48 protein-coding genes, 1 tRNA gene and 1 riboswitch (2 of these 50 running past the window's edge) are annotated in these 57,671 nt (G+C 60.6%); of the genes, 26 read left to right on the top strand and 23 right to left on the bottom strand.

The annotated features are described in order from the left end of the window. From AS189_RS00685 to AS189_RS00665, 5 genes are all read left to right on the top strand, one after another. Positions 1–199, top strand: partial view of a hypothetical protein gene (locus tag AS189_RS00685; RefSeq protein WP_062285549.1) — the 3' portion only. The gene continues 458 nt to the left of window position 1, outside the view; only the last 199 of its 657 coding nucleotides appear in the window; its start codon lies off the left edge, out of view; the stop codon is at positions 197–199. A gap of 22 nt (positions 200–221) precedes the next feature. Next, positions 222–479: a GlsB/YeaQ/YmgE family stress response membrane protein gene (locus AS189_RS00680; RefSeq protein WP_062285547.1), complete on the top strand. Its 258-nt coding sequence runs from the start codon at positions 222–224 to the stop codon at positions 477–479. Between the two features lie 121 nt (positions 480–600). Next, positions 601–1,170: an RNA polymerase sigma factor gene (locus tag AS189_RS00675; RefSeq protein WP_237759940.1), complete on the top strand. Its 570-nt coding sequence runs from the start codon at positions 601–603 to the stop codon at positions 1,168–1,170. Continuing rightward, entirely contained in the window at positions 1,167–1,778 is a 612-nt protein-coding gene (locus tag AS189_RS00670) for an Asp23/Gls24 family envelope stress response protein (protein ID WP_129587109.1), read from the top strand. The genes AS189_RS00675 and AS189_RS00670 overlap by 4 nt, the downstream gene beginning before the upstream one ends. Further along, the gene (locus AS189_RS00665) at positions 1,775–2,242 is read left to right on the top strand and encodes a hypothetical protein (RefSeq protein ID WP_062285544.1); all 468 of its coding nucleotides are present in this window, start codon (positions 1,775–1,777) and stop codon (positions 2,240–2,242) included. The genes AS189_RS00670 and AS189_RS00665 overlap by 4 nt, the downstream gene beginning before the upstream one ends. Before the next feature lie 44 nt (positions 2,243–2,286). Here AS189_RS00665 and AS189_RS00660 read toward each other — a convergent pair whose 3' ends face one another. Beyond that, positions 2,287–3,213, bottom strand: a complete 927-nt coding sequence (locus AS189_RS00660; protein WP_062285541.1) for an RluA family pseudouridine synthase — start codon at positions 3,211–3,213, stop codon at positions 2,287–2,289. Positions 3,214–3,365: 152 nt separating this feature from the next. Between AS189_RS00660 and AS189_RS00655 the strand changes: the two genes are divergently transcribed. The 3 genes from AS189_RS00655 to AS189_RS00645 all read left to right on the top strand — a co-directional run bounded on the left by AS189_RS00655 (position 3,366) and on the right by AS189_RS00645 (position 5,737). Then, positions 3,366–3,953 (top strand): RNA polymerase sigma factor, encoded by a 588-nt coding sequence (locus AS189_RS00655; RefSeq protein ID WP_062285539.1) that lies wholly within the window; start codon positions 3,366–3,368, stop codon positions 3,951–3,953. Next, positions 3,928–4,962, top strand: a complete 1,035-nt coding sequence (locus AS189_RS00650; RefSeq protein ID WP_062285537.1) for a CU044_5270 family protein — start codon at positions 3,928–3,930, stop codon at positions 4,960–4,962. Before AS189_RS00655 ends, AS189_RS00650 begins: the two co-directional genes overlap by 26 nt. 139 nt (positions 4,963–5,101) lie before the next feature. Further along, a complete protein-coding gene (locus AS189_RS00645; RefSeq protein WP_062285535.1) occupies positions 5,102–5,737 on the top strand; it encodes a maleylpyruvate isomerase family mycothiol-dependent enzyme in 636 nt (211 codons plus the stop codon). Between the two features lies 1 nt (position 5,738). On the opposite strand, the gene AS189_RS00640 is transcribed toward AS189_RS00645, so the two are convergent. Both AS189_RS00640 and AS189_RS00635 read right to left on the bottom strand, forming a co-directional pair. Further along, positions 5,739–6,560 (bottom strand): DNA-formamidopyrimidine glycosylase family protein, encoded by an 822-nt coding sequence (locus tag AS189_RS00640; RefSeq protein ID WP_062285533.1) that lies wholly within the window; start codon positions 6,558–6,560, stop codon positions 5,739–5,741. Next, the gene (locus AS189_RS00635) at positions 6,553–11,598 is read right to left on the bottom strand and encodes an Lhr family ATP-dependent helicase (protein WP_062285531.1); all 5,046 of its coding nucleotides are present in this window, start codon (positions 11,596–11,598) and stop codon (positions 6,553–6,555) included. Before AS189_RS00635 ends, AS189_RS00640 begins: the two co-directional genes overlap by 8 nt. A gap of 230 nt (positions 11,599–11,828) precedes the next feature. Between AS189_RS00635 and AS189_RS00630 the strand changes: the two genes are divergently transcribed. Continuing rightward, a complete protein-coding gene (locus AS189_RS00630; protein ID WP_160320788.1) occupies positions 11,829–12,383 on the top strand; it encodes a hypothetical protein in 555 nt (184 codons plus the stop codon). Between the two features lie 137 nt (positions 12,384–12,520). Beyond that, positions 12,521–14,656 carry an alpha-galactosidase gene (locus AS189_RS00625; RefSeq protein ID WP_062285527.1) on the top strand — a complete coding sequence of 712 codons (2,136 nt, stop codon included), beginning with the start codon at positions 12,521–12,523 and terminating at the stop codon, positions 14,654–14,656. A gap of 116 nt (positions 14,657–14,772) precedes the next feature. Here the strand turns inward: AS189_RS00625 and AS189_RS00620 are convergent, their stop codons facing one another. Continuing rightward, entirely contained in the window at positions 14,773–15,795 is a 1,023-nt protein-coding gene (locus tag AS189_RS00620; protein ID WP_062285525.1) for a LacI family DNA-binding transcriptional regulator, read from the bottom strand. Between the two features lie 190 nt (positions 15,796–15,985). On the opposite strand from AS189_RS00620, the gene AS189_RS00615 reads away from it, so the two are divergent. The 4 genes from AS189_RS00615 to AS189_RS00600 all read left to right on the top strand — a co-directional run bounded on the left by AS189_RS00615 (position 15,986) and on the right by AS189_RS00600 (position 21,228). Next, positions 15,986–18,013: a beta-galactosidase gene (locus AS189_RS00615; protein ID WP_082633921.1), complete on the top strand. Its 2,028-nt coding sequence runs from the start codon at positions 15,986–15,988 to the stop codon at positions 18,011–18,013. Beyond that, the gene (locus AS189_RS00610) at positions 18,010–18,927 is read left to right on the top strand and encodes a carbohydrate ABC transporter permease (protein WP_062285524.1); all 918 of its coding nucleotides are present in this window, start codon (positions 18,010–18,012) and stop codon (positions 18,925–18,927) included. Before AS189_RS00615 ends, AS189_RS00610 begins: the two co-directional genes overlap by 4 nt. Positions 18,928–19,022: 95 nt before the next feature. Beyond that, positions 19,023–19,850, top strand: coding sequence for a carbohydrate ABC transporter permease (locus AS189_RS00605; protein WP_062285522.1), 828 nt, complete (start codon positions 19,023–19,025; stop codon positions 19,848–19,850). 52 nt (positions 19,851–19,902) lie between these two features. Beyond that, the gene (locus tag AS189_RS00600) at positions 19,903–21,228 is read left to right on the top strand and encodes an ABC transporter substrate-binding protein (RefSeq protein ID WP_062285520.1); all 1,326 of its coding nucleotides are present in this window, start codon (positions 19,903–19,905) and stop codon (positions 21,226–21,228) included. 191 nt (positions 21,229–21,419) lie between these two features. Here AS189_RS00600 and AS189_RS19175 read toward each other — a convergent pair whose 3' ends face one another. From AS189_RS19175 to AS189_RS00570, 5 genes are all read right to left on the bottom strand, one after another. Further along, on the bottom strand, positions 21,420–22,130 hold the full coding sequence (locus AS189_RS19175) for a DUF4232 domain-containing protein (protein WP_082634459.1): 711 nt from the start codon (positions 22,128–22,130) through the stop codon (positions 21,420–21,422). Between the two features lie 255 nt (positions 22,131–22,385). Then, complete coding sequence (locus AS189_RS00585; RefSeq protein WP_062285516.1) at positions 22,386–23,093, bottom strand: YcnI family protein; 708 nt, start codon at positions 23,091–23,093, stop codon at positions 22,386–22,388. 73 nt (positions 23,094–23,166) lie between these two features. Continuing rightward, positions 23,167–23,835 carry a hypothetical protein gene (locus tag AS189_RS00580; RefSeq protein WP_129587107.1) on the bottom strand — a complete coding sequence of 223 codons (669 nt, stop codon included), beginning with the start codon at positions 23,833–23,835 and terminating at the stop codon, positions 23,167–23,169. Positions 23,836–23,869: 34 nt separating this feature from the next. Beyond that, positions 23,870–25,498, bottom strand: coding sequence for a sensor histidine kinase (locus tag AS189_RS00575; RefSeq protein ID WP_082633919.1), 1,629 nt, complete (start codon positions 25,496–25,498; stop codon positions 23,870–23,872). Next, positions 25,489–26,328 (bottom strand): response regulator transcription factor, encoded by an 840-nt coding sequence (locus AS189_RS00570; RefSeq protein ID WP_082633917.1) that lies wholly within the window; start codon positions 26,326–26,328, stop codon positions 25,489–25,491. Before AS189_RS00570 ends, AS189_RS00575 begins: the two co-directional genes overlap by 10 nt. 161 nt (positions 26,329–26,489) lie before the next feature. On the opposite strand from AS189_RS00570, the gene AS189_RS00565 reads away from it, so the two are divergent. After that, positions 26,490–27,368 (top strand): excalibur calcium-binding domain-containing protein, encoded by an 879-nt coding sequence (locus AS189_RS00565; RefSeq protein WP_237759939.1) that lies wholly within the window; start codon positions 26,490–26,492, stop codon positions 27,366–27,368. A gap of 81 nt (positions 27,369–27,449) precedes the next feature. Here the strand turns inward: AS189_RS00565 and AS189_RS20170 are convergent, their stop codons facing one another. Further along, entirely contained in the window at positions 27,450–27,590 is a 141-nt protein-coding gene (locus tag AS189_RS20170) for a hypothetical protein (RefSeq protein ID WP_160320787.1), read from the bottom strand. 415 nt (positions 27,591–28,005) lie between these two features. Beyond that, positions 28,006–29,757: an IS1634 family transposase gene (locus AS189_RS00560; RefSeq protein ID WP_062292670.1), complete on the bottom strand. Its 1,752-nt coding sequence runs from the start codon at positions 29,755–29,757 to the stop codon at positions 28,006–28,008. Between the two features lie 233 nt (positions 29,758–29,990). Here AS189_RS00560 and AS189_RS00555 point away from each other — a divergent pair, with 233 nt between their 5' ends. Beyond that, positions 29,991–30,287, top strand: coding sequence for a hypothetical protein (locus AS189_RS00555; protein WP_062285508.1), 297 nt, complete (start codon positions 29,991–29,993; stop codon positions 30,285–30,287). Positions 30,288–30,374: 87 nt separating this feature from the next. On the opposite strand, the gene AS189_RS00550 is transcribed toward AS189_RS00555, so the two are convergent. After that, on the bottom strand, positions 30,375–31,601 hold the full coding sequence (locus AS189_RS00550; RefSeq protein ID WP_082633913.1) for a pentapeptide repeat-containing protein: 1,227 nt from the start codon (positions 31,599–31,601) through the stop codon (positions 30,375–30,377). A 442-nt stretch (positions 31,602–32,043) separates the two neighbouring features. Between AS189_RS00550 and AS189_RS00545 the strand changes: the two genes are divergently transcribed. The 3 genes from AS189_RS00545 to AS189_RS00535 all read left to right on the top strand — a co-directional run bounded on the left by AS189_RS00545 (position 32,044) and on the right by AS189_RS00535 (position 39,591). Beyond that, complete coding sequence (locus AS189_RS00545) at positions 32,044–32,634, top strand: recombinase family protein (RefSeq protein ID WP_062285503.1); 591 nt, start codon at positions 32,044–32,046, stop codon at positions 32,632–32,634. A 422-nt stretch (positions 32,635–33,056) separates the two neighbouring features. Next, positions 33,057–38,015 carry a DEAD/DEAH box helicase gene (locus AS189_RS00540; protein ID WP_237759938.1) on the top strand — a complete coding sequence of 1,653 codons (4,959 nt, stop codon included), beginning with the start codon at positions 33,057–33,059 and terminating at the stop codon, positions 38,013–38,015. 307 nt (positions 38,016–38,322) lie between these two features. Continuing rightward, a complete protein-coding gene (locus AS189_RS00535) occupies positions 38,323–39,591 on the top strand; it encodes a hypothetical protein (protein WP_062285501.1) in 1,269 nt (422 codons plus the stop codon). A 640-nt stretch (positions 39,592–40,231) separates the two neighbouring features. Here the strand turns inward: AS189_RS00535 and AS189_RS00530 are convergent. Further along, positions 40,232–40,321: transfer RNA gene (locus AS189_RS00530), tRNA-Ser, on the bottom strand. 81 nt (positions 40,322–40,402) lie between these two features. Here AS189_RS00530 and AS189_RS00525 point away from each other — a divergent pair. Both AS189_RS00525 and AS189_RS00520 read left to right on the top strand, forming a co-directional pair. Continuing rightward, complete coding sequence (locus AS189_RS00525; protein ID WP_237759937.1) at positions 40,403–41,599, top strand: DNA glycosylase AlkZ-like family protein; 1,197 nt, start codon at positions 40,403–40,405, stop codon at positions 41,597–41,599. Further along, a complete protein-coding gene (locus tag AS189_RS00520; RefSeq protein ID WP_237759936.1) occupies positions 41,596–42,087 on the top strand; it encodes a hypothetical protein in 492 nt (163 codons plus the stop codon). The genes AS189_RS00525 and AS189_RS00520 overlap by 4 nt, the downstream gene beginning before the upstream one ends. A gap of 21 nt (positions 42,088–42,108) precedes the next feature. Here AS189_RS00520 and tadA read toward each other — a convergent pair whose 3' ends face one another. Next, a complete protein-coding gene (tadA, locus tag AS189_RS00515) occupies positions 42,109–42,606 on the bottom strand; it encodes a tRNA adenosine(34) deaminase TadA (protein WP_424580952.1) in 498 nt (165 codons plus the stop codon). Positions 42,607–42,628: 22 nt separating this feature from the next. On the opposite strand from tadA, the gene upp reads away from it, so the two are divergent. Continuing rightward, entirely contained in the window at positions 42,629–43,267 is a 639-nt protein-coding gene (gene upp / locus AS189_RS00510; protein WP_062285495.1) for a uracil phosphoribosyltransferase, read from the top strand. Positions 43,268–43,371: 104 nt separating this feature from the next. Here the strand turns inward: upp and AS189_RS00505 are convergent, their stop codons facing one another. Both AS189_RS00505 and AS189_RS00500 read right to left on the bottom strand, forming a co-directional pair. Continuing rightward, positions 43,372–44,211, bottom strand: a complete 840-nt coding sequence (locus AS189_RS00505; protein WP_062285493.1) for a formylglycine-generating enzyme family protein — start codon at positions 44,209–44,211, stop codon at positions 43,372–43,374. Between the two features lie 102 nt (positions 44,212–44,313). Next, a complete protein-coding gene (locus AS189_RS00500) occupies positions 44,314–45,105 on the bottom strand; it encodes a hypothetical protein (protein WP_062285491.1) in 792 nt (263 codons plus the stop codon). A 3-nt stretch (positions 45,106–45,108) separates the two neighbouring features. Next, positions 45,109–45,304, bottom strand: a riboswitch (cyclic di-AMP (ydaO/yuaA leader). 238 nt (positions 45,305–45,542) lie between these two features. Between AS189_RS00500 and AS189_RS00495 the strand changes: the two genes are divergently transcribed. From AS189_RS00495 to AS189_RS00480, 4 genes are all read left to right on the top strand, one after another. Next, a complete protein-coding gene (locus AS189_RS00495; protein ID WP_062285489.1) occupies positions 45,543–45,986 on the top strand; it encodes a MarR family winged helix-turn-helix transcriptional regulator in 444 nt (147 codons plus the stop codon). Beyond that, complete coding sequence (locus AS189_RS00490) at positions 45,987–47,261, top strand: MFS transporter (RefSeq protein ID WP_062285487.1); 1,275 nt, start codon at positions 45,987–45,989, stop codon at positions 47,259–47,261. Positions 47,262–47,894: 633 nt separating this feature from the next. Next, complete coding sequence (locus AS189_RS00485; RefSeq protein ID WP_062285485.1) at positions 47,895–48,731, top strand: winged helix-turn-helix domain-containing protein; 837 nt, start codon at positions 47,895–47,897, stop codon at positions 48,729–48,731. Between the two features lie 271 nt (positions 48,732–49,002). Beyond that, on the top strand, positions 49,003–49,527 hold the full coding sequence (locus tag AS189_RS00480) for a SixA phosphatase family protein (RefSeq protein WP_062285483.1): 525 nt from the start codon (positions 49,003–49,005) through the stop codon (positions 49,525–49,527). Positions 49,528–49,534: 7 nt separating this feature from the next. On the opposite strand, the gene AS189_RS00475 is transcribed toward AS189_RS00480, so the two are convergent. The 7 genes from AS189_RS00475 to AS189_RS00445 form a co-directional block, all read right to left on the bottom strand. Continuing rightward, a complete protein-coding gene (locus AS189_RS00475; RefSeq protein ID WP_062285481.1) occupies positions 49,535–51,571 on the bottom strand; it encodes a YhgE/Pip family protein in 2,037 nt (678 codons plus the stop codon). 187 nt (positions 51,572–51,758) lie between these two features. Then, positions 51,759–52,502: a hypothetical protein gene (locus tag AS189_RS00470; protein WP_062285479.1), complete on the bottom strand. Its 744-nt coding sequence runs from the start codon at positions 52,500–52,502 to the stop codon at positions 51,759–51,761. Between the two features lie 222 nt (positions 52,503–52,724). Then, on the bottom strand, positions 52,725–53,411 hold the full coding sequence (locus AS189_RS00465) for an N-acetylmannosamine-6-phosphate 2-epimerase (RefSeq protein ID WP_062285477.1): 687 nt from the start codon (positions 53,409–53,411) through the stop codon (positions 52,725–52,727). Between the two features lie 28 nt (positions 53,412–53,439). Beyond that, on the bottom strand, positions 53,440–54,372 hold the full coding sequence (locus tag AS189_RS00460) for an ROK family protein (protein WP_062285475.1): 933 nt from the start codon (positions 54,370–54,372) through the stop codon (positions 53,440–53,442). 188 nt (positions 54,373–54,560) lie between these two features. Beyond that, complete coding sequence (locus tag AS189_RS00455) at positions 54,561–55,490, bottom strand: dihydrodipicolinate synthase family protein (protein ID WP_062285473.1); 930 nt, start codon at positions 55,488–55,490, stop codon at positions 54,561–54,563. Positions 55,491–55,538: 48 nt separating this feature from the next. Next, entirely contained in the window at positions 55,539–56,366 is an 828-nt protein-coding gene (locus AS189_RS00450) for an ATP-binding cassette domain-containing protein (RefSeq protein ID WP_062285471.1), read from the bottom strand. After that, a protein-coding gene (locus AS189_RS00445; RefSeq protein WP_062285469.1) for a dipeptide/oligopeptide/nickel ABC transporter permease/ATP-binding protein crosses the window boundary here: on the bottom strand, positions 56,363–57,671 show its 3' portion. The gene runs 731 nt beyond the window's last position; only the last 1,309 of its 2,040 coding nucleotides appear in the window; its start codon lies off the right edge, out of view — the gene reads right to left on this strand; the stop codon is at positions 56,363–56,365. The genes AS189_RS00450 and AS189_RS00445 overlap by 4 nt, the downstream gene beginning before the upstream one ends.

Below are 57,671 nucleotides of genomic sequence, written 5' to 3'. Positions count from 1 at the left end.
AAATACCGGTGCTGTAACCAACTCCGGGTTGAAGATCAGTATCCAAACCCGGAAAGGTGCCTCACCCGTTGAGGTGATGGCCGCCGTCGACCATTTGGTGGAGGGCCTCGATCAACTTTTAGGTTTCCGTCTACCCGTGCTGGTCCGTATCAAGGCCGGCACACGAACACTATTTGCCCGCACCGAACGCGTGGCATAAACAAATACACAAGGAGTACATTATGGGTTTCTTTAGCTTCATCATTCTGGGTTTGATCGTCGGAGCCATCGTCAAGGCAATCATGCCGGGCAAGGTGCAGGGCGGCTGGATCACCAGCATCATCCTGGGCGTGGTCGGTGCCATCGTCGGTGGGTGGCTGGGTTCCATCATTTTCAACGTTGATCTGGGATCGTTCTTTAACATCAAAACGTGGCTGTTGTCGATCGGTGGCGGCCTGGTAGTTGCAGCTGCCTACGGCGCCATCAAGGGCCGCAAGTAAGGGACAGCAATGGCCGGCAGACGCATTCGCGCTGCCGGCCATCGGCGCGTATATGCTCGCCCATAAGTTCTCATGCCCCGCTGCTCATACTCGCCCCGCGAATCCCGAAAGGCACACGCCGGTGAAACAACTGCAGGACCTGCCCCACAAACTAGCTGATGCCCCGGACGCCGTTTTGGCCGAACGGGCCGGCGACGGGGATGTTGCCGCCTTTGAAATGCTGGCGCGCAGGCACGCGCCACTCATGCGCGCCTATGCCCGGCGTCTGGTCAACTCGCATGCCGAGGCCGACGACGTCGTGCAAGAAGCGCTCATTGCGGCATGGAAAGACATTGCTCATTTGCAGGACGGAACCGCCGCGAAGGCGTGGCTCATGCGGATTGTGTCCCGTCGCGCTGTGGACACCGGCCGGCGTCGAAAGTCCCATGACAACCTTGACGACCAGCCTGAGGCGCCAGACTCCTTGCCCACGCCGGAGCAGGTCGCGGTGGCCGGGTCCGCGCGTCGTGCCTTGAATATCGCGTTGTCTAGGCTGCCTGAGGAACAGCGAAGATGCTGGGTTTTGAAGGAATTGGGCGGTCAATCCTATGAGGAGATCGCTGCGGCGCTGGGAATTAGCGCCGCCAGCGTCCGCGGCCGGTTGGCCAGGGCGCGGACAACGCTCATGAAGGAAATGGAGGAATGGCGATGAACCCCACGCATGATTGCGATCGGCGCATCGAAGCCCTCAGCGACTATTTGGACAGCGGTACGTCCCCCGACGCCGAGCACATTGAGCATTGCCCGCAGTGTCAGGCACAACTTGCCGGGCTGCGCAGCCTTAGTGCCGCGGCGCTTTTGATGATGGACGACGACGTTGCTTCCGCAGCTGCCGATGACACCGGCTGGCTTGATGGCATCTTGGCGAACCTGCGCTTGGAGTCACGGGCGGGCCGCTCGATTCCGCTCAGTGGCGGCGGCGCGGATGACGGCGAATTGGACGAGTTGAGTGAGACCGAAGGCGCCGTCATTGCGCTGGTCCGCACTGTTGGCGATTCCTTGGGCGGGGTGCTCATTGGGCGCTGCCAGCTCGATGGAGACGTCAGCGTGCCTGGAGCCCCGGTGGATGTGAAGATCAATGTCTCAGCCCGTTACGGTTACCCGCTGCCGTCGCTCGCGGAGGAGTTGCGTGACGCTGTTTTTGCCGAGTTGCTGGTGGAAACAGAGCTCAATGTGATGGCCGTGCATGTGACTTTCACGGATATGCGGCCACCGGTGGTCGGCAATGGTTACGGCGAATCAGGGAAAGGGCGCTCATGAGCCTCGAAGACGATATCCACCAGTTGGTGCTGGCCATGGAGGGCGTGGCCACGGTCTATGCCGCTGACCCGGTGTGGCTGAGCGCGCTCAAGCAGCTGGGCTCACTGGTGGATCCCGGCAGCGCCGCGGCGCCGGTTCCCTTTGTGGTGTGCTCTGAGGCAGAGACTGCAGAGGCGGTGTCTGACGCGGACGACGGCGGCACCCGGGAACGCGGCGCCGTCGCCTTGGGCGAGGCATCCTCGCCGGACGCAGCTTCTGCGGATGGCCGGCCCGTCGTCAGCGACAAGACTGTCCTCACCGCCAAGTCCGTCCTGACCGTCAAGATCCGGATCGGTACCGACGGCACCTTGCCGGCGCCCGCCATGGCCCGGTCGGTGGCCGGTGCGATCCGTACCTTGGTCACAGCACGCCAACCCGATGCTCAAGTGAAGGCCGTCGTGGAGATTTCCGCGATCGGCGTCTGATCGGATCGAAGGCTGAAAGCGCCCTAGCTCAGGCTGAATGCGCCTTACTGGTGGTCTGGGAACTCGGACAGTTCCAGCTTTGAGGAGTACTTCACCGGTTCGCGAGTCAGCGGGTCGGTGAAGGCAATGCTGTGGGCCAGCAGCTGCAGGGGTTTGGAGTAATCGTCCGGGGCCTGATCGTGTAGTACGGGGTAGAAGGAGTCGTTCATGATGCCGATGCCCTGGGAAGCAAGATGAACCCGCAGCTGGTGGGTTTTACCGGTGTGCGGCTGGAGATCGTAGAGGCCCAGTGTCTGGCCGGTGGCGGCATCAACGCGGGTATCCATGAGCTCAATGCGGGTTTCAGCATTGGGCTCCCCCTCTATTTCTTGAGCTAAAAGATACGTGCGTGACTTGATCATGCGGCTACGCACCACCAGCGGAAATTCCAGGTCCTCGCGTACCGGGGCCACGGCGCGGTAGGTCTTTTCAATGCGGCGCTTTTCAAAGAGCAGTTGGTACTTGCCACGGGTGTCCGGGTTGGCGGAAAACAGCAGCACGCCAGCGGTCATGCGGTCCAAACGGTGAATCGGCACCAAATCCGGGGCGTCCAGCAGAACCCGGAGGCGGACTAGCGCCGATTCCTGCACATACATGCCACCCGGTGTGGTGGGCAGGAAGTGCGGTTTATCCACCACCACCAGGTTGTCGTCCTGGTGCAGGATGGACAGCTCAACCGGGAGACGCTTTTCAACGGGCAGCTCACGGTAGTACCAAATGAACATGTGTTCGTTCAAGGGTGTGGTGGGTGTGACGATTTCCCCGTCAATGGCCCGGACCTCGCCGCGCACAAACCTATCCACAATGCCGGCAGAATCCACATGGCCAAACTTATCCAGCACAAATTCCATGGCCGTTGCCCACGGGCCTTCGTCGGGGACTCGCACGCGTGTTGCATTGACGCCATTGCGGACGGGAAGGGGAGATTTCATCACTCTTCAAGGGTACCGAGGCTTGCGGAGGGCTCGGACCACGCGGCTTGCTATGGTGAAATCGATCATCGGGGGACAGACTGCGGGAAGACCAGGACGCGCGCATCCGTGACGACCGTGAACTCTTTTGCGGCCACCGTGCAATACATGGTGTGACTACAGACAGCGACATTATTCGTGGATCCGGTGAGAACCCTCAAGTTTTCACTGCGCTCTACGACAAATATGCCCGGATGATCTACCGGTATGCGGCCCGCCGCGCCGGTGAATCGGCAGCCGAGGACGTTATGGCCGAAACTTTTCTGATCGCTTTTGAGCGGCGGGATTCCTTTGACCATGCGTGGGCGGATGCCCGTCCTTGGTTGTTCGGCATTGCCACGAATCTGCTGCGCAAGCATCATCGGACCGAGGCGAAAATACTCAAGGTGCTTGCCAAGTCGTCGGGCCGTGACGCCTACGCCGACAGCACCGAGCGGATTGCTGAGCAGCTGGATGCTGCGGCAGCTACCTCGGCGTTGGCGGCGGCGTTGCGGAAACTTTCCGCGGTGGACAGGGAATGCATCCTGCTCTATGCCTGGGCGGAGCTGAATTATGAGGGTATTGCCGAAGCCACCAAGGTACCCATCGGCACTGTGAGGTCACGACTCAACCGGGCCCGGCGCATCCTTAAAGCAGCTGCCGGCTCCCACCAGAACAACACCGAGGAGGCAGATCATGGACGAGCTCAAACTACTGCGTGAGATGCGCAGCGACATCCCGATCGTGAAAGACTCCGTGATCGAGCGTGGCCATGAGCGGTTGCTGCAGCGGATCGCCCCTGAGCATAAGAAGCGAAATAAACGACGCCGGACTAAAGGTTTGCGGATCGCGATGGGGTCCCTGGCAACGCTGGCTTTGGTAACGGCGCTGGTGGTCGGCAATGTGGTGGGCCTCGCGGGCTGGCGCGGCGCAGCCTCGGCCGAGGCCGCCGAAGCACTCAACCATGCAGCAGAGTTGACCATCAAAACCGCAGACCCGGTGGTGGGCCCTGGCCAATATCTAAAGATTGAGAGTACCAACCTCTGGCCTTCCGGGGCAGCCGGGGCAAGCCCTGCTGGCTACGATGGGCCTCCCAGCAAACAGTGGTTCTGGTTGGACACCGAAAAGATCGCCACGTACATTCCTGCCAATCGCCAGGATGAGTGGGTAATGGTCCGATCGGGCCGCATCCCCACCACGTTCTTTGACGCAGAAACCAAGGACTTTGTGCAGAAGACCCAAGGGCTTCAGGGTGCTACCCCGCAGACGTGGCGAGGGAAGGGCGGTGCATTCCAGGATGGACCATCGGGGATGCCCAGTGAAAGTGACCTAGCGTCGCTGCCACGGAATCCGTATTTGTTACTGAACAGCATCTACAAACAATCACTTGGCAAAGGAGACTCGCTTGATTCCCAAGCCATGATCGAAATCGCGGCTCTCTTGCGCACCGGTCTAGTTCCCGCCGATTTGCGTGCGGCGCTGTACAAGGCGGCCGCTATGATCCCGGGAGTCACTCTGGTGGATAAGCAAGCAACTTTGGACGGTCAGGTGGGCATTGCCATCGGCCGGGTTGAACGGAACGCAGTACGCAAGGACATCATCATTGATCCTGTGACGGGGCAACTGATCGGCGAACGGACTGTCACGTTGCAGGCCGATGGCCCTATCCCTGCGGGAACAGCCGGTGAATGGACCACCATCCGAACCACGGTGGTTGACTCGGCTCCGTAAAACTGGTCGTGGGGCAAACAACAAAAAATCTTGCTGGTGCGGGTGGTTCAACGAACGGGACCAACTGCACCAGCAGACTGCGTTAATGCGTGCTCGCCTAGGATTGGAGTCACACAAACGGCATAGGGGAAAAATAACCATGGCAAAGATTCAGGACAACGAGCTATGGGCCTTGGCGCACGCTGAACGGGTCGCGCTCGCGGAAGATTTGGCTAGCCTGACACCGGCCCAATGGCATCACGAATCATTGTGTGGAGCATGGGATGTTGAACAGGTCGTGGCCCATCTGAGTGCCGCGGCAAGCATTGGCCAATGGCGGTGGATCCGCAGCATGCTCGGCGCGCGGTTCCGCCCAGACGTGCACAACCTACGCCGCCTGCGCGAGTATCTGGGCGCCACTCCGGAGGCGACCCTGGAACAGTTCCGGGCCCTCATCACCAGCACCACGGCTCCCACGTCCGACACCGCTGCCTACCTGGGCGAAGTTCTGGTCCATGCCGAAGATATTCGCTTTCCGTTGGGGTTTAGCCACACTCCGTCCATGGATGCGCTCATGCCAGTTGCAGAGTTTTATGCCCTTCGTGACTTCGCCGTTCCCAGCAGGAGCAACGCAGCGGGCCTGCGTCTGAAGGCTGACGACGGCCCATTTGCTGCCGGAAACGGTCCCCTTATTGAGGGGCCGACGCTGTCTCTGGTGATGGTCATGGCCGGGCGCCGGGCGCATCTGGACAAGCTCCACGGTTCAGGCGTTCAGGTCCTGCGCTCACGCCTGTAACTCACCCCTTTAACGGCAAAGGCTGGCAGCGTGGGCACCAATAAATGTCCCGGGCGGCGCGGGTAGGAAAAGCCGGATCGGGCAATTTGGCATGACGGATCAGCGCTCCGCACCGCTTGCAGGGTTTCCCGGCCAAACCATAGACCCATGAGGCTGCCTCGCCCCGCGCCGGCCCTCCAGTGGTGGAGCGTTGCGACCGGTCCTTGTTCACCTCGAGCAGCCGCTTGGCCAGCGCCACCATCCGCGGAAGATCAGGCACACCCTCAACCGCCGTGGACGGGTGCACTCGGCTCAGGAAACATAGCTCATTGCGGTAAATGTTGCCGATCCCGGCCAGGTTTCGCTGGTCCAGTAGCGCCAGCCCAATGGCTCGCCCAGGATTGGCCAGCAGCCTACGCAGTGCCTCGTCCTGGTCCCAGCCCGGCCCCAGCAGATCCGGCCCAAGATGTCCCACGGCGTCCGCCACCAGCGCCTCCTGCAGGACTTCCAGCATGCCCAGCGAAAATCCCACAGCTGTTCCCAGCTTGGTTTGCAGCACCGCCCGGGCGGTGAAGGCGGGCCGCCGCCACTTTGCCGGACGGCCGTTGGCGGCTACGGGGTAGATGTCCCAGTGTCCTTCCATGGACAGATGCGAATGGATCACCTGCCCGCCCACGAACATGAGCAGGTGCTTGCCCCGCGACTCCACCCGGGACACCAGCGCTCCGGCCAAGTTCAACGTGGCATGCGCCGGAACTCTGAAGTCGCTGGACAACAATTCCTGCCCCTCAAGAACCACGCGCAGGTCCCGTGCCTGCCGCCAAACAGTATCTCCCTCAGGCACGGATCCGCACTCCTCGCGGCGAGCTGTACGCCCCTGAGGCGAGCATAGCCGCGGCCAGCGGCGTACCCAAAACCTCGCCGCCATTGACCTTTTCAATGGCCATTTTGTCGATCGCGCCGCGCTTGACCACGTTGACCAAGGCCGTACCGGCCAGCGCCACCATGGATTCATCGTCGCTGAAGCACAACAGCGTGCGCCCGCCGCGCTCCACATAGAGGACCAGTACGCCGTCGACCATCACCACCAAGGCGCCCGCCTTGCGCCCGGGCCTGTGCCCGGATTCCAGCGGCGGCCAGGGCAGGGCGGCGCCGTAGGGGTTGGCGGGATCAGTCGCGGCCAGGGCCAAAGCCTTCGGTGGACGCGGGTTCAGCGATGCGTCCTCGCTGAAGGTGCGCAACCGGTCCACTGTGGCCGAGACAGCAAACTGCGCCGCGCCGAGGTGCTCGATGAAGTAGCCGCGGCGGCATTTTCCACTCTCCTCCAGCCGGGCCAACACCTTGTACATGAGTCCGAAACCGCCGGGAAGTCCGTGGTTCATGACGGAGCCGCGCGTGACCACCCCGTACCGGTCCAGGAACAGTTCGGCGAGGGCATGACTGCGCAGGGTGGTTTGGGCGCTGTCGGTTTCGGTGGCAGGGGCCGGCAATAAACTCCAGCGCCCGGCACCCATGGGTGGGGCGCCGCGCTGCACGCCTGCGGCCCGACCCGGCAGGCGCCCATAACGGCCGGCTCGGGCAGGGCGCAGCCGCGAGGGTGGGGCTTTTTGCTTGTGCGCCGTGTGCCCGCCAGATAAGAGGGCCCGGATCGGGGCGAAGGTGTCATTGCTGATGCGCCCGGCCCAGAACAGCTCCCACAGTGCGGACATCAGATCGGTATCGGAGGCGGCCAGATCCGGGCCGTCGGCGGTCATTTCGCGCAGTTGGTGGAAGAAGTAGGCGCCGCCGGTGTGCAACGCGGCCACGATCCGTTCGTGAAATTCGGTGGGCGTGAAATCCGTCGATGGCGCCAGCGTCAGATCCACCGAATCCGCAATGTGGAGACTCAGCCAGCCATCATTCGAGCCCAAGGAACCCGCACCCGAAACCAGCACTTCACCGGTGGCCGTCAGCTCGTCCAGCATGGCGGGGGAGTAATCGGCCACGCGCGCAGCCAGCACCAGCGGTTCCCAGGCCGATGCCGGAATGGGCACGCCAGCTAACTGATCCACTACCGTCAGCACGCCGTCCAAACCCCGCAGAGCCGGGGTTCCCGCAGCGGAGGTGACATGCTGCCAGGCAGGCAGGAACAGGGCAAAGGCTGCCGCGTCAACGGGCTCAACTTCGGCACGCAGCGCCGCCAGCGATCTGCTCCGCAACTGCCGCAGAACCTGAACATCGCACCATTCCGTGGCACCATTTTCGGCACGCAGCGGCAAAAATTCACCTTCTGTGACGCGCCTGTCGGCAGCCAATCTGGCCAGCCCGGACTGTACGACGGCGACACCGAGTCCCAGCCTCGCCGCGGCTTCCGCTGCGGTGAAGGGTCCGTGGGTGCGGGCGTAACGTCCCAGCAAATCACTCAGCGGATCGGCCACGGGTTCAATGAACGCCAACGGAACACCCATGGGCAGCGGAATGCCGAGGGCATCGCGCAACCGTGCCGCATCCTCAATGGCGGCGTACCGCTCCTGACCCGCCATGTTGACCCGCAACGCGCGGTTTGCTGCGAGTAACCCAGAGAGGTGAGAGGCCGCCAGCGCCAGGTGGGCCTCGGCCACAGGCTGCTCCTGCGCCGCAGGCTGATCCTGCGCCGCTGTCTCGGAGCTGCTCTGCGTCCCAGGGCGGGCCTCGGCCACCAGATCGGGTGCGGCAGCGGCGGCAGGGGAGTGCCCGGCGTCGGACGGTTCTTGGAGTTGGGGAACCTCGGGAAGTAGCCGGGCGGCAACCTCCTCAACGCTCAACGGGCCCAACAATCGGAGCAGATCTGCCACCCCTTCAAGGCCACGCACGCGGCGATCGGCGTCGCCGCCCGCACCAGCCAGGCGCTGCAGCTGGGCCGCGGTGGCGGCGATGACAGCCGGATCGAGCAGCTCGCGCAGCTCGGCCCGGCCCAGCAGCTCATCGAGCAGCGCGGGATCTAGGGAGAGGGCGGCGGCGCGGCGTTCGGCGAGCGGGGAATCACCCTCGTAGAGAAAGCTGGCCACGTAGCCGAACAAGAGAGAGCGGGCGAAAGGTGACGGTTCATTGGTGGTGGTTTCCACGATCCGCAGCTCACGCCGCTCGATCGAGGAGGCAATGCCCTTCAGCGCAGGGAGATCGTAGACATCCTGCAGGCATTCGCGCACGGTTTCCAGCACGATCGGGAACTGCGGGTACTTGCGGGCAACATCGAGCAGTTGGGCCGAGCGCTGGCGCTGCTGCCATAGGGGCGAACGCTTGCCCGGATTCTGCCGGGGGAGCAGCAGTGCGCGGGCGGCACACTCGCGGAAACGGCTGGCAAAGAGCGCAGATCCGCCCACTTCGGCCGTAACGATTCCGTCCAGTTCTTCGGGGTCAAACATGAATAAGTCAGCGCCGGGCGGCTCATCGTCCATGAGGGGAACGCGCAGCACAATGCCGTCGTCAGAAGCCATGGCCGAGCCGTCTAAGCCATAGCGTTCGTGCAGGCGAGCGGCCACTGCCAGCGCCCACGGAGCGTGAACCGGCATGCCGAAGGGACTGTGCAGCACCACGCGCCAGTCACCGAGCTCGTCGTGGAAGCGTTCCACCATGAGCGTCTTGTCATCGGGAACGGTAGTGGTGGCGGCCTTTTGCTCGTCGAGATAGCCAAGCAAGTTATTGGCAGCCCACTCATCCAAGCCGGTGGCCTCGCAGCGGGCCAGGGCCTTTTTACGTGGGGCGGCGCTGACTTCACGGATGAAGGCACCCAGTGCGCGGCCCAATTCAACCGGGCGGCCCAGGGAATCGCCCTTCCAGAACGGCAGCTTGCCGGGTTGGCCGAAGGCAGGGGAGACCAGCACGCGGTCAAAGGTAATGTCCTCGATCTTCCAGCTTGTGGCGCCGAGGGCAAAGACATCACCCACCCGGGACTCGTAGACCATCTCCTCATCGAGTTCGCCCACGCGCCGGCCGCCCTTGTTGGCGGTTCCGGCCGCGCCCGGCTCGTCTGAACCAATAATGAAGACACCAAAGAGGCCGCGGTCCGGGATGGTTCCGCCGGAAGTGACGGCCAGCCGCTGGGCTCCGGGGCGGCCGGTGATGGTGCCAGCGGTGCGGTCCCAGACAATGCGCGGACGCAGCTCGGCAAATTCGTCAGAGGGGTAGCGTCCGGCCAGCAAGTCCAGCGTGGCATCGAAGGCTGACCGCGGGAGGGCAGCAAAGGGGGCGCTGCGCCGCACGGTCTCAAACCACTCATCGACGCCAATGGATTCCAGGGCCGTGGCGGCTACGGTTTGTTGGGCGAGGATGTCCAGCGGGTTGGCTGGGATCGAGAGCGGTTCGATCTGGCCGGCAAGCATCCGCTCGACAGTAACAGCAGAATGCAGCAAATCAGCCCGGTGTTTGGGGAAGAGCAAGCCCTCGGAAATCTCGCCTACCTGGTGCCCGGCACGTCCCACCCGCTGCAGCCCGCTGGCCACCGAAGGCGGGGACTCCACCTGGATCACCAAGTCCACAGCACCCATGTCGATGCCCAATTCCAGACTGGACGTGGCCACAACTGCGCGTAGCCGCCCGGACTTGAGATCGTCCTCGATCAGCGCCCGCTGCTCCTTGGACACCGAGCCGTGGTGCGCCTTGGCGAGGACATTGGGGGCACCCGCCACGGCCCCGGCCTGGGCCATCATCTCCGCCGGCAGCCGAGCCTCGCCAGCTCGGCCGGGGCCCCTCGCGGGCGTGGGCCCATCCGCCGGCAGCCGAGCGGGGGACCGTGCGGTCCGCCACGGATCGACGGAGGAGGGTGCGGCGTCGATCCCCACCAGCTCCCCGGCCTCGCCCGCTCGGCCGGGGCCCCTCGCTGGCGTGGGCCCGGCGTCAGCGGACTCAGCCAGGTCAGCCAGTTCCAGCCGCTCCAGATAAATCTCGTTGAGCCGCCCGGTCAAGCGCTCGGCCAGTCGGCGGGAGTTTGCGAAGATGATGGTGGATTTCTTCGCCAGGACGGCGTCTACAATCTTTTCCTCCACATGCGGCCAGATGGAGGCGTTCGGCTGCAGTCCGGAGGCTGGGCCGAGATCGTGGGCGGCGGCGAGGGCGGGCAGTTCCGTCATGTCCGCGACCGGCACCGTGACGCCCAGATTCCACGTCTTGGTGCTGGCCGGAGCAACGATGCTGACCGGGGCCTGACCGCCCAGAAAGCGGGCCACCGTGGAATGCGGCTCCACCGTGGCGGACAGTCCGATGCGTTGGGCCGGTGTTTCCAGGAGCGCATCGAGGCGCTCAAGGGATACTGCCAGATGGGCTCCGCGCTTGGTGCCGGCGACGGCGTGGACCTCGTCGATGATGATGGTGTGGACGGCTGTGAGTGTTTCCCGCGCCTTGGAGGTCAGCATCAAATACAGGGACTCGGGGGTGGTGATCAAGATGTCTGGCGGATGGCTGAGCAGGCGGCGGCGCTCATTGGTGGGGGTATCCCCGGATCTCACCCCGACGCTGACGGTTGGGGCGTCTAGACCGAGCCGGGCAGCTGTTTGGGTGATGCCGATCAATGGTGCGCGCAGGTTCCGTTCAACGTCCACACCGAGAGCCTTCAAGGGGGAGATATAGAGGACGCTGGTGCCCCGTTTGGGTGCTGTGCGTGTTTCTGGGGCTGTGGCAGCCGACTCCGGGGAACTGTTTCTGGCAATGAGACCATCCAGGGCCCAAAGAAAGGCGGCCAAGGTTTTACCGGAACCGGTGGGTGCCACCACAAGGGAGTGAACCCCGTTGGATACCGCGTCCCAGGCGCCAGCCTGAGCCGGGGTTGGGGAGCCGAAGGCGCCCAGAAACCACTCGCGGGTCGGTTCCGCGAACTGGCTCATTGCACCCATTTGGCTTGTTTCGTCCACGGCTCCATCATGCCGCATGCCACTGACATTGTGCGCCCGGCACGATGGGAAAAGCTGTTCCCGGACAAACAGTTAGTCAGCAACACTGTCAGAATTTGTCTTCTGGTCCAGAAGTGTCAGTGGCGCGCTGTAATCTATCGGTAGGAGCGGCAAAGATTGCCGAGGCCGGTCCGTTATTTGAAACGTGTCTGCCGATACTCCTGATAAAGACGATCTGGGGAGGTCGAAGGGCAGTGCAGACACGCCATGTGGGGAATAATTGGGTTCCCTTGTTGGGTTTCGCGCTCCTCTTTTTGATCTCCGGAGCCATCAGCATGATGACCCAACATGGCAACGGTGCTGACGCTGGCTTCTTGGCAACAGGCACCCTCATAGTGAGTGTCGGCAGCGCTGCCTGGCTGTGGAAGCACCCCTCATGGTGGATTGCTCCACGCAACCACTACCTGTACCTTGCCGGCGGCACGGTGCTGGGCGTTGGGCTGTCCGCCTTACTGCCGTTCCTCAATGGCGCAGGGCCTTGGATGGTCCTGGGTGCGGCCATTGTGGTTTACGGATATTTTGAACGCTTGCGCCTCCTGATGACGCTCGGCTCAGGGGTGATGCTGGCGGGCCTGCTCGCTGCGCTGATCCGCACCGATATCTGGGGTGGTGCACTGCACCTGCTGACCACTGCCATGCTGGCCATCGGCGCTTACCGGCTGCACATGATGCGCCACGGGCGCCGCCGGGAATCGGCAGACAGTGAGCCGGATTTCATTGGTTCCTTCGAAGAGTTCGACCGCGATGAGGCTCGCCGACCCTAAGTCGAAGGGGCGCGCTGCGGGGAGCCGTGGAGCGTGGTGAATTGCTCATGGACGGACTTGAATTACGGCCGCGCACGTAGGTGTGGATTATGAATCAGGCTTTTGACAGTTATTTTCTTTCGATATAAAACTAATAAATGAATTCTGACTTTTCCTACACGCAGCTGCATCGCGGCGGCACCTCAGTCATTGTTGATCTGAGCACAGCAGGCCTCCCTACGATCATCCACTGGGGGCCAGAAACAGGCGTCCTTTCCCCGGATGAGCTGAGCGCCCTCGCCGTAGCCTCCCGTCCCCAACGTGTATCGGGTGGTATCGACGTCCCCGCACGGTTGACGCTCCTGCCCCAAGAAGTGTTTGGGTGGCAGGGCTCACCGGCCCTCCTCGGTCAGCGCAATGGCACAGCATGGGCCAGTGCATTAAGCACGACGGCGGTCACCTCCACCGCTAACAGCCTCACCATCACCTCCGAGGACTCCGCAGCCGAACTGCGCTTGGTCACCGAACTGGCCCTCAGCTCCCATGGTGTGCTGCACCAGCGGCACACCCTGACCAACCTGGGCTCCACTGCTTATCAGCTGCACCAGCTGGCCACACTCTTCCCGTTGCCCGCGACGGTCACCACCATTCAGGACGCCACTGGGCGCCATTTGAAGGAACGGACCGCCCAGCAGCGTCCGCTCACCGTCGGTGCACACGTGCGCGAAAGCCGCCGAGGCCGTCCCGGCGCAGACGCAACGCTGCTCATGCTGGCCGGGTCTGCCGGCTTTGGCCATCGCAGCGGCCTGGTCCACGGCGTCCATCTGGCCTGGAGCGGCAACCATCGGCTCAGTGCTGAACGCACCATTACCAGCGACAACTTCCTCACGGCCGGAGAGCTGTTGCTGCCCGGCGAAGTAGTGATGGCGCTAGGGGAAAGCTACTCCACTCCCTGGGCACTCGGCTCCTGGGGCATCGGCTTGGACGAGTTGTCTGGGCGTTTCCATCAAGATCTGCGCCAACGCCCGCAGCATCCCTCCCGCCCTCGCCCTGTCACACTGAATACGTGGGAGGCCGTCTACTTCGACCACGATCTCGCAACCTTGTCGACTCTGGCAGACAAGGCCGCTGCCGTTGGCGTGGAGCGTTTTGTCCTTGACGATGGCTGGTTCCTGGGCCGCCGCGACGACACCGCAGGGTTGGGTGACTGGTTTGTTGATCCCGAGGTGTGGGCCGAAGGCCTGGGCCCGATCATCAATCACGTCCACGAGCTCGGCATGGAGTTTGGCCTCTGGTTTGAACCCGAAATGGTCAATCCTGATAGTGAGCTGGCCCGTAACCATCCCGACTGGATTCTCCACGCCGACGGCCGCTGGCCCGCGAGCGGTCGCCAGCAACAAGTGCTCAATCTTGCCCACCCGGCTTGCTTTGACTACCTGCTCGAACGCATCAGTGCCATCCTGGGCGAGTACCCCATCAGCTACATCAAGTGGGACCACAACAGGGACCTGTTGGACGCCGCCGATCCCCGCACTGGCCACGCCGCCGTCAGGAACACCACCTTGGCGCTGTACCGTTTGCTGGCTGAGTTGAAGTCCCGGCACCCCGAGGTTGAGATTGAAAGTTGCGCCTCCGGCGGTGCCCGTGTGGACCTGGGCATTCTGAACTATACCGACAGGATTTGGACCAGTGACTGCATCGACCCGATCGAGCGGCTCGACAACCAAGCCAACACCGGTCTACTGATCCCTTATGAGCTGATGGGAGCCCATATTGGTGGCCCCATCTCACATTCCACCCGCCGCCAACACAGCCTGGGATTCATGGCCCGCACAGCCATCTTTGGCCACTTCGGCATCGAATGGAACATTACCGATATCAGTGAGGCGCAAACCGCGGAACTTGCTCGGTGGGTGGGCTTCCACAAAGACAACCGGGAACTGTTCCACACAGGAGTCTCGGTACATGCAGATCTCGCCGATCCCGCCTTGGACCTTCGGGGTGTGGTGGCCCAGGAGGGCGAATGCGCTATCTTTGCCCTCACCCAGCGCGAAGCGTCCATGACCTACCCTTCGGGTCGGATCACCCTGCCCGGGTTGTCCCCCGATCGTCGCTATCGCGTGAGCCTGTCGCATCCTCTCGATGACGAAGTTGGCAATGGGCAATCCCCGCTGGACTGGCCACTGCACGAGAGCGTGCTCTCGGGCACGGTGCTGGGCACGGTAGGTATTCAGGCACCTGTCCTTTTCCCGGAACAGTCGGTGCTCATCATGCTCAGCCCGGCTGACGTCTAAGCGGCACGAACAAGATAAACGAATAACACAGCTAACTGGTGGGCGGGCTCTTGAAAGACCTGCCCACCAGCTCAACGGGAGCTGCCCGCCAGCGGAGAGTGCCGCCGTCGTTCGGTTCAGACGGATTCGCGCCACACGATAGTGGTATCCAAGTACACCCCGTCCCGGTTGATCTCCTCACCCCTCAACTGGGCCAGTACCAGCTCGGCGGCTTTCGCGCCGAGCTCCGAGGCGGGCTGGCGCACCGTGGAGAGTGGGGGATTGGTGCGCTGCGCCCAGATGCTGTCATCGAAGCCGACCACGGCAATATCCTCGGGCACTCGGCGACCAATCCGTTGCAGAACGCTCAACGCGCCGGCAGCAACGGCGTCAGAGGCAGCGAAAACCCCGTCGATGGTGGGGCAAATTTCAAGTAGTTCGCGCATGCCGGCAATGCCAGCGTCAAAGGAGAAGTGCTCCACCTTCGCCACGAGTTCCGGGCGATAGTTCGATCCCAGGGCATCCGCAAAACCGGCAAGTCGATCGGCTCCCGCCGCGCGCCCCAAGGCAGCAGCGATCATGCCGATCTGAGTTCGCCCGGAGGCTTTGAGCCGTGCCGTAATTTCTGCGGCAGCCTTCTTATTGTCGATGGACACGAAGGGAAGCGGGCGATGATTGGGTGGCAGCCCCACAAAAGCCGAGGCCATGGCCAGCTGCTCAATGAGCTCTGTGATGGGATCATTCTCGCTCGCTGAAATGACAATTGCGCCGTCGATGGATCCGCCGTTGAGGTACTGCCCAATCCTGTTGACATCTAGCTCGGAATCAATAATCAAACACACCATTTGGTACCCGGCTTGGGAGAGCACGGTATTCGCCCCGAGCATGATTGAGCCGATGTTGGGATCTTCCAAGAACAGTGCATGTGGCTCGTGAATGAGCAGCCCCACGGCTTGAGAGCGTTGCCGCACCAAGTTCCGGGCAGCCATGTTGGGAACATAGCCAACTTCCTTGATGGCCTTATTGACGGCAACCCGTGCCTCATCAGAAACATAGGGTTCGCCGTTGAGGACCCTACTCACTGTTCCCCGCGAAATCCCTGCAACCGTTGCGACATCAAGTATGGTTGAGCGCTTTTTTCTGCCGGGTGAAGGAGTCATTCCCCCACCTTACCGGGGCTATGAAGCAAGCCGATATCGAGAATAACTTGACAACTTTGTGACGTCGACCATAGTCTGTGTACGTTCACAGGAAATCCAGTCGCCGCAGTGGCCGCTCGAATCTGTGAACGTTCACAGAGGCGTGAGGCGCTGGCTGTGAATCATCACTTCGCACCACGTAAGGATTTTCATGCACAGCACACACGAGGGGCCTCCCCGTCCAATCATCGATTTGGATACCGGAATGGCCTTTGGGTGCGACTACAACCCGGAACAATGGGATCCGGCTGTTTGGGTTGACGATGTTGCCGCGATGAAGCAGGCAGGCGTCAACTTTGTTGCTATTAATATTTTTGGCTGGTCACACCTCGAGCCACGCCAAGGTGAGTACAACTTCACCAACCTCGATGCCATCATCGACTTGCTCCATGCAAACGGCATCAGCATCAACTTGGGAACGGCAACTGCCTCGCCCCCGCCCTGGCTGACAACCACTTTCCCCGAGGTTCTGCCCAAGGTCGAAGATGGCACCCGGCGGTACCCGGGCGGCCGGCAGGCGTTCTGTCCCAGCTCACCAATCTACCGCCAGCATGCCGCCCTGCTCGTGGAGCAAGTAGCCCAGCGCTACGGCAGCCATCCCGGCGTCGCACTGTGGCATGTGTCCAACGAAATTGGTTGCCACAACGCGCACTGCTACTGCGAAACCTCCGCTGAAGCATTCCGTGACTGGCTGATGAAGCGCTATGAGAACCTCGATGCACTCAATACAGCGTGGGGCACCGATTTCTGGAGCCAGCGCGTATCCGACTGGAGCGAAATCTGGACGCCCCGGCTTACCCTCTCCAGCCGTAATCCCGGCCAGAGCATGGACTTCCGTCGCTTCAGTAGCGAGGAACTGCGCAGCAACTACCTGCTCGAAGCGGACATCATTCGCCGCCACAGCGACATTCCCGTGACCACCAACTTCATGGTGACAGCCCACATCCGCAACATGGACTACTTCACGTGGACAGCGGACATGGACATCATCGCCAACGATCACTACCTAGATCACCGTCTGGGTGAACCCACCACGGAGCTGTCGTTCTCCGCAGACCTCACCCGAGGACTGGCCAAGAATGCGCCCTGGATTCTGATGGAACACTCCACCGGCGGCGTGAACTGGCAGCCGCACAACCTGGCCAAGGAGCCGGGCGAAATGATGCGCAACTCCTTGGCCCATGTGGCCCGCGGCGCCGACGGCGTCTGCTTCTTCCAGTGGCGTGCTTCCCTTCAGGGTTCTGAGAAGTTCCATTCCGCCCTCATGCCCCATGCTGGCAAGGACAGCCAGCTCTGGCGTGACGTTGTGGAACTGGGCGAAACCGTTGCCGGTTTGGCCGAGGTTGTTGGCAGCCGGGTTGAATCCAACGTTGCCTTCATGTTCAGCTGGGAATCTTGGTGGGCAGTAGATGCCGAAACGCGTCCTTCCGCCGCAATTTTCTACTTGGAACAGGCTCACGCGATCTATGCTGCCTTCCATGCACAGGGCGTCACCGTCACAATGGTTGCCCCGGGCGCTGACCTGAGCGGATTCTCGCTCGTCGTCGTCCCCACCCTTTACATGATCTCCGATGAACACGCCGCACAGATCAATGATTATGTGCACGACGGCGGTCACGCAGTAGTCACCTTCTACAGTGGAATCGTTGACGAAGAAGACCGCGTACGCACCGGCGGCTACCCGGGTGCTTTCCGGGATATGCTCGGGATCCGCACGGAAGAATTCGCACCCTTGCTTCCGGAGCAGGTTCTTGAACTCTCCGATAGCCGGACGTCCTCGCTCTGGGCCGAAAAGACCACCTTGCACGGGGCTACCGCCGTCACGTCGTACGTTGCTGGGCCAACGCCCGGCGGCGCTGCCGTCACGGTCAACGATTTTGGCCAAGGACGCGCCTGGTATCTCGGAACCGTCTTGGACAAGGATGGTTTGAGCGCCGTGGTCCGCAACGCGCTCGACGGCGCAGGCGTAGCACCGGTTGCCCCTGAAGCTGACGCCACCCTGGAAATGGTGCGGCGCTCGGGTGCGGACAACTCTTACTTGTTCGTCATCAACCACAGCCAGGAAGAGCGCAGCGTGGCCACCACGGGGCACGAGATTCTCACCAAGACTGACATTTCCCAGACACTTACGGTTCCCGCGGGATCCGTACGTGTAATCCGAGAGGAAGTAATGCCATGAGCCGCACTGAACTGCTCAACGCTGAGCCAGCGGTGCTTGGAAACCGGAAGCCGAAGAACAAATTCAAGAAAGCGATCGTACTCTTTGTAGCACCGTTCGGCGTGCTCTTCCTCTTGTTCTACTTAGCTCCCATCAGCTACGCCCTCTATCAGTCATTCTTGAAGGTGGACCGGCAAGGCACCTTCGGGAAGGCACAGGAAGTATTTGGTGGCTTCACCCAATACATCGCCGTTTTCCAGAACGGCCCCTTCTGGGAATCAATCGGCAGGGTTTTCTTGTTCGGCGCTGTGCAAGTTCCGGTGATGCTGGGTTTGGCGCTGCTCTTTGCTTTACTGTTGGACTCTCCGTTGGTCCGAGGCAAGAAATTCTTCCGCTTAGCGTTCTTTGTACCGTACGCAGTTCCGGGCGTCATCGCCGCCATCATGTGGGGCTTTCTATACTCGCCTAACCTGTCCCCGTTCACAGAGGTCACCAGCAAGATCAATTTCCTCTCGGCTGACTTGGTCTTGTGGGCCATGGCCAATGTGGTCACCTGGGTCTTTGTTGGCTACAACATGCTGATCATCTACTCGTCGCTGTTGTCCATCCCGACGGAAATCTATGAGGCCGCACGGCTCGACGGCGCCGGCCAGCTTCGCATTGCGCTGTCCATCAAGATACCGCTGGTGACTCCTGCCATCGTCATGACGGCCATCTTCTCCATCATTGGAACGCTGCAGCTTCTAGCCGAACCTCAGGTTTTCCGCACGTTCAGCTCCGCGGTCAACAGCACCTTCACGCCTAACCTGGCGGTTCTGACTACCTCGTCCATCCCGAATATCCACCTGGCCGCGGCTATGTCTGTTGTCCTGGCGTTGACAACCTTCATTTTGTCTTTCGCCTTCCTTAAGTTCACCCACCCGAAGGGCAACTGATCGTGAACAAGCAAGTAACGAGCCCTTCGAAGCCGAGCAGCCGACGGCGTGACCCCGCCTTGACCTATTCAAAGGCCCGCGGCCCCCGCGAGCAGATGCTCCCGCGCATGGGCGCCATGCTCATCATGGCGGTCTTTGCCTTTTACTTCCTCATCCCGATCTGGTGGCTTTTCGTTTCCGCAACGAAATCCAAGGGCGATCTAACCAGCACCAACCCGCTCTGGTTCTCAGAATTCAACTTCTTCGAGAACGTCGGCAATGTCCTGACATACCGCGACGGCGTATTCCTACGCTGGATCGGCAACAGCCTGGCATACGCCGGCGGTGGCGCACTGATAGCTACGGTGCTTGCCGGAATGTGCGGTTACGCGCTGGCTAAGTACAGCTTTAGAGGCCGGGAGCTGATCTTCAATGTCATTCTTGGAGGAGTGCTGGTTCCGGCAACAGCCTTGGCCCTCCCACTGTTCCTCATGTTTAGCCAGATCAACGCGACCAATACCTTCTGGGCCGTATTCCTGCCCAGCATCGTGAGCCCGTTTGGCGTCTACTTGACCCGAATTTATGCTGGTTCCAGCGTCCCCGACGAGCTCATGGAAGCCGCCCGATTGGATGGCGCCAGCGAAGTGCGCACCTTCTTCAGCGTTTCAGTGAAGCTGATGTTCCCGGCTTTGGTCACCGTTTTCCTCTTCCAATTCGTTGCGATTTGGAACAACTTCTTCCTCCCGCTGATCATGCTGCGCGATGAGGCAAACTTCCCCGTTACCCTCGGGCTTTACACCTGGAACTCCCAGATCAACCAGATCCCTGAGCTCCGGATGTATGTACTGGTCGGCGCACTGCTATCGATCATTCCGCTGATCGTGGCGTTCTTGTTCCTGCAGCGCTTCTGGCGCAGCGGACTGGGCGCAGGCTCAGTCAAATAGTTTTCACCCCAGCATTTTCTTATCCCTTTAAAACAATCACTTCAAGGAAGAAATGAAACCCTTTAAAAGCGCCATTGCAGTCGCCGTCCTTTCAGCCATTGCCCTCACCGGGTGCTCAAGCAGCGAATCGGCCGACACCGCTGGTTCCGCAATCGAGTGCACGCCCTCGAGCGGCCCGGTAACACTGTCCTTCACATCCTGGATTCCTGGGATTGAAGACGTGGTTGATGTTTGGAATAAGGCCAATCCAGAAATCCAGGTCAAGGTTCAGACCGGGCCTAACGGCAACAGTGGAACGTACCAGAACTTCTTCAACCAGCTCAAGGCCGGCAACGCCCCGGACCTTGGGCAAGTTGAATACGACGCACTGCCCAACTTCCGCGTTCAGGACGGCCTGACAAACATTGCCGCGTGCCAGGACGTTGCCGATGCCGAGAGCTCCTTCATCCCGTGGGCCTGGAATCAGGTCAGTTTCGGCGAAGAGAACGCCGCCTACGGAATCCCCCAGGACACCGGCCCCATGGCACTGTTCTACCGCAGCGACCTCTTCAAGAAGAACAACATTGCGGTTCCCACCACGTGGGAAGAGTTCGAAAAAGCTGCCGTTGAAGTCCGCAAGACCGGCAGCTACATCACCAACTTCTCACAGAACGATGTCAATCAGTTTGCCGGCCTGGTGTGGCAGACGGGTGACACCTGGTTCAAGAACGACGGCGACAAGTGGAACGTCTCGCTGGCCGGCACGGGAAGCACCACCGTTGCTGACTACTGGCAGGATTTGATTGACCGCGACCTCGTTTCCAGTTTTCCCGGATGGACGTCCGAGTGGGACAACGCCTACAACACGGGCAAGGTCTGGAGCTGGAACTCTGCAGTGTGGGGCGCAAACTCAGTTGCTTCCGGTGCACCTGACACCGCAGGAAAATGGAGCGTTGCTCCGATGCCTCAGTGGGAGAAGGGCGATAACACCAGTGGTAACTGGGGCGGTTCCTCAACCGTTGTCTTCAAGGGATCTGAGCACCCTTACGAGGCCGCCAAGTTTGCGCTCTGGCTCAACACCTCAAGCGAATCCCTGACCATGCTTAATGAGTCTGCAAACCTGTACCCGGCTACTACAGCCGGTCTGGACCTGCCTTCGCTGAAGGAAGGCGTTGAATTCTACGGCGACCAGAAGATCTACGACGTCTTCGCGGCTTCGGCGAACCAGGTTTCCAGCACATTCGTGTGGGGCCCGACCATGACTCAAACCTACAACAGCGTTTCAGACGGCTTCAAAGCAGCCGTCACCGGAAAGGGGACCCTTGTGGATTCCTTGAAATCAGCTCAAGAAGCAACCATCAAGGAGCTGAAAACTCAGTCAATTCCCGTTGCTGAGTAGTTACCTTATTGCCTAAGTAAGTGCCGTTCAGGCAAATAAAAGAGAACTGGTGGCCCACAGGAATACCTGCGGGCCACCAGTTCTCTTTTAAATTCAGTGGGAAATCAATGCATCCGCAGTTTTTCGCAGACGATGTTCCGCCACGATAGCGGCGAACCGGCCCAAAATCCGGCAATATCCGGTGCAGGCCGCTAGGGCATGAACGCGCCGATCGAAAGCAGCTTGACGTCGTCATTGCTGCACGCCGTCAACGGGTGCCCAATTTCAAGACTGTCGGTGGCGCTGGGCGGGTAGACAAGGATGGAGCCGGCCTGCACGCGCTGGCAGTTCTGGTAATTGCCTGCCTGGGTATAGCGCAGGGTGGCTGCCGCGCTCTGGCCCGGTGTCAGCGTGATGGGTCCGTTAGACGGCGCCGCAGGATCCCGATCCGCGGGTGCCCCGATCGGAGTTTTGCTGCCCGCGGCCACCATGGAGACGCCCGGGTAGCCGTCCAGAATGCAGGCGGCCCCCGACGCATTCGTCACCACCAGCTTCATATAGATATGACCTGCCGCGCCGCCGCCACTGTCATCGAGGGAGCCCTTCAACGAGGCTGCCGGACAGAGTTCGGTGGCTTGGTCTGTGGGGGCTGGGCTTGCCGTGGTTTCCGGGCTGCTTGGGCTTGCCGCGGACGACGGCGTTTCCTCCGCCGTGGAGGCAGCGGAACTTGCGCTGGGGCTGGGGCTGGGGCTTGGGCTGGAGGTTGCGGGGCTGGAGCTCGTGGAACCCGTGGCGGTAGGCGATGGTGCCGGAGTCCCTGGGCTGCACGCAGCCAGCGAGCCGCTCATCCCGATGACCGCGGCAAGGGCAAGCCCCGTTCCCCACTGGCGTCGGTTGGAAGTGGTCCGCTGAGAGGTAGTCATGCCACCACTTTTGCGCCGATCGATCCACTCGTCAACCAAGGCGCGCCGCACAAACCCAGTTGCCTGCACGTTTGCCGACATTTCCCGGCGCATCCGCCGGCCGCCGCGCATGCCCCCGCCTTCTGCGCATGTACGGACGTGCGCAGAATGCGGGGAGATACGCAGCGGAGCCGGCGCAGAAGCGGGGACGTGCGCAGATGGCGAGGAGATAAGCGGCGGACTCGGCGCAGAAGCGGGGGAGCCGGGACGGTGCCGCTACGCCTTTTTAGTGCTTCGCATGAAGGCCAAGCCGCCTAGGATCAGCCCAGCCAACCCCGCACCCAAGCCAGTCCATGTAGCCCAGGAGGGGCCGCCGTCGTTCTTCTGTGCAACATCAGAACTGGTGGCGGCGGTGGCTCCGTGGCCGTCGTGGGAATCCTCCGCCACGGCCTTCGTGACGGTGAAGGAAGGGGCGGGGGCATCGACTGAATCGTGGTCGGCACCTGCGGCCGGGATGTCCTTCCAGTCGGTCTGACCCGTTTCACACTTCTGCAGGGTCGGGAAGTTCAGGGTGGTCCCGGCGGCGTCCGGCAGCTGCAGAGAGAGCGTGAAGGTGTCGCGCTCGTGGTCGATCAGCGGAGTCTTAGCCGTGTAGGTGATGGACGCGGTGCGCTCGCTGATTTTGCTGCCGTTGGCCAAGGTGCGGGGGGTGTCCAGCTTCTGCGTGGCCGTGCTGATGGTCCAGTTCGGGTTGACCGTGGGGGTGGCCTCGTTCAGCTCATCGGGCAAGGTGATGGTCATCGAGGTGGTGGAAGAACCGTCGCAACCGTGGCCCACAGCAAACGTGACCAGAGTGTAGGCGCCAGCGGCCGTTTCCGAGGGAGTGGCGCTGACGTGAGCCGATGCGCTGCCCAAGCCCACCAACATCAAAGTACTGGTGGCGCCGACGGCGAGGGTGGTCTTGAGGGTACGAGAAAAACGCATAATGAAAACCTTTCGAACGCGCAGATGCGCAAAAGAATACAGGGATGGCACCCTGCGATGAGTTCGAAGGGTGCTAGGCGAAAACTGCTGCCGAAAGGGGCGGTCCGCGGCGCGTATCAGGGCGTAAATTGCGCCATGGAGGTCGTGGCAACCGGCGAGGCACCACGGTAGAAGGCACCGATTGCACCGCAACCACCAGGACCACGGTGGCAGATTGGTAGATCGGGCGGAGCCAGTTCGCCAGGGACCAGAGGGCGTTTTCGCCGTAAGCCAGCAGGCCCGCTGTGGCGAGAGCTGCCGCGAGGTGGGCGGCCCACATCCAGCCAGCGAGAGGCCCGGAATGGCTCAGTATTTCCATGTCTGCCGGCGCCATGCCGGGTGTTGTAAGACCTGGTGCAAATGCGGCAGCCAAGACGGCAGAATCGTGCGCCTCGGCTGACATCCCGTGATGGTTCAGTGCTTGCGCGCCGGGGACAAGCAGTGTGTGGGCACCGTGCGAGAGGGTTTCAAAGCCCTGGTGCAGGACCATTTGGCTGCTGGCCAGCAATGCCATCATGACGGGTAGGGTCAGTTTGAACTTAGTGGCCACAGTGGTGCACAAGATGTGTAGGGCCAGCAAGGCGACCATGATGGCCGGTGCGGGCAGCGTACCGCCGGCAACCAAGTGCGCTGCGGCCGCCAGACCAAGGATGGTGGCGCCCACAAGAGTAGTTCGGAGCAGCCTAAAGGGAGCGTGTGGCACGGGGGCTCCCTTCGAATCGGCTAGTGGATATAGCTTAGCGAGGAAAAGTTCCCTGTTGCACCTCGGGAGATCCGGGGGTTGCGGCGGAGGCGGGTGCCGTTGCAGCACCCGGCGCCCTGCTCGGAGCTGTGGCCGACGCTGTTGCCGGCGCGAAGCGCCCTGCTGCTCCTGCTTTCCCGGGCAGGCGCACGGTGAAGGTGGTGTTGCCAGGCACGCTGGTGACAGCTACTGTTCCATGGTGTGCGCGCACAATGCCCTGCACAATACTCAGACCTAGCCCGGTACTGCCGGAGGTGCCGGTTCGGGCCTGATCTGCGCGCGAGAACCGGTCAAAGACCACGCTCTGAAACGCAGAGTCGATGCCGGGTCCGTTGTCACTGACCTCCAACAGGCACCAGTCATCAGGGGTGTTGGACAACGCTGCGTGGACAGCCGTTCCGGCCGGGGTGTGCTTGGCGGCGTTCGCCAGTAAGTTCAGCAATACCTGGCGCAGGGCCGTGTCCTCGCCCAAAACCTCAACGGGTTCATCGGGTACGGCAAAGCTCCAGGTGTGATCGGGGGTGGCCACCTGAATATCGCGGACGGCTTCCATAACCAGTGGGCTGATGTTCACTACGGTGGGGGCGCCCATCAGTTTTCCGGGCGCTCCGGTACCGGTGGCGCCGGCCAGCCCGGTCTCGTCGAGTCGGGCCAACGTCAGCAGGTCCTCCACGAGCCGGCTCATCCGCACCGATTGATCCTGCACACGGTCCAGTGACGTTTGGCCGTCCGGAGTCAGCTGCTCGGTCATGGCCAGCAGTTCGGCATAGCCGCGGATTGCGGTCAGGGGTGTGCGCAGCTCGTGGCTGGCATCGGCCACAAAGCGGCGCAGCTTGGTCTCGCTGTGCTGCCTGACTTGGAGTGCATGAGAAACGTTATCCAGCATGGCGTTGAACGCGTGGCCAACATTGCCCACCTCGGTGCCTGGGTGGGCCGCGGCGTCGGGGACCCGGGCGCTTAAGGCGACCTCTCCGGCGTCGAGCCTGAGCGTTGAAACTTTGGTGGCGGTGTCCGAGAGTTGCGCGAGCGGGCGCATGCTGCGGCGGATGATGGCTGTGCCGGCCCAGCCCAGTGCCATAAGTCCGGCCAACGAAACCAGCACAATCGAGAGCACTAGCGTAGACAGCGTTTGTTCGGTGGCGGCGAGGGGCAGTCCGGTGATGAGGCTGTCGCCGTTGGGCACTGCTTGCGCCTGCAGCCGGTACTCGCCGATGGAGAGATTCTTGGTGCTCAGTCCGCCGTCAGATGAGAGGCTGGCGAGGATGTCGGCGTCGGCCGTGGTGAGCTGCTGGCGTGCACCCGTGCCGGAGAGGATGGCCGCATAATGTACGACGCCGTTGCTCAAGACCGCGCTTAGCTGGCCTGCGCTGGTGGCACGGGCATTGAGTGGGTCCGGCCGGCCGGAACTGGTTTGGCTGGTGTAAAAGGAGACGGTGCGCACGGAGGCTTGCTGCAGGGAGGAATCGAGCTGACTCCTGACGGTCATGCTCAGAGCCGAGTAACTCACCATGCCCACCAGGACGCAAATGACCGTGAGCAGGGCCAACATGACGGCTACCAGACGGGTGCTCAGGTGCCAGCTGGTGGGGTGGATGAGCTTGCGCGTTGTGCTGCCTATTGACATGGCTTGATCACGTAGCCGGAGCCGCGAACAGTGTGCAGCATCGGTTCCCTATTGGCGTCGACTTTCTTGCGCAGGTAGGAGATATAGAGCTCCACAATGTTGCTCTGACCGCCGAAATCGTAGTTCCAGACGCGTTCCAGAATGCGGGCTTTGCTCACCACATGACGCGGGTTTTCCATGAGGAACTTGAGCAGTTCAAATTCGGTAGCTGTCAGGCTGATGTCGGCGCCGTCGCGCTGCACGGCCTTGGTGTCCTTGTTGAGGGTCAGATCTCCTACGGTGAGGAAGCCGAAGCTGGGCGCAGTGATGCCGGAGCGCTGGACAATCCTGTGGAGCCGCAGCAGGACTTCCTTCATGCTGAACGGTTTGCTGACGTAATCGTCGCCACCGGATTGCAGGCCGCTGACCTTGTCTGCGACGGCGTCCTTGGCTGTCAGAAACAGTGCGGGGACCTCGGGGTAAATGGTGCGGATCCGTTGGAGCAGTTCCACGCCGTCCATCCCGGGCATCATGATGTCCAGCACCAAGACGTCTGGGACAAATTCGCGGGCGATCTTTAACGCCTCAAAGCCGTCGTGAGCCGTGGCTACCTCCCAGCCGGTGATTTCCAAGCCGCGGCGCATCAGATCTGCCAGCTCGGGCTCGTCATCCACTACCAGGGCGCGGATGGGTTCGCCGTCGGCGCGGGTGAGCTTGGGCAGAGCGGCGGGTGCTGCTGAAGCCTGGGCTGAACCCCGTGCGCGTGGCTGCGCCGGTGCTACCACTGATGCCGCCGTGTTTACCGGCGTGCTTGCTGGGGTGTATGCCGGGGGCGAGGACGGGAGTGTCATGTCTTTATTCTCTGGTATCGGCCCCGAGGTTCACTGTATGGACCCTGTGTGTTCTCTGTGTACTTTTGTCCTAAGCTGGCCTCACATCTGTCCAGATGAATTTTTGTTATTGGAAATACTAGAGATCCGTTGAGGGCATTATGAGTGGCAATTTTTCTGTAATGAGCAATAAGAGTCGTTGGCGGCCATCAAAGTCCTTTTGGATTACGGTGGCGCTCTGGCTCCTGGTTTTGATTATTGCGTTGCCGTCAGCTGGATTCAGTGGCTGGCTGGTGCTCTTTGCGCTGTTCCTTGTTATTTCTGCACTCTATTCACTCATTACCGGCCGCCCATCCTGGCTGGGTCTCCCTCGCCGAAAAAGTGCCGGAGCCGCAGTTGGGGTAGGACTGGTGGCGTTGATTGCAGGCGGGATGATGCTGCCGGCCACTGAGCCAGCTCCCACGGCCATTGCTCCTTTTGCCGAGGTGAATGCTGCGGTGACAACCTCGGCAACTCCGTCACCCAGCCCAACTCCGCAGTACGTATTGCTTGAAAAATGCCTTGACGACGGCGAATCTGTCGTGGAGGGCTCGGAAACCTTTGTGTGCACACTCGATGATGCGGACGTGCTGGTCTGGATGGGGGAGGGCGATTCGCAGAAGCTCGTAGCGCAGCGGGCTGAGGAGAAACGCGTTGAGGTGAAGCGCGTTGCCGATGAAAAAGCCGCAGCGCAGAAAGCCGCCAACGACAAAGCTGCCGCGCAAAAGGTTGCTGCCGAGAAGGCGGCTACTGAGAAAGCAGCAGCACAAGAGGCTGCCGCAGCGAAGGCCGCGGCGGCTGAAACTGCGCGTGTGGCTGCCGAACAGGCAGCCCAGAAGGCAGCCCAGCAGGCGGAACAGGAACAGGCCCCGGCGATTCAGCCCCTTGTTGAGGTGCCAGCTCCGTACTATGCCAACTGCGCCGAAGCCAAGGCTGCCGGTGTGGCACCCATCTACCAAAACCAGCCTGGCTACCGGGCCGGGTTGGATCGCGACAAAGATGGCATCGCCTGCGACAAGTAGTTCAAGGGTTGCTGCAACCACAGTAACCAAAAGACGCCCATCGGCATACCGATGGGCGTCTTTGTAAATCTGCTGTAGTTCTTAGAGACCGAACCAGATCAGCAGCGCGAAAAGAATGATTCCGCCACCAATTGTGTAAACGCCGATGACGGTGCCGGATCGGCTGCCGTGATCTTCGTTTTGCGTGTGTGACGCAGACTTGTTTTTAGCTTCGGTGCTCAATGGTTTCCTTTGTTCGACGGCCCCATGAACCCGGGCCGGGGATCATCGTTGCATTGGTGCCCCGCAGATGTGGTGCGCAACGAAAAAAGCTTGCCGACGAGGTCGGATACCCCAGCTTACCAATTTACTGTGTGGGGCTCCAAGCCACTGCCCTTGGATGGGCAAAGCAAAAACCCCCACCTCCCTTATAAACAAAGGGAAGCAGGGGCCTTGCAACTTGGCGGTGACGGTGGGATTTGAACCCATATCGCGTACATTGCGGTTACGCGGAAAAATGCATAAAACGTTGGTATTGCAGCCAAACATGGTCCATGTGCTCACGCTGTTTCACACCCTAAGCTGAAGTTACGCAGGTTATGACAGGAAGATCCCGGGTTTCCGGGGATCTTCCTGTCTTTGCGTTGGGGGTGTCTGGCTACTTTCTGTTGTTTTTGGTGTGGTCTCGGATGAGGTCTAGGGCTTGGTATTGGGTTGGGGTTGGTGTGGCGAGGAGTTCGAAGGTGCCGGTGGTGCCTGCCATGCTCATGGTGTTGCGGGTCCGTGTGGCGAGGTGGCGCAGCAGGCCTTGGTAGGTGTACGCGGGCATGCCGTCAGCGAGTTGTTGGGTGCTGGCCTTACGCGCGGCGGCGGTGGAGCGGTTCACGGCGGCGACGGGTTCTTCGGGTATGGGCCGGTCCTCATCGGTAAACGTCAGGGGTTTCAGGGCGTCCCGGAGGTGCCAGGTCAGGTGTCCGGCGAGCATGCACAAAAACACGTGGGACCGGGTTCGTTCCTCGGTGTGGTGGTAGATCGGGCGGATGTGCAGGTCCCTGGATTTCAGGGACTTGAAGATCTTCTCCACGTTCGCCAATGACTTGTAAACCCTTACCGCCTCGGCAGCATCCATGGAGTCCTCGGTGACGTTGGTGCGGATGACGTAGATCCCGTCCAACTCGGCTTCGGTGGCGATGCTGTCCGGGTCCCGGACCCAGGTGAAGGAGGTGTTCGTGATGGTCAGGGTGAAGTGTTTGGCCATGTTGTTTTTCCCCAGCGTTTTCCCGACCCGCAGCCCGGTCTTGCCAGCGTCCTTGAGCCGGCCTGCAGTCACGGCTTTTTGGATGGTTTTCAACCGCTCTTCGGTGGCATCGAGCAGCTCTGCACGCTTGTGCTTGCGCATCCTGGCCAGTGGAGGGTTGTAGCAGGCGATCAGGCGTTCCCCAGGGTAGTCCGGGTGGCTGATCTCGGCGAGGTTCTGCTGATCGAACAGGCTCATCTGCAACGGTCCTTGGTCTGCAGCGAGTTCCTGAATCGCGGTGTTGCGCAGGGCGCTGACCCACCCCAGCGTGGTGTCTTTCAAAGCTTCGATGCGGGCGGAGGTGATCATGCCGCGGTCCCCGACCATGACCATGTCCTGGACTCCTGCGAGGTCTTGGATTTCGGCGGCAATCGCGATGAACGCGGTCGGATCCGCCGTGTTGCCGGGGAAGACCCGCACAGCAATTGGGACCCCTGCCCGGTTGGCCAGCATGCCGTATTCGATCTGTTCCACACCCCGCTTTTTATCCCTCGAGTACCCGAACGCGGCCAAAGGGTTGTGGGTGCCCGTCACCCAGGACGATGAGAGGTCGAACAGTGCTAGTTTGTCCGGGTTGACCTCGGGGCGCAGGTACGCCCTCGCCAACGCTTTCTCGATCGTGGTTTGGCGGTTTCCGAGCCAGTCCATGGCCCGGTACAAATCATCGGTGCTTACCGGCCCCAGATCCTGGCCTAGGGTCGTGTCGGCGAAGAAGGACAGGGTGGCCAGCTTCGAGGACGGGGCGCAAATCCGTGCCGCCAACAACGCCATGACGATGTCGCGTTCCCGGCAGGCCGGGCCGAGCATCGCCTCAAACCCAAGCCCGCGGGCCATCGCATAGACGGCGTCGACATGACCGTGGGGCAGGGACCGCATAATCTTCAAGGCGGTGCCGGCCTCGACCATGGTCTTACCCGCCAAGGAGGCCCTCAACGTCTCCACGGCAGTGTCTGGCAACGCTGAGAGGTTCGCTAGGGTCTCGTGCTTGACCTTCCCGTCTTCCCGGAAGGAGGTGCGCAGCAGTACCGAACGGTACTCGACCTCGACCCCGGCTTTGTTTACCCGGCGGGCCCTGCTCACGGCTACATGCATCGCCGGTGCTGTCTTCGTCATGCCCATAGAATACGCCATGTTCTGAAGAAAGTGAAGGGTTTTCCCAAGAATTTAGTGGCTACAAATATTGGTACAAAAATGGCTCTTTCCCCGGATTCCAGAAGGAAAACGGGGAAAGGGCCTGCGTAACTTCAGTCTAGTGATTGCATTTCCGATGCCTATGGTGCGAAGTCATCACGGCGTGGACAGGAGCCCCGTAGCGAGCCACAATGGAACCAACGTGGAGGAAGAGCATGGCAACCATCCGAAGATACGACCCGTCCAATAAAAGTCAGATGATCAGGACCCTGCGCAGGGAGATCATGGCTGCACGGCTGAAGGTGGCGTTGGACAAGGAGCTCAAACGTGAAACCTCAGCAACGGTGAAAAGTCTTGCCGGAATGATCTTGCCGCCAGTCGTTAGGCAGAATTGTTACACCAGTGATGCTCAATCTGATTTCATTGCCCTGAAAGCCGCAGACATTCGAGCCGGCCGCCGCAGGACGATACCGGCCGACGAAGTACGACGCGACCTCGGCCTAGAGGATTGAGTAAAAGGGTTTAATGAATTTCCTGCCCAATCGAGTAGTGACCTGGATCTTAGGCAGGGAGGGAGGCGCTAAAACGGTCCTCTCTCGCTAGGTTAGAGCAGTGTTTCCTTCGACAGGCAGTCCTTTAATCTTGTCGATGCCCTTTGCATGCCGATATTTCAAGTACTCGCGCGTGATTTTGACCTCGTAGTTTTTGCCTGAGTTGGTTTGTCCCCACATTATGGCTCCGGTGAGATTTGCACCGGTGAGGTCCGCGCCGGTGAGGTACGTCCCGGTGAGATTTGCGCCGGTGAGGTCCGCGCCGGTGAGATTTGCGCCAGTGAGGTCCGCGCCGGTGAGGTTCGTCCCGGTGAGATTTGCGCCGGTGAGGTCCGCGCGGGTGAGGTCCGCGTCAGTCAGGTTCGCGCCGGTCACGTTTGCGTGGGTGAGGTACGCGTCAGTAAGGTTCGTGCCGGTCAGGTTCGTGCCGGTCAGGTTCGCGCGGGTGAGGTTCGCGCGGGTGAGGTTCGCGCCGTTGAGTAACGCGCCGGTCAGGTTTGCGTCATTGAATTTCGAGCCGTTGAGTAACGCTTTGGCCAGGTACGCGCCGGTGAGATCCGTGCCGTTGAGGGACGCGCCGTTGAGGTTCGCATAGGTGAGGTACGCGCGGGTGAGGTTTGCGTAAGCGAGGTCAGCGTGGGCGAGGTCAGCACTGTCTAGGGGTACGCGAGTGAGGTTCGTCCCGCGAAGGACGACGGTTTGTCTTGGGGGTGAGAGTTTAGTGATGCGGCCGACAACGGCCGCCACGGCAGTCGTATCCACTGAAACAGTCTCTGGTCCGGAACTCTCTACGACTGGGGATATGTCGAGCAGGTTGGCGCAGAGAACGTCCAGGATTGTTTGTCGATCCCGGAGTGAGTCTTGGGCGATGCGCTCCAAGGCGTAGATCCCTCCCAACCGGACCGATGTGGAGTCGTCGCCGAGTTGTTTGATGGCCTCGGTATATCGATTCGTCCAGTTCGCATCCTGATCCAGAATCTGTTTCTCTCGGTCCAGGTTGTGTTTCGCCAGTGTGATGAGAAGAGTGAAAACAGCGATAATGCCACCGACAGCAAACAGCACACCCTGCCGGGCGTTCGTGACAGCCGTGACATACTCGGCAACTGTAAGCGACAGGCCAGCGACTGGGTTTGGGTTGCTTTGCAGGGCCCAGCCGACCAGAAATTCTGGAATCCACCGTATAGCGGCGGCGGCGGCAACGATGAACACGACCGCAGCAACCGACCACGCGAGCGATTGCCAGGCTCGACGCCGAGGCATCACGTTCCTTTTCATACGTGCATCATGCCCTAAGATCGGGACTCGCAAGGAAAATGACCAGATCTAGTCACACAACTAGCTCAGCCAGGTCTTGACCCTGGTTCGCGTCCGGATGCTGCGAGTCTCCGGTTCCGGCTCAGCAAGTTCCGCCGTGCCCGCCCGCTTCTGTCTTTGAAGACGCTTCGCTTTTTTGGTTGCTGTCCTTCGGAATTTACGTGTCCGCTCCACCCTGTCTAGCCCCACCGTAGGCCACAGCTACGCAAGCTTCGCCAGCAACTAAAAACAACGGGGAAAGAGAAAAGTAGCTGGCAAGGTTATGCCGCCCGTTACCCCCAAGCTGGACAAGTCAGTGTCCAACAGGGTGTACCTGAGCGAACAGTCTGAATGGCCTCACAAACTATGTCAATCAGGGTCCATTACTGTTAAGATTGGACATAAGCGTAGGAGGGTCTTAGAGATGGTTGGACACAAAGGGCAAGTGGTTGGATACGTGCGGGTAAGCGCTGCCGATCAGAACGAGGCGCGGCAGCTCGAAGCACTTGGCGCAGTAGACAGGCTGTTCTCGGAAAAGGTTAGTGGTAAGAATACAGAAGACCGGGCCCAGCTCCAGGAGATGCTCGCTTACGTCCGTGACGGTGACAAGGTTCGCGTGAAGTCGCCAGACCGCCTGGCGCGTTCTACGACTGACCTACTTGCTCTCGCCGAGCGGCTCAAGACCAAGGGCGTCGCCCTAGAGTTCATCGACAATCCGGCTCTGAACACTGATACGCCACAGGGCCAGTTCATGTTGACGGTCCTCGCCGCCATCGCCCAGTTGGAGCGCCAGACCATCCGTGAGCGACAGGCCGAGGGAATTGCCATTGCCAGGAGGAGCGGAATCTACGACCGAGTTCCGAAGCTCACTCCGGAGCAGATCCAGCTGGCACGCGAGCGGATTGCTAAGGACGTGCCCAAAGCCAAGATAGCCCGGGATCTTGGGGTTTCGCGGCAGACGCTTTACGCGGCGCTAAATGCCAGCGGAAAGTATGCGCAGGTTCCAGCTCCCTGACATTACGTGCACGAGTTTTCTTTTAGGCGAGCACGCGGATGCGCCTAGACGAGCTGAATGATTTCTTCGCCGCGAAGGATCGGCGACCCCTCAGTAGAGGCAAACCAACAGAAGCGGCGCTCTACGAGTGGCCAGCCGAAAACGCCATACTCACCAAACTGGGGTACTCCTCCCCGCGAAAGTAGATGCGTTCGGCCAGATTTGGCCGGATTGGGCTGCACCAGAACAGGCCGCTTGCCAAGCTGGAAAGCACCCGGGTAGAGGGCTGGAGCGGCTGGCCTAGTCTCGTGGGTACCTGAGAGTGATTCTCCCGAAGCCGTCCTCGGTGAGCTCATAAGGCTGGCCCTATGTGAATCACACATAGAATCAGAGGAAGTCCCTTGGGGCTTCCTCCTTCATGTCCGCACCACCTTGGGGAAATTGTGACCACTACGTTTGATGAGCTACTTGGCACCTACCGCGATCTCTCAGATTCCGAGAGGATGAAGGGCAGCTACCTCGAGCAGCTAGTCGAGCAGTATCTGGAAAACGACGGTGTCCACGCCCCGCAGTACACAGATGTGTGGTTGTGGAAGGACTGGCCGAACCGCCCGGAAAACTTCACTAACAAGGACAACGGCATCGACCTAGTTGCCGCGCGTACCGATGGCGGTCTCACGGCAATCCAGGTGAAGTTCTACGCATCGGGTTACAAGATCCAGAAGAACGATATTGACTCGTTCCTTTCCGCGTCGTCAAAGCACCCGTTCACGAACGCTGTCGTCGTAGATACCACTGAGGGGGACTGGTCGAAGAATGCACTGGAGATGCTCGAGGACCGGCATGTGCCGGTCCAGCGGATCGGGCTGACTGACTTCCGGCATTCCAACATTGACTGGGCAACCTATGACCTGACTGCACCCACTACACCCAAACTCTTCGATAAGAAGGTACTGCGCCCGCATCAGCACAAGGCTGTCCAGGCGGCGTTGAAGGGCTTTGAGGACAATGACCGTGGCAAGCTGATCATGGCCTGCGGTACCGGAAAGACCTTCACATCGTTGAAGCTGGCTGAGCGGGTCGCCGAAGATTTGGGCCATGCCAGGATCCTGTTCATGGTCCCCTCCCTAGCGCTGATGTCACAATCATTGAAGGAATGGTCAGACGAGACCGAGCAGACCATGCACGCCTACGCGGTGTGCTCGGATAACAAGGTTGGCCGCGTCAAGGACACCGATCTGACAGACGTGGCGTTGCACGACCTGCAGATCCCTGCCACGACCGACGGCGCGCGCCTCATTGAGGCAATGAACTCGCGGACCCTTGATGAGGGCATGACCGTGGTGTTCTCGACCTACCAGTCGATCGACGCCGTCCGTGCTGCACAACAGGCCGGCCTGCCCGACTTCGATCTGATCATCTGCGATGAGGCCCACCGCACCACCGGCGCAACCCTAGCCGGCGACGGCGAATCGCACTTCGTGAAGATTCACGACAACCAATGGATCTCCGGCAACAAGCGCGTATACATGACCGCCACACCACGCATCTTCAACGACAACACTAAGGACGCCGCCAAGGAAAAGGACGCCGTCCTGTGTTCCATGGATGACCAGTCCATCTATGGACCCGTTTTTTACCGGATCGGCTTCGGTGAGGCCGTCGAACAGAAGCTCCTCACAGATTACAAGGTGTTGGTCCTTGGGGTTGATGAGACGCAAGTCCGGACCTCATTCCAGGACCAGTTGGCGGACAGTAACAGCGAGCTGAACATTGACGACATCGCCAAACTTGTGGGTGTATGGAACGGTTTGGCTAAGCGCAGGGCGGGTGAGTTCCAAGACGGCTTCGGCCAAGACTGGCAGCCCATGCGCCGAGCTGTTGCCTTCAACCGCTCCATCAAGGCCTCCCAGGTCATAGAAACCGAGTTCTCAGAGCTGGCGCGCGTTCACCTCACAGACCTCACCAATGACGACCCCACCGATGATCTGCGGGTCGAGGTCAAGCATATTGACGGTGGATTTAATGCCGTGCGACGCGGGGAGCGTCTCGACTGGCTGAAGGCCGAACCAGACGTCGCACTCGTTGACGACCGGACCGCACCCAAGGATGCCCAGGGCCGTTGGCCGAAGAAGGAACAACCGACCTGCCGCATCCTCACCAACGCCCGCTGCCTGACCGAGGGTGTTGACGTCCCTTCCCTAGATGCGGTGCTCTTCATGAACCCGCGCAACTCTATGGTCGATGTGATCCAAGCCGTCGGCCGTGTCATGCGCAACCACACCGATCCCGAGACGGGCGAGGTCAAGAAATTCGGGTACATCATCTTGCCGATCGCCATCCCCGAAGGCATGTCTACCTCGGAGGCGTTGAAGGACAACGCCCGTTACAAGGTCGTCTGGCAGGTACTCCAGGCATTGCGCGCGCACGATGAGCGAATGGACTCGTCCATCAACCAGATTGAACTGAACAATAAGGCGCCAGAATCCATCATCGTGGACAAGATTGATCTGTCGCCGAAGAAGCCTGGTCCTGTCATTGACCCGAACCCTACTCCCGATGTGGAACCGGGCCCCGGTCCGGTGGGGCCCGGCAAGCAGGAAACCCTGACCTTCCCGGTTGAAGAATGGAAGGACTCCGTCTACGCAAAGATCGTAGACAAGGTCGGCAACCGCATGTACTGGGAGGACTGGTCCAAAGACATAGCCTCCATCGCCAAGAAACATATCGGCTTGATCAACGATCTTCTGGCGGATACCGATTCGTCGCATCGGACCGCTTTCGACGGGTTCGTCAGCGGGCTCCGTGAGAACCTGAATCCTGAGATCGACGACGCCGAGGCAGTTGAAATGCTGGCCCAGCACTTGGTGACGAAACCGGTGTTTGACGCTATGTTCGCGGACTCCAACTTCACCGAGCACAACCCTGTCTCGCGTGCCATGCAGACCATCCTGGACCAGCTAGGGTCCAACGCCGTGTTCGAGAAGGAAAGCAAGGGCCTCGAGAAGTTCTATGAGTCGGTCCGGGCACGCGTCTCCAAGATCGACAACGCTGCAGCTAAGCAGGCCATCATCGTAGAGCTCTACGACAACTTCTTCCGCAAAGCCTTCCCTCGTGTCGCAGAGCGACTCGGAATCGTGTTCACCCCGGTGCCAGTAGTGGACTACATCCTGAGGTCTGCAGATGCAGCCTTGCGCCTGGAATTCGGGAAGTCGCTCTCCGATGAAGGGGTTTCCATTTTGGAACCGTTTGTCGGGACTGGCACGTTCCTGACACGGCTACTGCAGATCGGGCTCATTAAGCCGGAGGACTTGCACCGCAAGTACACCCAGGAGATGTTCGCCAACGAGATCGTTCTGCTGAGCTACTACATCGCAGCGATCAACATCGAGACTGTCTATTCAGAAGTTGCAACGGCTGCCGGTGCTGAGGAGGGGTATGTGCCGTTCGAAGGCATAGCGCTGACCGATACCTTCCAGCTGAATGAGACTGACGGCCAGCTAGAGGCTACGGGAATCTTCCCGGAGAACCACGCTCGCGTGGTCCGGCAGAAGAATCAAGACATCCGAGTCGTCGTCATGAACCCTCCGTACTCATCTGGGCAGACAAGTGCGAACGACGACAACCAAAATCTGAAGTATCCAGTGCTGGATGCCTCTATTGCAGATACCTACGCCAAACTGTCGACAGCCACACTGAAGAATAGTCTTTACGATTCCTACGTCCGAGGCATCCGCTGGGCCTCCAATCGTGTCAAGGAAAACGGTGTGATCGCTTTCGTCTCGAATGGCAGCTTTATTGACTTGCCCTCGGCAGAGGGAATCCGCAAGACATTCGCCTCAGAGTTCAGCCGTGTCTTCATTTATAACCTTCGGGGGAACGCTCGAACTTCGGGGGAGCAGCGAAGAAGAGAGGCCGGCAATGTCTTTGGTGATGGCGCCAGGACACCTATTGCCATTACCATCCTCATTAAGGACTCCTCGCACTCCGGGCCGACTAACATCCAGTACCGAGACATTGGGGATTACCTCACCCGGGAGCAAAAGCTCGACACTCTCGAGGTTGAGCGTTCCTTAGCGGGCACAGACTGGGAGCCTGTCGAACCCAATAGTGCCGGCGACTGGATAAATCACCGTGACGAGAACTACTCCACATTCCAGCCCATCGGAGACAAATCCACCAAGGGCAAGCCAGCAACGCTAGGCATGTTTGAAAACTACTCATCAGGACTTAAAACCAACCGCGACGCCTGGTGCTATAACTTCAAGCGGGAAGTTGTTGGTCTCAATATGGAACGATCCATCGAGTTCTATGACCAGCAAGTTCAAGAATTGCAGGCTGCGCTCATTCTTAACCCTGCAACCCGCGTCGAAGAATTTGTGACCTTTGACTCCACAAAATTCACGTGGGACCGGATCAACAAGACAGACGCACGGAGGGGCAAGCGAGGAACCTACGATTCAAGGAAACTTGTATCTGCAATGTACCGTCCTTTCACGAAGCAGGAGCTGTACTTTGACGCCAGTAACCAATTCAATAATTGCACCTATCAATTATCGAAACTGTTCCCCACTCCTGCTTTCCGCAACCTAGTCATTGCAACAACGGGTGCGGGTGCGCAGAAACCATTCAGCGGACTGATGACTGAGAATATCTTCGATCTGCATATGCAACACACTGGCCAGGGATTTCCTCTTTACACCTACGTGCCAATTCCCGAGGATGAGCTCGCGATCCCTGATGAGGGTGAGATCATTGTGGACGGCTACCGCCGTCGCGAGAACATCACCGATGCGACTCTGTCGGCCTACCGCGGCTTCTACGAGGACGCGGCCGCCACCAAGGAGGACATCTTCTACTACGTGTACGGCCTGCTGCACTCTCCGACCTACAAGGAGACCTACAAAGCTGACCTGATGAAGATGCTGCCGCGCATCCCGAAGGTCAAAGACTTCTGGGGGTTCAGCACTGCCGGCCGGGCCCTGGCTGACCTGCACCTGAACTATGAGACTCAGGCGCCAGCTGACCTAACTGAAGTGCGCAAGACTGAGCCGCCAGCCGACGCCGAGGCGCAGTACGACTATTACCGTGTGCAGAAACTCTCCTGGGGTGCACGCAAGGATCGTTCTCGGATCGTTTTCAATTCCGACATCACGTTGGAGGATATCCCGGCCGAGGTGTTGGACTACCAGGTCAACGGCAAGTCAGCCATTGAATGGATCATTGACCGCTACCAGGTGACGACTCACAAAGATTCCCAGATCGTCAACGACCCGAACGACTACTGCCGCGAGGTCGGCAATCCGCGGTACATCATTGACCTGATCAAGAGAATCGTCACAATCTCAGTGGAGACCAATAAGATCGTGGCTGGGCTGCCTGCGTTGGAGATCCTGGAGTAGGTGGAGGTCATAGCGCCGTCTGTGTCTCGCACCAACCTAGTGAGGTTGGGCGCTCCAAGCACCGTACGCCACGCTTCATCCAGTGGCACTTAGATATAGCGCTGACGCACCCGGGGCTTGTACTAGGCTTCGCGACCCTGGAGTTTGTCACCGCTCCAAGAGTGTTTTCCAGATCCAGGCCGGGCCGAAGGGCCCAAGTTGCGCCGAACCTTCCAAGTCGGCGTTGGTTCACGTTGGGGATTTACCCGCGATCACCGAAGCCGCACCACCCACACCCGCTCGAACCACCATACAAAAAGAGGCCACTATGAACGCTCCCGCATCTACGTCAGCACGAAAGGATGGAGTCGTCTACCTGACGCTCGAGGGTGATTCAGGCACGCTCGCTGTCGCTCCGGAGGATGCCGACCCGAACGAAACCTACTTGCATGAACTCTTCATTGGCCGTGAAGGCTCGATCGAGCGAATCGACCATGGGCCTCTCGTCAGTCCCTACGGTGACCTCAGCCATGTCACACTTTCAAGCCTCAGCGATGCTCTGAAGTTCAACCGGTGCTGTCAGGGCTCTCCTGAGCGCATCTACGTTGAAAAGAGCGATGGTCCGATAAACCACGATCTCTTGAACCTTGACGACGTTCATCTTGAGGTGGATGATTCTCAGGTCTCTGCAATCGTTACGCAACTTCACCCATCGCAGCCAGAGCTGTCAGAGGCCGAGTATGCCGAGTCGCTCGGAGGCGTCATGGAACGCTATGGCTGCAGGGTTGCCGGAGTTCGATATCTGACCTCAGACGGGACTACATTCGATGGTCTTGGATTCGACTATTCAGGACTTGGACTCGATCCGGAAGTTGAAGCCAGAGAGGCAGCCGAAAATGCAGAGATTATCCGCAATATGGTGCATAACGTTGAAGTCAGTCTAATCACAGATACCGATGCTCGGGCGACCAAACTTATTGACGCAGGACGAGCCCTTGCTGCCTACCTTGAAGCGCAGAAAGGCGGATCGCTGACCGCCGGAACGATTGTTGACTTGCTGCGTGGAGGGCATACAAAGCTGCTTCTGGGCCACAAAGAGAGCGCCTTCCTTGACGTCAAATCACAAAAATACAATGTGGGCGTGTCAGGCCAGCCCGGTGATCAGCAGAAGATCGAACTTGCTCAAGACGTGGCGCGGTTTGCTAATGGCAACCAGGATGCCGTTCTTGTGTTGGGCTATGAAGAAGGCAAGTCCGGACAAGACACAGTCATTAAGTGCATCAAAGAAATCAAGCTCGAAGGTTTCGATCCAGCGACGTACCTAAACATCCTTGACGCGAGGGTTGTACCAGCTGTCACGGGTCTCACAGTGGACAGTGTGGAGACAAGTCCCGGCAAGGGGATCATCTACATATTCGTTCCGGCTCAGCCTCCCGAGATGCAGCCGTACCTCGTGCACGGCGTCGTGGCCGAAGGGAAAGTTGAGGGTGCGTTCTTCAGCATTGTGCAAAGGAGAGGCGAGGGGTCAATCACAATTACAGCGAGTCAGATTCATGGCTATCTCGTGGCCGGAAAGGCGTTCCTCCAAGGTAAGTAGCCAGTTGCTAGCAGTTCTGATCAAGCCACGGATGGTCGCCCCCACGGAACTTGCGGCATTCCAACCAAACCAGTCTCAGCCAAAGCACACCATCTGCTCTCCTCAGGGTAAAGAGTTCGTGACCCGCTCAAAATCCACACCATAATGTCCCGGTGTAGCTCCGTCGAATGCTCTAGCGCTGTGCGTTCCAAGGGTGTCTCTTCCTGCCTGAACCCGGTCTTGTGCAAAAGAAGGGCAGCCTCCGCATTCCGGATCGTGCGGACCCGCCAGCCTCAACTTAGGGTAACTTCGGCGGCCCTGGACTCGTCTTTTCAGGTCCAGCCACCGGCCAGGGAGCGGGCAGAGACGGGGCTTTGTGGCAAAGTTCCACTAAGCCAGAGGAAACCGGCGGAAGTGAATCACCTTACACTCATGGATTGTGACGTAAATCTCATGTCTTTTAACGTAAATGCGGAGTTGTCGTCCGGCAAATTCATAAGGAAGCGGGGGAGCGCAAGCGGTGGTGTGGCGCACGTTCCAAGCGGAGGAGGCAGGCGTGTCACGGGAACTTCGTTACTGCTGCGTTACTGCGAGCCCAATTCAGGGCAAAGCAAAACCCCCACCTCCCTTATAAACAAAGGGAAGCAGGGGGCTTGCAACTTGGCGGTGACGGTGGGATTTGAACCCACGTCAGGCTCTCACCTGAACAACATTTCGAGTGTTGCACCTTCGGCCGCTCGGACACGTCACCAACGCGTCAACCTTACCGGGTCAAAGCCCAAGTGCAAAAATGGGCCTCTTCAGCCGATCATTAATAGGGCATGATGACCGTATGGACAGTGCAACGCAGCGTGCCTGGAACTGGCACAAACAAGGCCTGGACGGTTCCCTCACGGGCGCCACAGCCGCGGAAGTTCTCAGCACTGCCGGGTGGGCGCGCTCTATTGGCGGTGCTAATCCCTACCTGACGCTCTTCGCCCGCGCAGGCATCCGCCGCGAGCAGGCTGACGCGGACTTGGCTGCCTTGGCCATCTATGAACTTCCGACGGCGCGCGGCTGCACCTATGTCCTAGGGGAGAACGACTTCGCCTGGGCGCTGTCCCTTGGCCAGGGGGCAGCAGAGGCGACGGCGAAAGTCTTAGACAAGCTCGGCGTCGACCGTTCCGAGGTTCAGGCGCTCGCCGACAAGACCCTGCAGCTGCTCGAAAACGCCGATGTCCCGCTGGATCCGAAACAGCTCAAAGACCAGTTAGGCGATGCAGTGCGCAGCTTGGGGGAGGAAGGCAAGAAGAAGGGCGCCTCCACCACGCTGCCCACGGTCCTTGGGCTGCTGCAGGCTGACGGTCGCATCCGCCGCGTGCCCGTCAACGGCCGGCTCGATGTGCAGCGCTACGCCTACACGGCATGGGCCCTGCCAGCGCCGCGCGAATCGCCGGAACAGGCAAGAACCACGCTCATGGAAAACTACCTGCGCTGGACTGGTGGTGCCACGCTCAAGCAGACCCAGTGGTTTACGGCCTTCACCGTGGCTCAAAGCAAGGCTGCGCTCGCAGCCTTGGGTGCCGTGGAATCCACTGTGGTGGATCCGGACGGGCTGTGGATGCTTCCTGCGGATGCCGACGCTGCCGCGAATTTTGCACTACCCCAAGACGAACAAATTCAGCTGCTCGCCGGCTCCGATTCCTTGTTCCTGTTGCGCCGCAATTCAGCGGACCACGTCGCCGAAGAGGACAAGGGTCTGGGCATCGGCAAGGAAAAGCTGGCCCTGACCGCGGACCTGCCGGACCATCCCATCGTGGACCGCGGCCGGATCATTGGCCTGTGGCAGTACGATCCCGGCGCCGAACGCATCGCGTACTGGACCTTCCGGCCACCCACGGCGGCCGTGACGCAGCGCATTAAAGAGGTGGAGACCTTCATTCGCGAGGACCTTGGCGACTTCCGCTCCTTCAGCTTGGATTCGCCGTCGAGCAGGCAAAAGCGGATCGACGCCATCAACGCGGCGGCGGGCTACGAAAAGCAGGGATGACAGTGCGCACGGTGAGCATGATGTGGTCAGTGGCGGCGGCAACGGTGCTAGCCGGATCAAGTTTGGTCGCGTGCTCGCAGGTTGCGCAGATTGGCGGGTCACAGCCGTGCATGCCGCCGCCCTTTTCTCTGAGCGAAGAATCGACCAGCCCCGGTGGCAGCCTCACAGTTCAAGCCGAAGACGCTGACTGTGACCCGAGGTATGGCGAGAATGCCCAAATACACCTTGAGGTAGTGGACTCCTCCGGAGCGAAGATTGTGGAGCTCCAAGCCCCGATGAACGACGCCGGCGGGTTCAGTGCAAATCTGACGCTCCCCGAAACTGCCGCCCCCGGGCAGGCAACGGTCTCGGCTTATCCCTACAGTCTGGACTGGTGCGATGACACCGGGCGAAACAACCGGGTGGGTTCCCCGGAGCGTTTCGGCACACCCGAAATTCAGCGCGTCTCGTGTGTTATGCCTGCGGTGCCGCTGACAATCACGCCTTGACGTTGCGGCTTCGGCTGGCGGTTACAGACGGTGGCTGGCGAAGAAATCTTTCAGGAGCGCCGCGCATTCGTCCTCGCGCACACCCGGAAAAACTTCCACCCAATGGTTAAGGCGGCGTTCGCGCAGCACATCAAACACTGATCCGGCCGCGCCCGCCTTTTCATCCCAGGCCCCAAAGACCACCTTCGGAATTCGCGCCAGCACAATGGCTCCGGCGCACATGGCGCAGGGCTCCAGAGTCACCACGAGCGTGCAATCAGCCAGCCGCCATTCACCCAATTTCGCGGCAGCCTCACGGATTGCAACTACTTCGGCATGCGCCGTCGGATCTCCATGCGCTTCGCGTTCATTGCGCCCCAAACCTAGGATTTCCCCGTCGGGTCCAAGTACGACGGCGCCAATGGGCACATCCGCCGTGAGCAAGGCCCGCTGCGCTTCAGCAAGGGCAATACCCATCCATTGGGCGTGTATTGCCGTGGTAGTGGTCTCGATTCTTGGGATTTCTGGGGAATTGGACACGGCTCAATGGTAGCTTTTATTTATGCGCGTATTCGTTGCGGATCATCCGCTTATTGCCCACAAGTTGACTGTTCTTCGAGACAAGAACACACCGTCACCGATTTTTCGTCAGCTGACTGAAGAACTCGTGACGCTGCTGGCCTATGAGGCGACTCGTGAAGTGCGCGTGGAGCCAGTAAACATCGAGACTCCCGTGACCAAGGCCATTGGCACCGGCCTCGTCAAGCCGACTCCTCTGGTCGTACCGATTCTGCGCGCTGGCCTCGGCATGCTCGAAGGCATGACCCGCCTGCTGCCCACTGCCGAAGTTGGCTTCCTGGGCATGGCACGCAACGAGGAAACCCTCGAAGCCATCACCTACGCCGAGCGTCTTCCCGAAGACCTGACCGGCCGTCAGGTTTACGTGCTGGATCCCATGCTGGCTACTGGCGGTACCCTGATCGAGGCGTTCAAGTTCCTGTTTGACCGCGGCGCTGCTGACATCACCTGCATCTGCCTGCTCGCAGCACCGGAAGGCCTCGCCAAGCTCGAAGCCGCCCACGGCGACCGCGACAACGTTCACGTGGTTCTGGCCTCCATCGATGAGGGTCTGGACGAGAACTCCTACATTGTTCCGGGCCTCGGCGACGCTGGCGACCGCCTCTACGGCGTGGTGGACTAGTCTCCACTGGCCGGCTGCCCCCTCGTTTCAAGAAATGCCGCCGTTTCCGCTTTCTGCCAGGGTTTAAACCCTAGCGAAAAGCGGAAACGGCGGCATTTTTGTTCTCAGCGGCGCAGCGGGGTCCAGCCGATGGGCCGCGGGCCCGTGATGGCAGCCCTATTTCTGTCGGCGTCATCGGACCAGCCCTGAGCGGCCATTGCTCCTGGTGGGCCAACAGCGCCGCGGGCCACCCTGAATCCCACATCTTCCAGCACGGCATCCGGGGCGCTGCCTCGGCGGACCGACGCCCGGGCACTCCAAGGCCGATCATCCCAGCCTGCACCGCGCAAACTTCTGTAATCTCCGTAGCGGGCGGTGTCGGCATAATCCCAGCACCATTCCCAGACATTGCCAATCATGTCGAACAGCCCGAAGCTGTTGGGATCCTTGCCAGCTACAGCTTGTGGTCCCTGCACACCATCCAAAAACGTCCAGGCAATATCCGGCAATTCTCCGTACAAAGGTCCCGTTGTACCGGCCCGCGCGGCCCACTCCCATTCCGCTTCCGTTGGCAGCCGAATGCCGTCAGAGCTGACGTCCCACGCCACCTCGCGGCCAGTGACGGAGTAGGCGGGCGTGAGCCCGGCCAGTTCCGAGGCGGCGTTGCACCAGCGGACGGCGTCAAACCAGGTGAGGGGATGCATGGGGTGCCGATCGAGCCCTGGTGAGGGTCCGTCGTCGTCCGTGACAGGCGCAAGAGCGGCGTCAGAGACGTTCGACGCCGGACCCCTCACCAGATCCCACGTGCCGCAGGTGAGCTGGGTCGCAGCGAGGGTGAAGGGGCGCAACTCCACGTCACGCGTGACACCTGAGCGGGCGTCGCGCAACTGGACGGTGCCGCCGGGAATTGGCAGTAGCCCCAGTGCGGCCTGCAGCTCGTGCCGGGCAATAATGTCATCAGCCATGAGTCCGCCTTCCTTCAGCCGTGAGTTCCGGGTGCGGTTAGTTCATGCTCCGCAAGGGTCCTGCTGTGCCGAGCTCAATCGGTGCCGAGTTCAAGCCTTGGCTTAGTACCAGCCCACGGATTCGGAGTGACCCCAGGCGCCACAGGGGGATCCATAACGCTCATTGATGTAGCCCATGCCCCAGCGGATCTGGGTTTGGTAGTTGGTGGCCCAGTCGCTGCCGGTGCTCTCCATCTTGTTGGCCGGCAACGACTGTGCAATGCCATAGGCGCCGCTGGAGACGTTCTCAGCCGACGTGAGCCACTCGGATTCGCGCTGCCACAAGGACGTCAGGCAGCTCATCTGGTCTGCTCCCCAGCCGAAGGATGCCAGTTGGCTGGATGCGAAGGCCTTGGCTGCTTCGGGATCATCAACAGGGGCGGCCGGGGCTGCCTTCGTCGCGGGGGTTGCCGTTACGGGCTTGACGGCGTTGGCTTCAACCTTGACCTGTGCCGGTGTTGCTGCCGCTTTCGCGACGGCCGTGGGGGACGTCTTGGACGTGACGGTGACACCGGGGAAACTGATGGCTGCGTCTGTGGGTGCGGAAATGGCAGAGGGCACTGCATGGTCGACGGCGGCTACCAGACTGGTGCTGTTCTGTCCGTCGGCCACGGGGTTCATGGTTTGCGAGGCTACTGAACCGGCAGCCATGAGGGCGCCCACAACGGCCACGGCGGCCATGCATTTTGCGGTAGTTCCGACGGCGGAAAAGGCGCGCGGTGTGGTGGCGGCGCGGGTTCCCGTGCGTGATGTGCCGTTGCGCGACGTGCCGTTACGTGACGTGGTCAGGCTGCGAAGGGATGGCCGGCTTGCTGATTCTGCGCGGCGACGGCCGCGCTGGGGTGCTTCAGACATGGTGGTGCCTCTCTACGCCTGCGAGGTGAGCTGTCGGGAACGGACTAGAGAATCCGGCCGTGCAGCAGTCAGCGGCAGTTTTCACTGCCTGCTGTCATTGCACTGGCTTAACCCCAAGGGCTTCCATAGTGGGAAGGCCCGTAAATCTTGGGTCCCCCGTCTCTGCCATGAAGGAGTAGGAAATGGGCGGGGGCAGAGCTCGGCGAACCGTCCATTGGTGCCAAAAACCGTAAATGGTTCAGCGGGCACTTATCCCAGCGTAACCGAACCGAAACCTGATGTCACATTATGGTAACGGCCATTGTATTAGGCGGCTGGGGATTGAGCTGCCGGCCACATGGGGCGGTGAGCAAGTCAACATTTACTTAGCAATGCTAACGATCTACACTGGAAAGCTGAAGATACGAAACTTTTTGCACTGAGGTAGATGAGCATCCATGACTGAACTTTCCCCAAATCCCAGCACCTCGGACCCCGGTCTGCTCGCCGCGGAATTGCGGGTGGCCGTCATGCGCACCTCAAGACGACTCCGGGCCGAAGCGGCGACGGGGGAGCTCAGCCCAGGGAGATATTCAGTCCTGGCGGGTCTCCTTGCGAGCCCTCAGACCGTGGGGCAATTGGCTGCCAGAGAACAAATCCAGGCACCGTCCATGACGAGGATCGTCAATGATCTGGCTGCTGTGGGCTTCATAAGCCGCGGCGAAAACCCGCAAGACAAACGCCAGGTCCTTGTCAGCATTACCGATCAGGGAAGTGCCGCGCTGATGCGGGCACGGTCCATGCGGACGGCATGGCTGGCGCAACGCGTTGCGGCGCTCACGCCGCAAGACCGCGCCACGCTCCATCAAGCGGCCTTGATCTTGCAGGAGCTGAGTGCCTAGATGAGTTCAATGTTCCGCGCACTGAAAGTGCGCAACTACAGACTCTGGGTGACCGGCGCGCTGGTATCCAATATTGGCACCTGGATGCAGAGAGTAGCTCAGGACTGGTTGGTCCTTACGGTCCTGACGCATAATTCCGGAACGGCCGCAGGTATCACTACGGGGCTGCAGTTCCTACCCATTATTTTCTTAGGTCCCTATGCTGGGTTGCTGGGGGATCGGGTCAATAAGCGCAAGTTGCTGCTGATTACTCAGTCCGCCATGGGATTCTGTGCGCTTTTGTTGGGTATTTTGGTCATCACAGGGTCTGTACAACTGTGGCATGTCTATGCATTGGCACTCATGTTGGGGGTGGCAAGCGCCTTCGATGCACCGTCGCGGCAGGCGTTTGTCTCAGAAGTCGTCGCTAAAGATGACGTGCCCAACGCCGTCGCACTTAATAGCGCTTCCTTTAACCTGGCGCGACTAGCCGGCCCTGGCGTTGCTGGTCTGGTCATTGCCCTAGTCGGTACGGGGCCAGCCTTCCTCATCAATGCCGCCAGCTTCGCCGCCGTCATCTTCTCGCTGTGGCGAATGCGTGCAAGCGAGCTTGTCCCTGCGGTGCGTGTGCCGCGCGCCAAGGGGCAAATCCGCGAGGGGCTCATGTACATCAGGCGACGGCCGGATCTGCTCATGATCATGGTCCTGGTATTTTTGGTGGGCACTTTTGGCATGAATTTCCAGATCACCAATGCGCTCATGGCCACCACTGTCTTCAATGTGGGGCCGGGAGAGTACGGGCTCCTGGGATCCATCATGGCCATTGGCACGTTGGGAGCGGCACTGTTGGCCGCCCGGCGTAAAAAGATGCGGATGCTGTACATCGTGGGCGGCGCGCTGGCGTTCGGCGTCACGGTAGCCGTGGCCGCGCTCATGCCCAGCTATGCGCTGTATGCGGTGGCTCTGATTCCCGTGGGGTTGGCGTCGCTGACGTTCATGAATGCGTGCAACACCACTGTTCAGCTGACCACTGATGCCGCCATGCGGGGCCGGGTGCTCGCCGTATATATGGTGGTGCTGCAGGGCGGGACGCCCATCGGAGCGCCACTTGTTGGCTGGATCGCCACTGAATTCGGTGCCCGCTGGTCGTTGGGCTTGGGTGCAGTGGTTGCTTTTGCCGCAGGCTCGGCAGCACTGTTCATGATGAACCGGCGCAACCATGTGAAAATCCGGGACCAGATCAAGGGCCTGCGTCCGCATTGGATGGTCCTCGGCTTGCGCAACACCGCAAGCTAACAAGCTGGCCGGATTCCACCCACAAACCGCTTGTCCGTAAACTTCTGTTTACCTAGCGTCAAACTCTGTGAAGCAACTGTGTGCAGTGAGCAACTTGCCGAGGCCATCATAGGCGTGCGTTGGGAGCAGATGAACTAATTTCCCTATAATCAGCACGTCATAGAATTTAGTACCGATTAAATGAAAATTTGTTTGATTTAATTTGCCGCGAGTGCTCTTTTTGCCTTAAAATGAGAGCAAAGCAACATTATTAGCTTGATCACAAATTAGAGCAAAATCTCATATTGTGGACACTTTGGGCCTATGTTACTTGCAAGTTCGCTTTGTTACGTAGGACACTGAAAAGCGTGAACACCCACTCAGTAACTTCTGCAGCCGCAGCAACGTTCCGTCTTGGTCTTGGATTGACCGGACGGTTCCTGTCTGGTTGTCGAATGCAGGCCTAGCTCGCAACCCTGATCGTCGCGCATTGCACTGAGCACATTGTACGGAAGCATCAAACGCAAAGGCGCGGCATTTATCAGTCTTGGCCCTAGGGCCGGCCCTGGAATACGGGGCAGCAAGGTTCTGGGGGGACAGAACCACACGAAGCATTCGCGCCGTAGTCACACGGCTAAACACCGAGGTAGTTCAATGTCAGTAGCATCCGGTTACGTCCACATCTCTGTTCGCAACGCCGCCAAGGCCGTTGCCCGCAACTCCACTCAAGGCGCAGCTGCCCGTAATACGCACTTGGAGCAGCCCGGCTACCGTGTCGAGGCTGGAAGTGCGGCAGCCCGTCTCCGTGCCGTCCCCTCCGGGGATCTCAACCCCATGACGGCGCCCACGCCCGTCATTGCAGGGGCTGGAGCGGATAGCCTTCGCGGGGTCAGCCCCGATAACGTGGCCCGCGGCTTCGTCCTGTACGTGGGCGTTGACGAAGATACTGCAGCTGCAGCCGGAACGTCGCTGGCCAAGCTGGCCCAAGACATCCGGGCCTTCGCCCAGACACTGGTGCCGCAGGCCCAGAGCTATGCCGCCGTGGCGATTGCGCCGTCGGACGCTGTAGGGAGTCCTCTGGACGTGGTTCGCTCCACCTTTGGCGACCCCACCGTTGCCAGCCGCCAGCGCGCCGAAGCCGTCCGCATTCCCGCCGCCGAACAGCGCCCCACCGGCGTGCTGATCGATCTTGCCCGCCGCGAAGTTCACCTTGATGGTGACACCCTGAACCTCACATTCAAGGAATTCGAACTTCTCAATTACCTGGTCGAGAACGGCACCCGCACCGTTGGACGCGACGAACTCCTCGAAGGCCTCTGGTCCAACGCCGACGAGATCCCCAACGAGCGCACCATCGACGTTCACATCCGCCGGCTCCGCTCCAAGCTGGGCCGCCTCGCCAACACCGTGCGCACCGTTCGCGGCGAAGGCTACCGCTTCTATGAGCACCCCGAAGTGGTTGTCTGGGCCGCCCCGGAATACTCCATCTAGCACTCCTTCTCAGACGCTCCCTCGCTTTTAGTGAGGGAGCGTCTGGCCGTTAAGCCCATTTGCTGAGGGAGCGTTGCCCAAAACACCCCATTTGCTGAGGGAGGGTCTGTAGGGCCGGGAGGAATGGGTTTTGCCGCACCTCAAGTACGACGGCGTTCGACTCACCTTGGTGGTCCCCAACTGCTCCCGCTACTCGCAGGCTCGCAGCGGGTCCCTCGCGTCGTGGGCCCAGGCGCCGTCGTACTGCCTTAACTGTCACTAAACTGAGGGAATGAGCGAATACCATATTAAACGGTTGATCCTAATGCGCCATTCCAAGGCAGCATTCCCCCTGGGCGTGGAGGATCACGATCGGCCGCTGGCGCAGCGTGGCCACACCGAGGCGCCGCTGGCCGGCAAATGGATGATGGAGAACGGTGTGGTGCCCGATTTCATCCTGTGCTCATCGGCGGTGCGGACTCGACAGACCTGCACGTGGGTGTGTCAGCAGTTGGGGGAGAAGGCGCCCACTCCGAAGTTGGAATCCGGGTTGTACGCGGCGGGGGCCACATCCATGCTCTCGGTCATCAACCATGTGCCGGAAACTGTGGGGACGCTGCTGGTCATCACCCACATGCCTGGCGTGCAGGCGCTGGCGCTGCGGCTGGCTTCGCGGGATTCGGATCAGGATGCGTATATGGATCTGGCGTCAGGGTTCCCCACGAGTTCCTTTGCCGTCTTGGAGCACAGCAGCCACTGGGCCACGCTGGACGGGCAGGACGCCGAGTTGAAGAACATCGTGGTGCCCCGCCCGTAAGGCGATTCTAGGCTTCGATCTCCGGCATCAGCGTCTTGAGTGTCCAGGTCTTCTTCTTCGACACAGCAGCCCAGGCCAACAGCAAGCCCAACAGCATGTAGCCCAGCAACCCCAGCACAATGGGCAGCAGCGGAGCGAGATCGGCGCCGTAGATTAGGTGCCGCATCCCCTCAACAACATGTCCCATGGGCAGGATCTGGTGCATGATGTGCAGCGGTGCAGGAGTGGTTTGCCACGGGAATGTGCCGCCAGAGGACACCAGCTGGAGCACCAGCAGGATCAGGACCACAAACTTACCTGGTGTTCCCAGCAACGCCACAATGCCCTGAATCAACGCCGTGAACGCCATTGACGCCAGCAGGAGCAATCCGAGCGTGAGCCATGGGTGACTCGGCTCGAGGCCGAGGCCAAATTTCACGACGGCGTATAGCAATAGCGCCTGGCCGCAGGAAACGGTGGCGAACGGCAACCAGCCGCCCAGCGCAATCTTCCACGAAGGTGCATTGGAGGCAAGGGCCCGAACCGTTAGCGGCCGCATGGCCTGAACCAGCATGAACGCACCGATCCACAGGGCCAGCACGAGGAAGAACGGCGCCAGACCCGAACCATAGTTGGCGGCCTGAGCTTGGGAGACAGAATCCACTCGAATGGGATCGGCGATGACGCCGGCTGCGTTTTGCTTCTCCTTGTCATTGGGATCTGGCACGGACCCCGCGCCGCTGCGCAGCTGGGTGGCGAGATCGCTGGGCCCGGTTGCGAGTTTGCCGGAGCCGACCTTCAAATCAGCAACCCCGGAATCGAGCTTCTTGGCGCCAGCAGCCAGTTGCGTGGCTCCGTCCAAAGCCGTGGTCTGGCCATCGGCAAGTGTTCCGGCGCCCGTGGTCAGATCGCTGGCGCCGGTCTTTGCTTGCGAAATGGCCCCGGAGAGTTTGGGTGTTGCAGCAGCAAGCTTCGATGCTCCGGCGGCCACATCGGCAGACCCATCAGCCAACTTTTGAATATCTTTGGTGTCGGTTGCCAGCTGACCCTTGAGTTCTGTGATTGACGGGCTCGCGGCATCCTTCTTCAATGAGTCGCCGATCTTGGTGGCTTGCTCGGGGGTGATGACTCCATCTGTGACGAGTTGCACGAGCTTGTCATTGATAGCTCCGGTGACGGCGCCATCGAGCTTCTCGGCAGTACCTGCGGCACTTTGGACCTTGGTATTCAAGGCAGCGTTGCCTGCGGCAACGGCGGCAGCACCATCGGAGAGCGTCTTGGTATCGCCCGGCAGCGTGGACGTTTGGGAATCCAGCAGGCCAAGCCCCGTGTCCAGCTTCGATGCGCCGGCCTGCAGCTGTTTCGCTCCGGTGACCAGCTGGGTCTGCCCGGCCACCAGTGAATCCGCGCCCGTCAACAGATCGGAACTACCAGTTTTGAGCGTCCCTACGCCGGTATCCAGGGTCGTGGCGCCTTCTGCCAACTGTTTCGCGCCGTCGGCCGCCTTAATCAGTTGGGCGTGGATGGTGCCGTATCCGGTCAGCAGCGAGTTGGCGGTCTGCTCACCCACTTGCTGTGCCACGGAGTCATGGACCTGGGTGGCCACCTTGTCCACGATCGAGGTCAATAAATAGTTGTTGGCGTCATTGGTGGTCACGCTCATCATGGCCTGCGTGGCCGAATCAAAATTCTCCGGCGAGGCCAGATTTGCTGAGAAGTCCTTGGGGATTGTCAGTGCGAACGCGAATTCGCCACTGCGCACCCCATCCTCGGCTTCTTGGGGCGTCTCCACCAGATGCCAATCGAACTTATGCCCCTCCACCAGAGTGTCAGCGACGTCCTGACCAACCGTCAGTTTCTCGCCATCCTTGGTCGTGGCGCCCTGGTCCTGAACCACCACGGCTGCCTGGAGCTGATCGAGGTTGCCGTACGGATCCCAGTTCGCATACAAATACACCGCCCCATAGAGCAGCGGCACCATGACCAGGGCAACAATGGTCAGCTTCGGCAGGATCCCGCCGGTCATGCGCTTGAGTTCGGATAGGGCCAAGCGGAACACTGTCATGGCTTTTCCTCCGGGGTGGGCTCGACTGGAGCTGATGTGATGGGGTGATCTGCGGTGCTCGTGAGGGGCGGCGGGGCCGGTTCCGCCTCCTGCCCAGCGACGTCCCCTGAAGGTTCCTCCGCGGGCGCAGAGTCTGGCTCTTCTACGGGTACGTCATCGTCCGGCAGCTCGTCTGAGCTCAGTTCCTCTACTCCCACTTCGTCTGCCCCCATCTCGTCTGCGCCGGGAGTAGCGGCGGGAGGTTCTTCGCCGTCGTGCTCCAAAGTCTCGAGCGTAACGGCATTGCCAGCGATGACGGCCGGTCCATCCCACTCATCGGGTAGCCGCCCACAACGCCAATCACCATGATTGGGCGGGGCGTGAGCGTGCTTGCGGGGTCGTCGCCATGGCCAAGCTCGCCCGCCGCAGCTGCCTCCATCAGGGGCAACCATGCGGAGATATCGGCGGTGTGGCGGTCCGGGGAATCCAGAACAAGTAACTCAACATTTCGGTTCGCCAAGGCCAATTCCAGCTGGAGGTGCAGGAGCCGTTCAGGTGCCAACTCCTCGATCCACTGGTCCAGAACATCGCGGAAGCCATGCTTGACCAGCCACGCCGTGGGGCGGGTGCGGTCGCGGAACTTCAGTGGCACCAAGGCCAGATCCTCGGCCGTCATGGACCGGGCGGTGAGGTGGTGTTCGGGAGCATTCACGTTCGGTGAATCAACCAGAGCGCTGCGCCGCCGAAGGGAAGACATGGAGGCGTCGTGGCCCAGCGTCACGGACCCCGTTGATGGCTTCATGCGGCCGGTCAAGGACAAGGCGAGAGCGGTGCGGCGTTCCTGTCCGTCGGCCTGGATGAGCAGCACTTCACCCCGGTGTGCTTCGGCAGTGGTGGCGGGCAACAGGGTGTGGCGCCTCCCTGCGACGTGCAACTGTTGGGCAGTGAGCATAGGGCGCTCCTTCGAGGCGGGGGTGACTGGAACAAATTATCAGAACTGACTGGTCAGTGCAAGGAAGTGTGGTGAGACTCATCCACACTTCTGCGTACTCTGCCGTGTGAACGAGCTTAAAACAATCGAGTGGGCAGTAGATGTCAATGTTGCTCAGAAACATTGGTATCTACTGCCCACTCGAGGTGAGGTGCGGCAAGGAGTGCTGGCGGAACGCTCGCTTTAGGCGTCCAGAGCAGCCTTGAACCAGCTGGTGATGGTGGAAGGGTGTGTGATCGCGGTACCCACCACCACGGCAAAGGCTCCGGCGTCCATTGCTGCCCGAGCCTGGGCGGGGGAGTGGATGCGGCCTTCGGCGATGAGCGGCTTGCCCAAGTTGGCGGCGGCGATCGCGGCGATGAGTTCCAGATCCGGGCCGGCGGTCTTGGGGCGTTCGCCCGAGTAGCCAGCCAAGGTGGTCCCGATCAGGTCGGCGCCCGCTTCGGCAGCTGCAACGGCGTCCTCGAAGGAGCCACAGTCGGCCATGACCAGCGAATTGGAATTGGCATGCACGCCGGCAATGGTCTCGGCCAGGGTCAGCCCGTCCGGGCGGGGGCGGCGCGTGCCGTCAATGGCCACGATGTGGGCACCGGCGCTGGCACAGGCGAGGGCGTGGCGCAGCGTGGGGGTGATGAAGACGCCGTCGTGCCCGTCTTTCCAGAGCCCGATCACGGGAACTTCCACAGCAGCGCGAGCGAACTGGATATCAGCAATGCCTTGGACCCGGATGGCCGCAGCCCCGCCCACTACGGCTGAGGCGGCAATCTGGGCCATGGTGCGGGGATCGCGCATGGCCTCTCCCGGGTAGGCCTGGGCGGATACAACAAGCTGCCCGGCAAGCGCATCAAAGTTGGTCATTTTCAGTGTCATGGTGACTCCTAGGAAAGATGAATCGAAATTATGAGGCAAGGACCAAGGATGCTGCGCCCACTATGGCGGCAGTGTTGCCCAAGCTGGCTCGCACCACTGCCACAGAGGCCAGGGGAGCCAGAAGTTCTGTGCGGAGGGCCTTCTCCATGGCATCCCACCACAGTTCTCCGGCGTCGGCCAACCCTCCGGAGACTACCACCACGGCGGGATCCAGAATGTTGATGAGTCCGCCCACTGCCTGTCCGGCGGCCGTTGCTGCGGTGGCGATCACGGCCAAGGCTAGATCATCTCCGGCCCGGGCAGCATCAAACACCTCGCGCGTATCGCTCAGGGCGGCGCTGCCACCGTGACGGAGGTAGGCGGCGTGGATCGCGGGACCTGAGGCGATGGCCTCCACATGACCCTCATGTCCGCAGGAACAAGGCAACGGAGCTCCGCGGTACACAGCCAGCGGCGAGGCAAAGTGCCCCACATGCCCGCCCACAAAGTGCGCACCGAGCACCGGCTGGCCCTGGATGACAAAGCTGCCGCCCACTCCTGTGCCAAAGGCAACCATGAGAGCGGTAGCGGCACCCTCCCCGGCACCGTGCCACGCCTCGCCCAGCGCATGGGCATGAACGTCATTGACCACGGCACAGCGCAGTCCCAGCCGGGCGGTCAGTCCCGCGGTGATGGCTGTTCCGCTCCAACCGAGGATGGCGTCGGTGGCGGAAATGACTGTGCCTTCGGCGGCATTGATGACGCCAGCGGAGCCAATGCCTACGGCTTCCACGGCGGCACCCATGGCTGCGGCACGTTCAATGAGGGAGGCGATCAGGGCCGTCGTGGCATCAAGAATGGCCTCGCCGCCGTCGCGGTTCAGGGTGGGAATTTGATCGGTAAGCAATACCGAGCCGTCCTCGCCCACCACTCCGGCAGCTGTTTTGGTTCCGCCAAGGTCAACGCCAACTACGTACCGCATGAAAGATCCTTCAAAGACTGTGGTTCACGTACAACGGGGGTTGATGCACATTCAAAAGCTAAGCTTCCATTCTGCTGCCCGGGCGTATCCGTCCGGGCAGCAGCAAAGCGGCTTAGATCAACTGCAGCTTAGATCACCTGAGACCAGAATGGCTCAGTGATTTCAGAAGTCAGTTCAGAACAGAAGTTCTAGATCAGGCCCGTGCGCTCAAGGATAACCTTGATGGCTGCCGTCTCATCTTCGTCCAACGCGAGCATCGGAGCGCTCATGACGTTGGTCTTGATGATGCCCATGAGGACCAGGGCGGTCTTGAACGCGCCCAGACCTGCTGCGTTGCCGGAGAGACGGCCAGCCTTCGGGGTGTAAACAATGTTGAAGACATCGGCGATGCGGTCCTGCTCAGCAGCGGCACCGGCCCAGTCGCCAGCAACGGAGAGATCGTACAGGCGGCGGTAAGCCTTGGGGTCAACGTTACCCAGGCCCGGCACAACACCCTGTGCGCCGCCGAGCAGTGCACCGTCAACAACCACTTCGTGGCCGGTGAAGATGTCGAAGTTCGGGATGTCCTTGGCACCAATGAGCAGCTGGCGGAAGGAAACATCGTCACCGGAGGAGTCCTTGACACCGGCGATGACGCCTTCGCGGCCCAGCTCCAGGAGCAGGTCGGTGGGCATCTTGAAGTGGGTGCGAACCGGAACGTCGTAAACGAACAACGGTACGTCCACCGAGGCTGCCACGGTGCGGATGTGGCGGCCGGTCTCTTCAGCGTTGCTGATGGCGTAGTACTGGCTGGTCGCGACGATGGCGTCGGCACCCAGGGAGACCATGCGGCGGGCTTCTTCAACCACGCGGTTGGTGGTCTGCTCAACAGCGCCTACCAGCAACGGGACCTGTCCGGCATTGACGCCGGCAATGGTGCGCAGTACGGTGTCGCGCTCGTCGTTGGTCTGGTGGGTCACTTCGCCGGAGGAGCCGTTGACGAACAGGCCGCTCACGCCGCCTTCGATCAGGTGGCGGGTGAGGTTCTCCAGCGAGGGGACGTCAATGGCGCCTTCAGCTGTGCGGGGGGTGCAGACGGGAGGGATAACGCCCTGGAAACGGGTAGCGACGGTAGTCACGTGAATTGCTCCAAATTTGTATTGATGGGTGGAAAACTATGGGGAAAATCAGATGTGAAGAAGGGACGGCGCGGCGCCGAGGAGCTTCTTCGTGTAGTCGTTGGTGGGGTTGTCAAAGATCTGCTCCGCGGAGCCCTGCTCCACAATCTGCCCGTAGTACATGACACAGATGCGGTCAGAAACGTAGCGAACTGTCTGGATGTCATGGCTAATGAAAACCATGCCCAGGTTCAGTTCCTTCTTCAGATCCGAGAGCAAGTTCAGTACCTGAGCGCGGACAGAAACATCCAGTGCCGAGGTGGGTTCATCGGCCACCATGATGTCCGGGCCCAAGGCCAGGGCGCGGGCAATAGCCACACGCTGGCGCTGTCCACCGGAAACTTGCGACGGCGTGACCTCGGCTGCCGACTGCGGCAAGCCAACCAGCGCCAAGAGTTCGGCAACCTTGGCCAGGCGCGATGCGCCGTTGCCAATCCCGTGAATAATCAGCGGGTCAAGCAGGATGTCCTGGATGGTCATGCGCGGGTTCAGTGCCGTCGACGGGTCTTGGAAGACTACGGAGACGGAGCGGCCGAATTCCTTGCGCATGGCGGCGTTGCGCTTGATGGCGGGCTTGCCATGGAACAACACTTCACCTGAAGTGGGTTCTTGCAGTCCTACCAGAACCGAAGCCAGTGTTGACTTGCCACAACCGGACTCGCCCACAATGCCAACGGTCTCGCCGCGGCTGATGGAGAAGTCCACGCCATTGACGGCCTTGACGTAGCTGGGCTTGAACAGTCCTCCGGAGCGGGTCCGGTGGTGAACGTGCAGGTCCTTCAGTTCAATGACCGGGGTAGCTCCGTTTTTGGCGGCAGCTGCTGTGTGCTTGCTCATGAGGCACCTTCCGTATCTGCCCCGGCGGAAACCGTCTGGGCATCTTCGCGCTTGTGACTGGCCCAGAAATGATCGCTTGTAACGCCATCACGGGTGATGGGAACAAAGCTCAACTTCTGGTTCGGATCAGCGTCTAGACGCTGTGAACGGCCGGCGAACCTGTCACCGAAGGCAAATTCACGCGGCGAGGGAACGGTGCCGGGAATCTGGTGGAGGCGGACGGCGTCGGACTCGATGGAGAGCACGGCGCCCAGCAGGCCACGGGTGTATTCGTGGGTGGGGTGCGTCAGCAGTTCTGCAGCCTGAGCAGATTCAACAACCTGCCCGGCGTACATGACGGTGATCTTGTGCGCCAATGAAGCGACCAAGGCAAGGTCGTGGCTGACGAACACCATGGCGAAGCCCAGCTGCTCACGCAGTTCGTTCAGGAGGTCAACAACCTGCTTCTGAACCGTTACGTCCAAGGCGGTGGTGGGCTCATCGGCGACCACAATCTTGGGCGAGCGGGACAGGGCCATAGCGATCAATACGCGCTGGCGCTGGCCGCCGGAGAGCTCGTGCGGGTAGCTCTTGAGCGTACGTTCCGGGTCAAGCTTGACCAGTTCCAGCAACTCGGCGGGGGTCTTGCGGCCGTTGCGGCGGGTGAGCTGCAACATCTGGTCCTTGATCAACATGGACGGGTTCAGGGAGCTCAAAGCATCCTGATAGACCATGGCGATCTGCTCGCCGCGCAGACCTTCGTAGGCCTTCACAGAGCTGTGCTTGGTCACAGGATCAAGAAGTTCTTTGCCATCAAATTTGATGGAACCGGTGACAACAGCAGTCTTGGGCAACAAGCCCATGATGGCCAGTGAGGTGATGGACTTGCCGCAACCGGATTCGCCCACCAGGCCCATGGTTTCGCCTTCACGAACCGTGAAGGAGACGTTTTCCACAATCGGTGTCTCATCGAAACGGGCCGGGAAGCGGATGGACAGGTTCGTCACTTCCAGGATCACACGAGCGTCGGGTCCAACCTGTGCGAGGCGGTCGCTGCGAGACTTTTCAACGGACTGGAGCAGGAGCAGTTCCTTATCCAGTGCAGCGAAGGGGTCTTCAATCGCGGCCCGTGCTGCAGCATCAGCCTTGGCGAGCTCCAGAGCGGCAGCTGCCGAACCGTCGTCGTCCTTCACCGGAGCGGCACGCTTGAGCTTCGGGTTGACCATGGCATCGGTGAGGCCCTCGGCCAGAATATTCAGTGCCAGAACCGTCAGCAAGATGACCAGACCAGCGAACGTGGTTGCCCACCAGCCGCCGGAGAGCACC

Source organism: Arthrobacter alpinus, from assembly GCF_001445575.1.
GTDB lineage: Bacteria > Actinomycetota > Actinomycetes > Actinomycetales > Micrococcaceae > Specibacter > Specibacter alpinus_C.
Note: the sequence above shows the minus strand (reverse complement) of the source record. Positions and strands in the feature narration are given on the sequence as shown.

Coding starts and splice junctions, on each gene's coding strand:
- AS189_RS00680 (WP_062285547.1), top strand. CDS start 222: ATGGGTTTCTTTAGCTTCATCATTCTGGGTTTGATCGTCGGAGCCATC.
- AS189_RS00670 (WP_129587109.1), top strand. CDS start 1,167: ATGAACCCCACGCATGATTGCGATCGGCGCATCGAAGCCCTCAGCGAC.
- AS189_RS00665 (WP_062285544.1), top strand. CDS start 1,775: ATGAGCCTCGAAGACGATATCCACCAGTTGGTGCTGGCCATGGAGGGC.
- AS189_RS00660 (WP_062285541.1), bottom strand. CDS start 3,213: ATGAAATCTCCCCTTCCCGTCCGCAATGGCGTCAATGCAACACGCGTG.
- AS189_RS00650 (WP_062285537.1), top strand. CDS start 3,928: ATGGACGAGCTCAAACTACTGCGTGAGATGCGCAGCGACATCCCGATC.
- AS189_RS00645 (WP_062285535.1), top strand. CDS start 5,102: ATGGCAAAGATTCAGGACAACGAGCTATGGGCCTTGGCGCACGCTGAA.
- AS189_RS00635 (WP_062285531.1), bottom strand. CDS start 11,598: ATGCGGCATGATGGAGCCGTGGACGAAACAAGCCAAATGGGTGCAATG.
- AS189_RS00625 (WP_062285527.1), top strand. CDS start 12,521: ATGAATTCTGACTTTTCCTACACGCAGCTGCATCGCGGCGGCACCTCA.
- AS189_RS00620 (WP_062285525.1), bottom strand. CDS start 15,795: ATGACTCCTTCACCCGGCAGAAAAAAGCGCTCAACCATACTTGATGTC.
- AS189_RS00615 (WP_082633921.1), top strand. CDS start 15,986: ATGCACAGCACACACGAGGGGCCTCCCCGTCCAATCATCGATTTGGAT.
- AS189_RS00610 (WP_062285524.1), top strand. CDS start 18,010: ATGAGCCGCACTGAACTGCTCAACGCTGAGCCAGCGGTGCTTGGAAAC.
- AS189_RS00605 (WP_062285522.1), top strand. CDS start 19,023: ATGCTCCCGCGCATGGGCGCCATGCTCATCATGGCGGTCTTTGCCTTT.
- AS189_RS00600 (WP_062285520.1), top strand. CDS start 19,903: ATGAAACCCTTTAAAAGCGCCATTGCAGTCGCCGTCCTTTCAGCCATT.
- AS189_RS19175 (WP_082634459.1), bottom strand. CDS start 22,130: ATGACTACCTCTCAGCGGACCACTTCCAACCGACGCCAGTGGGGAACG.
- AS189_RS00585 (WP_062285516.1), bottom strand. CDS start 23,093: ATGCGTTTTTCTCGTACCCTCAAGACCACCCTCGCCGTCGGCGCCACC.
- AS189_RS00575 (WP_082633919.1), bottom strand. CDS start 25,498: ATGTCAATAGGCAGCACAACGCGCAAGCTCATCCACCCCACCAGCTGG.
- AS189_RS00570 (WP_082633917.1), bottom strand. CDS start 26,328: ATGACACTCCCGTCCTCGCCCCCGGCATACACCCCAGCAAGCACGCCG.
- AS189_RS00565 (WP_237759939.1), top strand. CDS start 26,490: ATGAGCAATAAGAGTCGTTGGCGGCCATCAAAGTCCTTTTGGATTACG.
- AS189_RS00560 (WP_062292670.1), bottom strand. CDS start 29,757: ATGACGAAGACAGCACCGGCGATGCATGTAGCCGTGAGCAGGGCCCGC.
- AS189_RS00555 (WP_062285508.1), top strand. CDS start 29,991: ATGGCAACCATCCGAAGATACGACCCGTCCAATAAAAGTCAGATGATC.
- AS189_RS00550 (WP_082633913.1), bottom strand. CDS start 31,601: ATGAAAAGGAACGTGATGCCTCGGCGTCGAGCCTGGCAATCGCTCGCG.
- AS189_RS00545 (WP_062285503.1), top strand. CDS start 32,044: ATGGTTGGACACAAAGGGCAAGTGGTTGGATACGTGCGGGTAAGCGCT.
- AS189_RS00535 (WP_062285501.1), top strand. CDS start 38,323: ATGAACGCTCCCGCATCTACGTCAGCACGAAAGGATGGAGTCGTCTAC.
- AS189_RS00525 (WP_237759937.1), top strand. CDS start 40,403: ATGGACAGTGCAACGCAGCGTGCCTGGAACTGGCACAAACAAGGCCTG.
- AS189_RS00520 (WP_237759936.1), top strand. CDS start 41,596: ATGACAGTGCGCACGGTGAGCATGATGTGGTCAGTGGCGGCGGCAACG.
- upp (WP_062285495.1), top strand. CDS start 42,629: ATGCGCGTATTCGTTGCGGATCATCCGCTTATTGCCCACAAGTTGACT.
- AS189_RS00505 (WP_062285493.1), bottom strand. CDS start 44,211: ATGGCTGATGACATTATTGCCCGGCACGAGCTGCAGGCCGCACTGGGG.
- AS189_RS00500 (WP_062285491.1), bottom strand. CDS start 45,105: ATGTCTGAAGCACCCCAGCGCGGCCGTCGCCGCGCAGAATCAGCAAGC.
- AS189_RS00495 (WP_062285489.1), top strand. CDS start 45,543: ATGACTGAACTTTCCCCAAATCCCAGCACCTCGGACCCCGGTCTGCTC.
- AS189_RS00490 (WP_062285487.1), top strand. CDS start 45,987: ATGAGTTCAATGTTCCGCGCACTGAAAGTGCGCAACTACAGACTCTGG.
- AS189_RS00485 (WP_062285485.1), top strand. CDS start 47,895: ATGTCAGTAGCATCCGGTTACGTCCACATCTCTGTTCGCAACGCCGCC.
- AS189_RS00480 (WP_062285483.1), top strand. CDS start 49,003: ATGAGCGAATACCATATTAAACGGTTGATCCTAATGCGCCATTCCAAG.
- AS189_RS00475 (WP_062285481.1), bottom strand. CDS start 51,571: ATGACAGTGTTCCGCTTGGCCCTATCCGAACTCAAGCGCATGACCGGC.
- AS189_RS00470 (WP_062285479.1), bottom strand. CDS start 52,502: ATGCTCACTGCCCAACAGTTGCACGTCGCAGGGAGGCGCCACACCCTG.
- AS189_RS00465 (WP_062285477.1), bottom strand. CDS start 53,411: ATGACACTGAAAATGACCAACTTTGATGCGCTTGCCGGGCAGCTTGTT.
- AS189_RS00460 (WP_062285475.1), bottom strand. CDS start 54,372: ATGCGGTACGTAGTTGGCGTTGACCTTGGCGGAACCAAAACAGCTGCC.
- AS189_RS00450 (WP_062285471.1), bottom strand. CDS start 56,366: ATGAGCAAGCACACAGCAGCTGCCGCCAAAAACGGAGCTACCCCGGTC.